The 57,671-nt window shown below is 36.5% G+C and carries 48 protein-coding genes (1 of these 48 running past the window's edge); 37 read left to right on the top strand and 11 right to left on the bottom strand.

The genetic code is table 11. The features are described 5' to 3' along the window. A protein-coding gene (locus tag ACQKMI_RS14995) for an ABC transporter permease (RefSeq protein WP_427490214.1) crosses the window boundary here: on the bottom strand, nt 1-1,071 show its 5' portion. 360 nt of this gene lie to the left of the window's left edge; 1,071 of the gene's 1,431 nt are visible here — the first part of the coding sequence; its start codon is at nt 1,069-1,071; its stop codon lies beyond the left edge, outside the window. A 207-nt stretch (nt 1,072-1,278) separates the two neighbouring features. Between ACQKMI_RS14995 and ACQKMI_RS14990 the strand changes: the two genes are divergently transcribed. Continuing rightward, nucleotides 1,279-3,018 carry an ABC transporter ATP-binding protein gene (locus tag ACQKMI_RS14990; protein WP_427490212.1) on the top strand — a complete coding sequence of 580 codons (1,740 nt, stop codon included), beginning with the start codon at nt 1,279-1,281 and terminating at the stop codon, nt 3,016-3,018. Between the two features lie 109 nt (nt 3,019-3,127). Continuing rightward, nucleotides 3,128-3,745, top strand: a complete 618-nt coding sequence (locus ACQKMI_RS14985) for a thermonuclease family protein (RefSeq protein WP_427490210.1) — start codon at nt 3,128-3,130, stop codon at nt 3,743-3,745. 92 nt (nt 3,746-3,837) lie between these two features. Here ACQKMI_RS14985 and ACQKMI_RS14980 read toward each other — a convergent pair whose 3' ends face one another. Beyond that, a complete protein-coding gene (locus ACQKMI_RS14980; protein ID WP_427490208.1) occupies nt 3,838-5,253 on the bottom strand; it encodes a sigma-54 interaction domain-containing protein in 1,416 nt (471 codons plus the stop codon). A gap of 382 nt (nt 5,254-5,635) precedes the next feature. On the opposite strand from ACQKMI_RS14980, the gene ACQKMI_RS14975 reads away from it, so the two are divergent. The 6 genes from ACQKMI_RS14975 (at nt 5,636) to ACQKMI_RS14950 (ending at nt 14,184) form a co-directional block, all read left to right on the top strand. Continuing rightward, nucleotides 5,636-6,886 (top strand): MFS transporter, encoded by a 1,251-nt coding sequence (locus ACQKMI_RS14975; protein ID WP_427490206.1) that lies wholly within the window; start codon nt 5,636-5,638, stop codon nt 6,884-6,886. Nucleotides 6,887-6,980: 94 nt separating this feature from the next. Beyond that, nucleotides 6,981-8,213 (top strand): M20 family metallopeptidase, encoded by a 1,233-nt coding sequence (locus tag ACQKMI_RS14970; protein WP_427490204.1) that lies wholly within the window; start codon nt 6,981-6,983, stop codon nt 8,211-8,213. 70 nt (nt 8,214-8,283) lie between these two features. After that, nucleotides 8,284-9,927 (top strand): amidohydrolase, encoded by a 1,644-nt coding sequence (locus tag ACQKMI_RS14965; RefSeq protein ID WP_427490202.1) that lies wholly within the window; start codon nt 8,284-8,286, stop codon nt 9,925-9,927. Between the two features lie 684 nt (nt 9,928-10,611). After that, nucleotides 10,612-12,066 carry a WD40/YVTN/BNR-like repeat-containing protein gene (locus ACQKMI_RS14960; RefSeq protein WP_427490200.1) on the top strand — a complete coding sequence of 485 codons (1,455 nt, stop codon included), beginning with the start codon at nt 10,612-10,614 and terminating at the stop codon, nt 12,064-12,066. A gap of 435 nt (nt 12,067-12,501) precedes the next feature. Continuing rightward, nucleotides 12,502-13,005, top strand: a complete 504-nt coding sequence (locus ACQKMI_RS14955) for an MFS transporter (protein WP_427490606.1) — start codon at nt 12,502-12,504, stop codon at nt 13,003-13,005. Between the two features lie 369 nt (nt 13,006-13,374). After that, a complete protein-coding gene (locus tag ACQKMI_RS14950) occupies nt 13,375-14,184 on the top strand; it encodes a CPBP family intramembrane glutamic endopeptidase (RefSeq protein WP_427490198.1) in 810 nt (269 codons plus the stop codon). A 271-nt stretch (nt 14,185-14,455) separates the two neighbouring features. Here ACQKMI_RS14950 and ACQKMI_RS14945 read toward each other — a convergent pair whose 3' ends face one another. Continuing rightward, on the bottom strand, nt 14,456-15,328 hold the full coding sequence (locus tag ACQKMI_RS14945; protein ID WP_427490196.1) for a glycine betaine ABC transporter substrate-binding protein: 873 nt from the start codon (nt 15,326-15,328) through the stop codon (nt 14,456-14,458). 519 nt (nt 15,329-15,847) lie between these two features. On the opposite strand from ACQKMI_RS14945, the gene ACQKMI_RS14940 reads away from it, so the two are divergent. From ACQKMI_RS14940 to glpK, 15 genes are all read left to right on the top strand, one after another. Next, nucleotides 15,848-16,147 (top strand): S-layer homology domain-containing protein, encoded by a 300-nt coding sequence (locus ACQKMI_RS14940; RefSeq protein ID WP_427490194.1) that lies wholly within the window; start codon nt 15,848-15,850, stop codon nt 16,145-16,147. Between the two features lie 825 nt (nt 16,148-16,972). Next, a complete protein-coding gene (locus ACQKMI_RS14935) occupies nt 16,973-18,466 on the top strand; it encodes a helix-turn-helix domain-containing protein (RefSeq protein WP_427490192.1) in 1,494 nt (497 codons plus the stop codon). Nucleotides 18,467-18,634: 168 nt separating this feature from the next. Beyond that, nucleotides 18,635-19,633 (top strand): HD domain-containing phosphohydrolase, encoded by a 999-nt coding sequence (locus tag ACQKMI_RS14930; RefSeq protein ID WP_427490190.1) that lies wholly within the window; start codon nt 18,635-18,637, stop codon nt 19,631-19,633. Between the two features lie 340 nt (nt 19,634-19,973). Continuing rightward, the gene (locus ACQKMI_RS14925; protein WP_427490188.1) at nt 19,974-21,692 is read left to right on the top strand and encodes a methyl-accepting chemotaxis protein; all 1,719 of its coding nucleotides are present in this window, start codon (nt 19,974-19,976) and stop codon (nt 21,690-21,692) included. Between the two features lie 171 nt (nt 21,693-21,863). Then, complete coding sequence (locus ACQKMI_RS14920) at nt 21,864-22,433, top strand: manganese efflux pump (RefSeq protein ID WP_427413619.1); 570 nt, start codon at nt 21,864-21,866, stop codon at nt 22,431-22,433. Nucleotides 22,434-22,727: 294 nt separating this feature from the next. Then, on the top strand, nt 22,728-23,255 hold the full coding sequence (locus tag ACQKMI_RS14915; protein ID WP_427490186.1) for a YceI family protein: 528 nt from the start codon (nt 22,728-22,730) through the stop codon (nt 23,253-23,255). A 441-nt stretch (nt 23,256-23,696) separates the two neighbouring features. Then, nucleotides 23,697-24,623 (top strand): NAD-dependent epimerase/dehydratase family protein, encoded by a 927-nt coding sequence (locus tag ACQKMI_RS14910; RefSeq protein ID WP_427490184.1) that lies wholly within the window; start codon nt 23,697-23,699, stop codon nt 24,621-24,623. 259 nt (nt 24,624-24,882) lie between these two features. Then, nucleotides 24,883-25,194, top strand: a complete 312-nt coding sequence (locus tag ACQKMI_RS14905; protein WP_387079579.1) for an ArsR/SmtB family transcription factor — start codon at nt 24,883-24,885, stop codon at nt 25,192-25,194. Nucleotides 25,195-25,536: 342 nt separating this feature from the next. After that, a complete protein-coding gene (locus ACQKMI_RS14900; RefSeq protein WP_427490182.1) occupies nt 25,537-26,709 on the top strand; it encodes an MFS transporter in 1,173 nt (390 codons plus the stop codon). Between the two features lie 385 nt (nt 26,710-27,094). Next, nucleotides 27,095-28,372: an AAA family ATPase gene (locus ACQKMI_RS14895; protein WP_427490180.1), complete on the top strand. Its 1,278-nt coding sequence runs from the start codon at nt 27,095-27,097 to the stop codon at nt 28,370-28,372. Then, nucleotides 28,369-28,944 (top strand): RloB family protein, encoded by a 576-nt coding sequence (locus tag ACQKMI_RS14890; protein WP_323645444.1) that lies wholly within the window; start codon nt 28,369-28,371, stop codon nt 28,942-28,944. Before ACQKMI_RS14895 ends, ACQKMI_RS14890 begins: the two co-directional genes overlap by 4 nt. Nucleotides 28,945-29,357: 413 nt before the next feature. Further along, nucleotides 29,358-31,001 carry a glycerol-3-phosphate dehydrogenase/oxidase gene (locus ACQKMI_RS14885; RefSeq protein ID WP_427490178.1) on the top strand — a complete coding sequence of 548 codons (1,644 nt, stop codon included), beginning with the start codon at nt 29,358-29,360 and terminating at the stop codon, nt 30,999-31,001. A 57-nt stretch (nt 31,002-31,058) separates the two neighbouring features. After that, the gene (locus tag ACQKMI_RS14880; protein WP_427490176.1) at nt 31,059-31,622 is read left to right on the top strand and encodes a glycerol-3-phosphate responsive antiterminator; all 564 of its coding nucleotides are present in this window, start codon (nt 31,059-31,061) and stop codon (nt 31,620-31,622) included. A 156-nt stretch (nt 31,623-31,778) separates the two neighbouring features. Further along, nucleotides 31,779-32,582 (top strand): MIP/aquaporin family protein, encoded by an 804-nt coding sequence (locus ACQKMI_RS14875; protein ID WP_427490174.1) that lies wholly within the window; start codon nt 31,779-31,781, stop codon nt 32,580-32,582. Nucleotides 32,583-32,727: 145 nt separating this feature from the next. Beyond that, on the top strand, nt 32,728-34,224 hold the full coding sequence (glpK, locus tag ACQKMI_RS14870) for a glycerol kinase GlpK (protein WP_427490173.1): 1,497 nt from the start codon (nt 32,728-32,730) through the stop codon (nt 34,222-34,224). A 147-nt stretch (nt 34,225-34,371) separates the two neighbouring features. Here glpK and ACQKMI_RS14865 read toward each other — a convergent pair whose 3' ends face one another. From ACQKMI_RS14865 to ACQKMI_RS14855, 3 genes are all read right to left on the bottom strand, one after another. Next, nucleotides 34,372-35,244, bottom strand: coding sequence for a sigma-70 family RNA polymerase sigma factor (locus ACQKMI_RS14865; RefSeq protein ID WP_427490171.1), 873 nt, complete (start codon nt 35,242-35,244; stop codon nt 34,372-34,374). A gap of 82 nt (nt 35,245-35,326) precedes the next feature. After that, complete coding sequence (locus ACQKMI_RS14860) at nt 35,327-35,560, bottom strand: DUF2798 domain-containing protein (protein ID WP_427490169.1); 234 nt, start codon at nt 35,558-35,560, stop codon at nt 35,327-35,329. A 36-nt stretch (nt 35,561-35,596) separates the two neighbouring features. After that, on the bottom strand, nt 35,597-36,454 hold the full coding sequence (locus ACQKMI_RS14855; RefSeq protein ID WP_427490167.1) for an NAD-dependent epimerase/dehydratase family protein: 858 nt from the start codon (nt 36,452-36,454) through the stop codon (nt 35,597-35,599). 308 nt (nt 36,455-36,762) lie between these two features. On the opposite strand from ACQKMI_RS14855, the gene ACQKMI_RS14850 reads away from it, so the two are divergent. Together ACQKMI_RS14850 and lpdA are read left to right on the top strand one after the other, a co-directional pair. Then, the gene (locus ACQKMI_RS14850; protein ID WP_427490604.1) at nt 36,763-38,844 is read left to right on the top strand and encodes a catalase; all 2,082 of its coding nucleotides are present in this window, start codon (nt 36,763-36,765) and stop codon (nt 38,842-38,844) included. 388 nt (nt 38,845-39,232) lie between these two features. After that, nucleotides 39,233-40,570, top strand: a complete 1,338-nt coding sequence (gene lpdA, locus ACQKMI_RS14845; RefSeq protein ID WP_427490165.1) for a dihydrolipoyl dehydrogenase — start codon at nt 39,233-39,235, stop codon at nt 40,568-40,570. A 70-nt stretch (nt 40,571-40,640) separates the two neighbouring features. On the opposite strand, the gene ACQKMI_RS14840 is transcribed toward lpdA, so the two are convergent. Further along, nucleotides 40,641-40,910, bottom strand: a complete 270-nt coding sequence (locus ACQKMI_RS14840; RefSeq protein ID WP_427490164.1) for a hypothetical protein — start codon at nt 40,908-40,910, stop codon at nt 40,641-40,643. 374 nt (nt 40,911-41,284) lie between these two features. Between ACQKMI_RS14840 and ACQKMI_RS14835 the strand changes: the two genes are divergently transcribed. Genes ACQKMI_RS14835 through ssuE form a run of 3 tightly spaced genes read left to right on the top strand, consistent with a single transcriptional unit; the run spans nt 41,285 to nt 43,880 of the window. Further along, nucleotides 41,285-42,331 carry an LLM class flavin-dependent oxidoreductase gene (locus ACQKMI_RS14835; protein ID WP_427490162.1) on the top strand — a complete coding sequence of 349 codons (1,047 nt, stop codon included), beginning with the start codon at nt 41,285-41,287 and terminating at the stop codon, nt 42,329-42,331. A gap of 11 nt (nt 42,332-42,342) precedes the next feature. Beyond that, the gene (locus ACQKMI_RS14830) at nt 42,343-43,293 is read left to right on the top strand and encodes an ATP-grasp domain-containing protein (protein ID WP_427490160.1); all 951 of its coding nucleotides are present in this window, start codon (nt 42,343-42,345) and stop codon (nt 43,291-43,293) included. 53 nt (nt 43,294-43,346) lie between these two features. Continuing rightward, on the top strand, nt 43,347-43,880 hold the full coding sequence (ssuE, locus tag ACQKMI_RS14825; protein ID WP_427490158.1) for an NADPH-dependent FMN reductase: 534 nt from the start codon (nt 43,347-43,349) through the stop codon (nt 43,878-43,880). A gap of 349 nt (nt 43,881-44,229) precedes the next feature. Here ssuE and ACQKMI_RS14820 read toward each other — a convergent pair whose 3' ends face one another. Continuing rightward, the gene (locus ACQKMI_RS14820; protein WP_427490156.1) at nt 44,230-44,916 is read right to left on the bottom strand and encodes a YjjG family noncanonical pyrimidine nucleotidase; all 687 of its coding nucleotides are present in this window, start codon (nt 44,914-44,916) and stop codon (nt 44,230-44,232) included. Between the two features lie 401 nt (nt 44,917-45,317). Between ACQKMI_RS14820 and ACQKMI_RS14815 the strand changes: the two genes are divergently transcribed. Then, nucleotides 45,318-45,470, top strand: a complete 153-nt coding sequence (locus ACQKMI_RS14815) for a MerR family DNA-binding transcriptional regulator (protein WP_427490154.1) — start codon at nt 45,318-45,320, stop codon at nt 45,468-45,470. 172 nt (nt 45,471-45,642) lie between these two features. Next, nucleotides 45,643-46,119: a DUF2269 family protein gene (locus ACQKMI_RS14810; protein ID WP_427490152.1), complete on the top strand. Its 477-nt coding sequence runs from the start codon at nt 45,643-45,645 to the stop codon at nt 46,117-46,119. Between the two features lie 234 nt (nt 46,120-46,353). On the opposite strand, the gene ACQKMI_RS14805 is transcribed toward ACQKMI_RS14810, so the two are convergent. Then, a complete protein-coding gene (locus ACQKMI_RS14805) occupies nt 46,354-46,509 on the bottom strand; it encodes a hypothetical protein (RefSeq protein WP_323645430.1) in 156 nt (51 codons plus the stop codon). Nucleotides 46,510-46,717: 208 nt separating this feature from the next. Between ACQKMI_RS14805 and ACQKMI_RS14800 the strand changes: the two genes are divergently transcribed. From ACQKMI_RS14800 to ACQKMI_RS14775, 6 genes are all read left to right on the top strand, one after another. After that, a complete protein-coding gene (locus tag ACQKMI_RS14800) occupies nt 46,718-48,106 on the top strand; it encodes an aldehyde dehydrogenase (RefSeq protein WP_427490150.1) in 1,389 nt (462 codons plus the stop codon). A gap of 515 nt (nt 48,107-48,621) precedes the next feature. Beyond that, complete coding sequence (locus ACQKMI_RS14795; RefSeq protein ID WP_427490148.1) at nt 48,622-50,088, top strand: UDP-N-acetylmuramoyl-L-alanyl-D-glutamate--2,6-diaminopimelate ligase; 1,467 nt, start codon at nt 48,622-48,624, stop codon at nt 50,086-50,088. Between the two features lie 340 nt (nt 50,089-50,428). Continuing rightward, entirely contained in the window at nt 50,429-52,006 is a 1,578-nt protein-coding gene (locus tag ACQKMI_RS14790) for a peptide chain release factor 3 (RefSeq protein WP_427490146.1), read from the top strand. 201 nt (nt 52,007-52,207) lie between these two features. After that, entirely contained in the window at nt 52,208-53,293 is a 1,086-nt protein-coding gene (locus ACQKMI_RS14785; protein WP_427490144.1) for an SDR family oxidoreductase, read from the top strand. A gap of 462 nt (nt 53,294-53,755) precedes the next feature. After that, entirely contained in the window at nt 53,756-54,520 is a 765-nt protein-coding gene (locus ACQKMI_RS14780) for a TerC family protein (RefSeq protein WP_427490142.1), read from the top strand. A gap of 103 nt (nt 54,521-54,623) precedes the next feature. Then, nucleotides 54,624-55,979 (top strand): TrkH family potassium uptake protein, encoded by a 1,356-nt coding sequence (locus tag ACQKMI_RS14775; RefSeq protein ID WP_427490141.1) that lies wholly within the window; start codon nt 54,624-54,626, stop codon nt 55,977-55,979. A 260-nt stretch (nt 55,980-56,239) separates the two neighbouring features. Here ACQKMI_RS14775 and ACQKMI_RS14770 read toward each other — a convergent pair whose 3' ends face one another. Together ACQKMI_RS14770 and ACQKMI_RS14765 are read right to left on the bottom strand one after the other, a co-directional pair. Further along, nucleotides 56,240-56,359: a hypothetical protein gene (locus ACQKMI_RS14770; RefSeq protein WP_427490602.1), complete on the bottom strand. Its 120-nt coding sequence runs from the start codon at nt 56,357-56,359 to the stop codon at nt 56,240-56,242. Nucleotides 56,360-56,459: 100 nt separating this feature from the next. Continuing rightward, nucleotides 56,460-56,654 carry a hypothetical protein gene (locus tag ACQKMI_RS14765; RefSeq protein ID WP_427490139.1) on the bottom strand — a complete coding sequence of 65 codons (195 nt, stop codon included), beginning with the start codon at nt 56,652-56,654 and terminating at the stop codon, nt 56,460-56,462. Nucleotides 56,655-57,018: 364 nt separating this feature from the next. Between ACQKMI_RS14765 and ACQKMI_RS14760 the strand changes: the two genes are divergently transcribed. Next, complete coding sequence (locus ACQKMI_RS14760; RefSeq protein ID WP_197141129.1) at nt 57,019-57,192, top strand: hypothetical protein; 174 nt, start codon at nt 57,019-57,021, stop codon at nt 57,190-57,192. Nucleotides 57,193-57,671 lie beyond the last annotated feature (479 nt).

Here is a 57,671-nt window from a genome sequence, read left to right as displayed (position 1 = left end):
CATACGGGCTATGGAAGCCGTAATGGATGTTCCTAAGACAATAATTGGCATTATTAAAGAAAGCCAGTTTTGAGGATTATATGTAGCTGGGAACCATTGTAGCTTTAAGGAAAACGTTAAAATAAATATCAATCCTTGCCAAAAGCTTGGAATGGATAATCCAATCAAGGCGATGAACATAAATGTATAATCCAAATATGAATTTGGACGAACGGCGGATATAATACCGACTGGAATAGCAATAGCGATAGCCATTAATAGTGATAGGATTGCTATTTCAAGTGTGACAGGAAATTTGTTTACAATGCTATGTGTAATATTTTCTTTCCCTGCAAAGGAAGTACCTAAATCAAATGTGAATAGACCAGATAATGAATGCCATAACTGAGATAAATATGGCTGATCCAAGCCATGAATATGATTAAAGTTAGCTATTTGCTCAGGCGTTGCCGTAACACCAAGTAGGTTTCTCGCTGGATCGAATGGCGACAAATACAAAATTGTAAACACCAATGTCGCGACACCTACAATAACAATGAAACTTTGTAGTATTCGTTCAATGACAAATTGTAGAAATGGATTCGCAAACAATAGTAGGACTACATAAAATAAAACAGCCGGTAAAAAAGTTAGGGCCACAAAGTTTTTGTTTTTTAGTTGCTGACTAAAAAAATGTAAATAGGATGGATCTTCTAAACCATCCTTCAATAAATCTTGTTCTACTAACTGCTGAATTTTTATTTCTGCTAATTTCGAAGCAGTTTCCTGTAAGTGTTCTTCTGACACACATTCATGAAAGAATTTAGCTTTGGCTAATTCTTGCTCAGCAAATGTAACTTGCCATTGTGTGAACAAACCCTTTTCTTTGTAGTACTGACTTCGTTGCTCAAAAGCTTGGCGGTATTGGTGTGAATATTTTCTTATCCGATAAAATAAGTATGTAAATGGGTGTACTAAAATACTGAAAAGAAAGAGTAGCACATTGTATGCCTTATGGTGCATGAGCTTTTGATAAACTGAAAAAAAGAATACATGTTCCTTAGTAGTAGAACGAGCTTTTGAAATAACCATGCATTTCCTCCAGACGTAAGTAAAATAATAGATTCTAAAGTGTGGACAAAACAACATCAACACACGCTTAGCCGACTCATTTTTGTAAGGCCCTATTGAAGATGAAAGATTCAATATTATTATATTGTATAATTCCTATCAGTATTGTAAAGTATGGATTATACTAATAATTAAGTCAATCACAAAATTTACAAAAGGATGGATTGAATGAGTGAAAAGCTTCTAGAAATAAGCGATCTTCGTGTATCTTTTATTACGGGAGAGACAGAATTTGAAGCCGTTAAAGGCGTTAATTTTCATGTAAATAAAGGTGAAACACTCGGAATTGTAGGAGAGTCAGGTAGTGGGAAAAGTGTAACGGCTCGTTCGATTATGCGCCTATTGCCATCACCGCCATCATATCTAAAGTCAGGGAATATTTTGTTTAAAGGACAAGAGATTACTTCATTGAGCGAAAAACAAATGGAGACAATCCGTGGACAAGATATTAGTATGATTTTTCAAGATCCAATGACATCCACAAATCCAACTATTCGTATTGGGGAACAGGTGGCTGAAAGTTTAATAAAGCATCAGTCAATGTCTAAAGCTGAGGCCTATAAGCAAACAATAGAGTTATTAAAGCTTGTAGGTATTCGAAATGCAGAAGAACGATATAAACAATATCCGCATGAGTTTTCAGGAGGAATGCGCCAACGTGTTATGATTGCCATGGCACTTGCATGTCAACCATCTTTACTAATTGCAGATGAACCGACTACAGCCCTTGATGTAACCATTCAAGCGCAAATCTTAAAATTAATGCGAGATATGCAAAAAAAGATGGGCACCTCAATCATATTAATTACTCATGATTTAGGTGTTGTTGCTGGTATGTGCGATCGAATTATTGTAATGAAGGAAGGAGAAATTGTTGAGCAGGGTACAACGGAGGAAATCTTTGGAAATGCTCAACATCCTTATACAAAAAAACTATTGAATGCTTTACCAAAACTGCATGAGAAAAAACAGCCTAAGCCAATTGCGAATGTACAGCTTGCAATAGATAAAAATAAACCATTAATCGAAGTGACACATCTTTCAAAGGAATTCGCATTAGGTCATGGTCAAACGGTAAAGGCTGTCAATGATTTATCGTTTCACATATACTCAGGAGAAACATTAGGTTTAGTAGGTGAATCAGGCTCAGGAAAATCTACGACAGGTCGAACGATTTTACAGCTTCATCAGCCTACGAATGGAGAAGTCTTATATCAAGGTGTACCAATTACAAGACTAACGAAAAAGCAGCTTAAAGCAATGCGGCGTCATATGCAAATTATTTTCCAAGATCCATATTCCTCGTTGAATCCTCGAAGAAAAATAGTAGATATTATTGGGGAAGCGCTAGATATTCATAAACTCGTTAAATCGAATGAAGAACGTCAACAGCGTGTGGAGGAATTACTTGAACTTGTAGGCTTAAACAAAGAACATGCAATGCGTTATCCACATGAATTTTCAGGTGGACAACGACAACGTATTGGCATCGCAAGAGCTTTAGCAGTAGAGCCAAATTTTATCGTTTGTGATGAACCACTTTCAGCACTTGATGTTTCTATTCAAAAGCAGATTGTAGACTTATTAAAGGATTTACAGCAGCGCCTTGGATTGACATACTTATTTATTGCTCATGATTTATCTATGGTTAAACATATTAGCGATCGTGTAGCTGTTATGTATGGTGGGAAGATTGTAGAGCTTGCAGAAAGTGAAGAGCTGTACGCCAATCCACAGCATCCGTATACACAAGCTCTATTACACGCAATACCAATTCCAGATCCTGCGATAGAAAAGCAAAAATATATGGATACTGAAAACAAAGATATACAAACACACTATGAAATAGAAAATAGTCAGCTTGTTGAAGTTTCTCCAAACCATTGGGTTGCAATTGCAACTACATAGCTTGAATGTAGTAGCCTGATATTTTACAATAGAAACATCGTGAAACTTTAAGGATTCGGAAGCTTCCTTAAAATGTAATAAAGATGAATAATTGTGAGGGACTTACTACATGAAAATGCAAGATATAAAAACATTAATTACGAGTGGTACAATCATTCTTGCTGTTGCATTGTATATGATTTTTGGCAGATCACCAGCTCCAGAAAAAGATACAACATCGACTAACCAAGATAGTACTATTTCTATTGAACAGGTTGAAGAAAAAACAGGCAATAAACGCTTTGATGTAAATTATATTAAAGCATATGATGGTGATACGATTCAGACGACAATAAATGGCAAGAAACAAAAAATTCGCCTATTGATGGTAGATACACCAGAGATGAATTATAACAAAGGTGAAGCACAGCCATATGCTGAAGAGGCAAAAGACTATACGATTAAATTGTTAGAACACGCCAAAAAGATTGAAGCGGTTTACGATGTTGGACCAGAAACAGATAATTATGATCGTTTATTAGCTTATGTCTTTATTGATGATGTAATGCTACAGGAGTCCTTACTAAACGAAGGACTTGCAGCAGTGCGCTTTATCCATAAACCAAACAATACGTTTGAGAATGAATTTAGAGACATTCAGCAAGATGCAGAAAAAGCAAAATTAAATATTTGGTCACATGAAAATTACTTCCAAAGAGATGGTTTCCATCCGGAAGTATTAAAATAATGGTTAACAAACAAGGGACTGTCCCAAAAGGCAATGAAAAATGCCTTTTGAGGACAGTCTTTTCTTTATTCAAAGTATATAGTAGTACCAGCTTATTTTTCTTCTTTGGTAATCGCATATTTCGCCAGCCTCCGCATGAATAATGACTGAGTAACGCCCAATGCTTTTGCCGCCTCGCGTGTTGTTTTATGATGAAGAAATGCTTGTGTGATCATTCTTTTTTCAACGCTTTCCAAAACTTCATGTAAAGAATTCTCTGCATCTATAGAGATAGAAACCTCTTGGTCCGAAGTTGAATCGAGCAAGTGCTTTGGCAAATCCTGAATTGCAATTTCATCCTCTCTTGCCATAATGACAAGCTGCTCAATTATATTTTCCAATTCCCGTACATTTCCAGGCCAATAATAGTTTTGCAGCACTTCGACTACTTTTGTAGAAAGCACTCGTTTATGGTTATGCAAATAATTAAACTTCTCCAAATTATACTGAAGGAGACTAAAGATGTCTTCCTTCCTCTCACGAAGCGAAGGTATGCGAATTGGAAGAATGTGAAGACGGTAATATAAATCAGCTCTGAATTTTCCTTCTTTGACCATATCCTCTAAATTACAGTTGGTAGCTACAATGATACGCACATCGGCTTTTACCGTTTGGGGTGCTCCAATAGGAATGTACGTTTTATTTTGCAGCAATTGTAGGAGTTTGGGTTGTAAATGAAGGGGGAGTTCACCGATCTCATCTAAGAAAAGGGTGCCTTTTTCTGCAATTTTGACAAGTCCAGGTTTTCCGTTTGCATTTGCTCCGGTAAATGCCCCTTTTTGATAGCCGAACAGTTCAGATTCAAGGAGCAATTCCGGAATCGCTGCGCAATTAAGATGGATAAATGGACGATCTTTCCGTTCACTCAGATGATGAATACGTTCCGCTATAAGTGTTTTTCCAACGCCTGTTTCCCCTGTAATAAGAACGGTCGTTTCCACACAGGCAACTTTTTCAATTGTTTCCTTAAGCATATCGTAGCCCCTGCTTTGTCCGATAAAAAAAGGGACTTCTTTGGTCCTTACAAGTTTGGTTTTGAGTTTTAGTAACTCGTGTACATAATACCGAAAAGCAGATTCTAATTCTTCAATTTTAATTTGAGAACTGTAACCGACGAAATCTGGAATATCATACCCTAACGTGACTACATATTTTGGTTCATCATTCTCGTCCAATATGAGATGTCCTGTAGTTAATCCTTTCCCTTCTCCAACTTGCTGAACGACGCTGACATTTTGTTTTTTATCTAAAACTATTTTTGCAACAGAAGGCTTGAAAATCCCCTCTCTTTCCAATTGGGAGACGTTTTTTCCAATTAGATCCTCTCTTTTTTTCCCAATCCACCTACAGCTAAAGTCACTAACAAAAAGAATCCTTCCGTTCATATCAGTTATATAAATAGGTTTATTCATGTAGTCCATGATTTTGAATAAATATTCCGGTTCGATTTTTAACATATTCTGATTCATCACTTATCTCTCCTTTAATAACGGATGGATCCACCACTTTTTTGAATCGAAAATGAATCAAAGGTAGACCATTACTGCGAGTAGAGTTGATTCATTTTCAATTCATTTGAATCAATTAACAAAAATTATATACTAAACATTTAGAAATTTCTCATAAATATACCTATTTACGCTCTTATTTCATTGTAAAGAGATATTTATCTTGGCATAAAAGTTGCTTAACAATTTAGTACAAAAGGAAAAGGAGGTAATGAGATCCACCAGAAATCAAAAATGGTAAATTTTCCATGAACTAAATTGAAGAACTGCTGGAACAGGAGGTGTACTTTTACAGAAACTTGATGCGAGCCGCAATGATTTATCTTTAGGGGAGGTATGATTTGTGAAAAGTATTGGTGTACAAAGGGACAACAGAAAGTTCATTTTGTCTCTCCTATTTGTGGGTTATATGGTCTCTTATATGGACCGGTTAGTTATGAATCTTGCTGTGGTGCCGATTGGTCAAGAATTGCATCTTAGTCCGACTGCTACGGGAACAGTAATCAGCGTCTTTTTCTTGGCTTACACAATTATGCAAATTCCGGCCGGCTGGCTGACAGATAGGTTTGGTTACCGAAGGGTGATTATTTTTTCTGTTTTCCTCTGGTCACTTTTTACAGTTTCCACTGGTTTTGCTTGGTCGTTTACCGCTTTAATAGTGATTCGCTTTTTGTTCGGAATTATGGAGGGGGGATATCCTGCTGCCAGCGCAAAAGCCATCGCTGAGTTTTTCCCTAAGAAAGAACGAGTTAAGGCACAGTCCATCTTAATGTCATCGAATAGCTTTGGCGGTCTAATTACGGGTCTTATTGTGCCAGTGCTTCTGATTTGGTTAGGCTGGAGAAACGTGTTCTTTGCTCTTGGAGCAGCGGGTGTCATCATTGGAGTATTGTTTTTGAAATACATTCGGAGTCCGATTCAATCGGAAGAAGCCAAAGAACAACAATCCGTAAACAAGAATTCCATGCTCTCTTTATTGAAAACTCGCCAGACTTGGGCATTGCTCCTCACGTGGTTTTCAATAAGCATTGCTTCGTGGGGCACGGTTTCATGGTTGCCCATGTATATGGTAACAGTACGTCATTTAGATTTGGTTTCCACAGGGATGTTGGGACTACTTCCAACAACGGCCGCAACACTGGGAACGGTAGCAGGTGGGTGGTTGCTGGTCAGATTTTCAGGTAGAGAGAAAATGTACTTTGTAATGAATGGACTTTTTTACACAGCGTTTTTATTTTTAGCACTCTTCGCACCTAATGTTGGAATGGTCTTTACTTATTTGGCACTAGCATCAATCTTTTATGGTTTTGTGTTTAGTGCAGTATACGCACTTCCTCACAAATTGTTTGACAAGAGTGTGATTGGATCAGCGATTGGCATTATGAGTTTAGGATCGATGCTTGGTGGATTCATTGCACCAATCATGATGGGTGCGTTCATCTCAGCATTAAAAGGCTCTTACGATGGCGCATTTTGGTTCTTAATCGCTGCTGGACTTTCCTCCGCGTTGTTCGGACTAACCCTTCGTAACAGCAATCATGTTTCTCACAGGGGCGTAGACGATTCAATAAAGTCAAATGCTGGGGCAAAATAGTGGCCTTTGGCTAATGGGAATTCAAATTTAGGTTGATTACGAAATAGCAGAAAATTGTTGGATTAAAACTAGAACAAATAACGGGGTGGTAACGATGTTCAAAAACTTATTTAGTAGACTTCAACAGGTATATCCGGAATTGGTTGGATTTCGCAGAAATCTTCATATGTATCCCGAACTATCCTTCCATGAGGTAAATACCCCAAAAAAGATCGCTGATGTATTAACCAACTTAGGATTGGAAGTAAGAACAGAAGTTGGCGGAAGAGGGGTAGTTGGCCTCTTGAGAGGAGGGAAACCGGGCAAGACAGTAGCGCTGCGGGCGGATTTCGATGCATTACCAATATCAGATGAGAAAGACGTGGCATACAAGTCCCGTATTCCTGGGGTGATGCATGCGTGCGGCCATGATGTTCATACAGCTGCTTTGATTGGAGTAGCCAAAGTATTAAGCGAAGTGAAGGATGATCTCGAAGGAAATGTTGTCTTTATTCATCAGTTTGCGGAAGAGGTAATTCCAGGAGGGGCGAAGTCCATGATTGAAGATGGCTGTCTGGATGGAGTCGATGTCATTTATGGAGCACATGTATCTTCCATTCTCCCGGTTGGTATGGTTGCTGTTGGGGATGGATATATGATGGCGGCTGGGGATACATTTGAAATTGAGATTTATGGGAAAGGCGGGCATGGAGCGACTCCTCATTTGACGGTAGATCCAATTGTGGTGGGCAGTCAACTAGTGCTCAATTTACAGCAAATCGTTAGCCGTCGAGTTGATCCATCCAAAACGGTTGTTGTCTCGGTTGGTTCTTTTCAAAGCGGACAGGCTTCTAATATCATACCCGACACAGCAAAAATTACCGGAACGGTACGAAGCTTTGAAGAAAGCGTTCAGGATTTGATAGAAGAAGCCATTGGGCAAATCGCAACATCCACCTGCGATGTAGCAGGTGCCACTGTAAAATTTAAGTACGAGAGAGGATATCCCACTTTGTGGAATCATCCGGAGGAAACAATAAAAGCAGACATGTTAGCAAAAAATCTCTTAGGAGAGGAAAAAGTAATGCAAATCCAGCCTTTTACGTTAACAGGAATGGAGGATTTCGCATATTATCTTCAAAAAGTCCCAGGAACGTTTTTCTATGTAGGAGGTGCGAATCCGGCGCTGAATGCGATATACCCACATCATCATCCTAAATTTGATGTGGATGAAGAGTCCATGCTGTACATCGGAAAGATGTTTATTGCATTAGTTCTTAATTATCTCTCAAACAGTATTATTGATGCCGATTCCTATGAATCAAGTAGAAGCTTAGTTGAAGGCTGAATTGGCTATAAACTTCTCCACAAAAGCATAGTCATTAGATTTTTTACAAAAAAAAATAAGAGGTGATCGTATGTTTGCCGATGTTGTATTTGTAAACGGACAAGTCATTACAGTCGATTCGAACAATCGGATCGTAGAAGCAGTTGCTGTTAAACGTAACCGAATTGAAGCCGTCGGAACGAACGAGGAAATCGAAGGCTGGATCGGAGAGAGCACCAAAGTGATGGATTTACAAGGTAGGACTCTGCTACCAGGATTTATAGATTCGCATTTGCATCTTCTCAGTTATGGACTTACAAGGTTAGCGATTAATTGCCAAGAAGCATCGATTCAATCAAATGCAGATATTATCGGTAAATTGAAACGGAAGGCGGAATCTACCCCTAAAGGAGGTTGGATTCTAGCAGTAAGCTACAACGAAATGTTTATGTTGGAAGACCAGTACCTAACCCGTCATCAGTTAGATGAGGTGTCGACGGAACACCTGATTCTAATTGTGCGACAATGCGGTCACATTATGATTGCGAACAGTAAAGTGTTGGAATTGGCAGGTGTAAACGATCAATCAGCCAATCCTGAAGGAGGAGTATTCGGTCGAGACGAATCCGGGAGATTAAACGGGCTACTCGTAGAAGCAGCCATGGATCCGGTAAAACGTGTCATGAATCCGACGGAAGAGGACTTAACCAAAGCGGCGGAAATAGCTTCGCGCGATTTCGTATCGTTAGGTATTACGACAATTCATGATGCTGGTGGGTACGAGCCTGTGAATCTTCGCATCCTACAGCAAGTGGTTCATTCCGGTCACTTAAAGGTTCGGGTGTATGCTATGGTCGTTCACGAGCCTAACTTTAACCGAATGAGAGAGACGTGCCTGTCTACAGGATTCGGCAACGATCGATTTCGAATCGGTCCGGCGAAAATCTTTATAGACGGAGCCAGCATCGCGCCGACACTTGCAACGCGCCAGCCGTATGAGACGAATCCGGAAGACAGCGGCATTCTGTACTACACGCAAGAGAATATGAACGACGCGCTCATCGCAGCTCATCGCGATGGTTATCAGATTACAGCTCATGCCCAAGGGGATCGGGCAATCGAGATGTTGTTGAATACGTTCGAAGAAGCGCTTAGACTGTATCCGCGACGTAATCACAGACACCGAATCGAGCATGCTGGGTTGGCAATGCCCGATCTCATTGAGCGAATGGCTAAATTGGACATAGTGACCGTTCCTAACCCGAACTTCTTCGCAGAATTCGGAGATATATATATTAAGCACTTCGGTGCTCGCAGCGACTATTTTTACCCAATTGCATCCTGTTTAAAAGCTGGCATTGTCGTAGCAGGTGCCTCGGACAGCCCAGTCTCGAAATGCAATCCGCTTCTCGGTATTCATGGTGCGGTCAACCGATTGACGACGTCAGGCGCGGTCATAGGGGAAGAACAGAGAATCTCTGTCATGGAAGCGATTAAGCTGTACACCTGGAATGGAGCCTACGCAAGCTTTGAGGAAGACAGAAAAGGAAGCATCGAAGTAGGGAAATTAGCCGATTTGGTTGTGCTAAACGACCGAATATTGGATGTAGCAATTGACAGTATTGATCAGTTACAGATTGAAATAACGATGATCGACGGAGAAATCGTTTACGATTTGGAGAAATCTCCAGATACAAATGAAACGTTGGAAGAAACCATTAATTTCATTATGTAAATATTCAACTAAGAGAAGAAGGTCAATATCTAACACCTTTGGCATGGAGAACGAAAAACACGCGTAGAACAAGCCAGCCAAGGATTAAAGCAAGTTGAGGGCGTAGCCTAGGAGACCCCGACCTGCTAGAAGGTAAGGATTTTGCTTCGTGCAAGAGATAAGGCCTGCAATGTATACAACAAAACAAGGAGAAGGTGAATCCTTCTCCTTGTTTTGACTTAGAAGCTCAATTTAAAGTACATAAAGTATTGAATTGATCAAAAAGCTGCACTTTATTTTTCTAGCTTATTTTTGGTTCATCACTGAAAGTTGGGGATGGATGACATGTTGTTAAAACGTATGTCATGTGGTTAAGTTGACTGGAGTCGCCCAGTCGGAACGGAAATCAATTTAAAGTTTTCGTGAAGAGCTTTTTTTATAAGGCTGTTTTCGAAAAGATTGTTGCTATTTAACTCCCATGAAAGAACTTAATTATCTTTCATTTTCTGTGGTGAAGTGCTGATTTTTGCGCTTCATGGATGGCTAACGGGGCAGGTTAGTGCAAGAAGGATTCTCTGATAAATGGAGTATTTTGTTTGTTATATTGGTTCTAAGAGGGTATATAACAAAGGATTTACTCCATCCTAAATAGGTATATTAATCATATGATTAATATACCTATTTAGTTTTGGGATGGTGTTAATTTTGAGTTTCTTAAAAAAAATCTCCTGTTTGTTAGTTGTTTTTTTAGTTTTTGTAAATTTGATTGGTAGTGAAGGAAGCGCTTCAGATGGTGAAATTACGTTAAAAGAAGCGATTAATATTGGATTACAGAGAGCAAAGGAATGGAATGAAAACGCAAAACTTACAAGTGTAAACAGTGTGGATGAAAAGATGGGAGGCTCGAGAGGAGAAAAAGGGAAACGCTTTAATTGGTTTATGATCTTTATGGTTCCAGGTACAGAGGATTATGTACTAATTGGTATCTCAGAAAAGAAAATTACCGTGTTTAGACCAAGCAAGCAATCTCAGGTTCCAACAATACCCTACGATGAGATTAAGTTCGATAGCTCTGATGTTCTCCAACTGGCAAAGGATAAATTCGGACTAAAACAAGGAAAAGATTGGGCAACAGGATATCATTTTACACTTGATAGTATCGATGGTATGCCTATTCTAACAGTGTTTGGAAGTGATCGTGATAACCGTTTTACTCGAATTTCATTCAATGCCCAAAACGGAGATGTGGTCAGTGCCATTCATAAATTACCATACGGTGGAGGATTAATATCCAAACGTAATGGCAGCGATAACCTAACCAAAAAAGGGAGGGCGATTACGGGGGTTGTCGCTGGAAAAAACAATTTAGTGGTATGGGGAGACAAAAAGCCAACACAATTTAGTACAACCAAGCAACCTTTTATTGAATGGAGCCATAACAATGGAGAAACATGGACAGAACTCCAAGCTAATAATTATGTAACACACGCATGGTTTAATATAAACGATCAATTATATGTAGCTACGGAAAAAGAATTATGGGCAGGTATTACATCAAAAAGTAAAGGAATGAAAATTCTTTCATTAGACCAATCGATCGAGAAAATCGATTATTCAATCAACAACCATATAGCTGTGCTATCAAATGGAAAGGTTTACTATACGACCAATCAAGGTGAGAGTTGGGAACAAGCTATAGTACCTAAACCATTTTATGTGGTTCAAATATCGGATGATGGTGATTTGGTTGGACTTACAGAAGAAAGGAAGATTCTTCAAAAGTCAAATGATGAGTGGAACGAGATAACTATGCCGAATAGAAATGATGAACCTCTAGATATGAAAGTGATTAATAATAGGCTATTTATTACCACACTAAGTGGAATTTGGATCAGAGATCTTCAAGAGGGAAAATGGAGAAAAATTAAAGTTGATGAAGAGGTAGTTAAATTCGTTAAAAAAGGAGAGAAATTATTCGGAACTACACTTAGAGGTGAAGCTATTTACTCCATCAACACGAAAGATGAAAGAAAATCTGAAAAAGTGTTTGATGTGAGGAATATCATCGTTGGGGATGTGGATATCATGGGAGATACTTTATGGATTGCAACTATACCCGATTATTCGTGGGAAGAAATGAAGATTCCGCAGAGACGGTAAAAGTTTGAAGTGTATATCCATGAAAAAAATGTGAAGCATTTCACTTAAACTAAACCAGCTAATAGATTGTCAATATAAATCTTTTAAGTTAAAAAACACTTCATACTATACTAAAAAGCGCAACTCAAAGTTGATGAAGAGAATGAAAAGTATATCCCGTTTGCTTCAAAAACATATAATAAATACAAAACATCTTTAAAAGAGTTTGCTGAAAATTCATCCAATGAATACCAAACAGAGGCTATACAATTACTAGAAATATTAAATATATTCGAGCATTCTTATAATGAAGATTATCAATTTGAGTAATTATTGATGTGCCAGTATAAATTTCTCGGGATGTTAAGGATAACTGGAAAACGTAAAGTAAAATATTTTGTCACATATAAAGCATACTTTTAATGAGATGATCTCCATCAGAGATATTATAAAAAAATCCATCTACTGACTTATAGTAGATGGATTTTCTGCTTTAATTGGTTATTAGCGGATGCAATCCTTGATTTTATAATACTTTTAGGAAGGAAAGCAGATCGAGTAGGTCCTGAAATTATTTTGTTCATTTCTTTGTTAGGGAATTTTGTTTGTTATGTTTTCCAAGCGTTGATTTCTTCTATATGGCTATTTCTGCTCGCTAGATTCTTAATGGGGATATTTATAGGTGGTTTACTCCCATCGGTAATAAGTTTAATACGAAAAAATGCACCTGAAAAAATGGAAAGTTTAACATTCGGTTATTATCATAGTGCTTTATTTTTAGGAAATCTAATTGGCCCTTTGCTTGGTGGGTATTTAAGTGGAATAATCCACATACAAGGGGTTATTTTTTTGGCGTGTCTTCTCTTTTTAGTAAATGGGTTAATTTTAAAATATCATTTGTTTAGACAAGAATCCTATGTAACTTTACTTAAGAGGGTCATTTCCATCCGGAGGTATTAACATAACCTAAAAAGATCCATTTACTGATTGCTCAGTGAATGGATCTTTTTCGTTAATTATGTGTAGCGCTAGAGTATTCCAACTGCACCAGTGCGCTTTCTCCATAAACCAAACAATACGTTGAGAATGAAAATTTAGAGAAATTCAGCGACTTTTTGAGTTTTGCGAAATGGGGAAACATGAGATTTGTGATTTAACAATCTCGTGTTTTTTTTATTTCAATAATAATTTAGCTTGCAAAATATATATGTTTTTGTATATATTGTATATAAGGTGTATATACAAAGTTTTGAGCGTGGCGCAAAATTTCTAGGCAACTTTAAGTAATGTAAATTAATTAATTAAAATGCTCGTAGGGGGAATTAATATATGAAATGGATACTTTATGTACTCGCTGCCTGGTCAACGTTAGTCATTGGTCTGTTCCTAGCTTCTCTTTCCAGTAATCATTTGATTCAGGGTCTTGTGATGAGTGGATTGGTTATTCCTATTATTTTGTATTTATATCAGCATGTTTATCGACTGACAGGCGTTAAACCAATGGCGCCGGTATATTCTTGGAAAAGGCTACATCATTTTATTTCTGGGGTTATCTTGGCGATTGCACTGGCTTCATTGGGCTTCTTCATAGGCAATTTTCAAGGGTGGATAGACTTTGAAAAATGGCATCCTTCCGAACAGTGGTTTATTGCTCTAACCTTGAATATTTTATTTGCTTTTTTTTATGAAGCTTTACCAGAGGAACTTGGATTGCGAGGTATGTTATATGATGTCTTACGCTATCGATTCAGCGCTTGGTTATCCGTATTACTTCAAACCTTACTTTTTGTAGCATTCACTATAGCAGTTGGTCAGCTTCAAGTGCTTGTTGGACTTGCTCCAGGCGTTTCCATTAACTTTTTTTATATCATATTAATTTTTTGTTTCGGAATATGTTTACAGTTGCTCCGTCTATGGACAGGAAGTCTCTGGACATCAATTGGTTTTCACCTCACCTACTTAGAAATCATGAGGTTTGCCGTCTCTCCACATCAATATGGCGTTCCTCCAATCATAACTTACCACGAATCAGTGCCTGGAATCGGTACCTTATTCTCTATTTGTATGATGATTATTGGGGGCATCCTTGTATCACTCGTTATATTAGGTGTGAAGCGTTTTATACGGAAAAGTACATGATTTGAACTGAATCGCTTTCATAAAATATGTGCTCCATGCCCAACTTCTCACACAATGGCGATATAAAACAAAAAAAGTCGATTCCATATTGTACTGGAAATCGACTTTTTTAGGTAAAATCTGCAAAGGAAATAGGTTTTGACGTTTGACTTAATTCTATAAATAGAATCTTTACGTTCCAATTATCATCAGTGCAGAAGGTATTGTTGTTTTGAACTCTATTCTTCATATGTAAAATCGTTAGACGAGTTTATAAAACTTGTCATTTATACTATTTTACATCTTTTGTCCATTCTGAAACTTTATCTTCATTATCTTTGATCCATTTTTTTGCTGCCTCATTAGGATCATCGCCTTTCATAATATCGAACATAACACGTTCAATATCTTCTGGAGTCCAGTGGAAGTTTTTAAGAATACTATACGCTTCTGGATTATCTTCTTTCAATCCGTTACGTGCAAATGTACCAATATATTCTTCAGTTCCGTATATACCTTTAGGATCGTCTAAATATTTTAAATCAAATGCGTTAAACTTCCAGTGTGGGGACCAACCTGTTACGATGATTTCTTCATTTTTCGCAATCGCTTGAGTAAGAGCTGCTGTCATTGCACCTGCAGATGAAGTAACTACATTCCAGCCTTCTAGGTTTTTATATTCTTTATAAGCATTTTCCGTAGTTGCTGTCATATTTGCTCCTGGATCAATGCCAGTGATCGTTTTACCAGCTTCATCTGTTAAATCCTCGATAGAATTTACATCCATATAACTAGGGACAACTAAGCCAATTTTTGCACCTGCTAGGTTTTCACCCAAATCGTCTATTTTACCCTTGTACTTTTCAACTTGTGGGGCATGCGTTTGTGGTAGCCAAGCTGACACCATGCCATCGACCTCTCCTTTAGCAAGAGCCTCCCACATAATTCCGTTATCTAGTGGTGTTAGTGTTACATCATATCCTAAATCTTCTAGAACTTGTCCTACTACGTTTGTAGAGGCAATTTCAGTATCCCATTCAACATAGGCTAAGTTCACTTCATTTTTGTCTTTATTTTTCGTGTCTTCACCATCTGAGCCACAAGCAGTTAATACTAACATGACTGCAAAAGCCAATCCTATCTTCAATAATTTACTGAATTTCATAAGATCTCCCTTTCTTCATTGTAGGATGAGATATATCTAAAAATTAACAAGTAACAACTTAAAGTTATCAAAAGGTTGTTACTTTTGTCAAATCGACTTTTTTTAACAAGTGTAAATTTAAAAGGGAGTTCGAGATAGAACAAGAAAAAATGTTCATGTTTTTTCATATACGACCTTTTCGTTGCTATTTTATAAGCATTATTTCCATTTGTAAGTGCGAATTTTGGTGGCAGTCAAAATTGCAATAAAAACGATTATCAAAATTTGTTCGAAAACTAACAAATATTGATATTAGTAAATTTATAACTACCTGCTATAGTTTCAGTGTCGACTATCAATTATAGGTATACGTCCATTTTTGAAGGGATGTGCAATAAATGAAAAAAATTTTTACTATTAATTGTAATACTTTTGATCTTCTCTCAATTATCGCTTAGTACTTTGCCTGCTTACGCAAAGTACTAAGCGATTGTGAAGAGGATTATGACATTGAAATAATCGATTTGAGCGATGACATTTTTGGATGTCCCGCATAACCATCCGAACTATGAACAAATCGCACTACTCCAACAAGCAGGCATTGTAGATGGTTCAAAAGGGGCATTTCATCCGAATGCTTATATAACACGTGTACAAATGGCGAAAACGTTAGTTCTTGCATTTGGCTTAAAACCAGAGGGTAGTAGCACATTCAAAGATGTCAACCCAACACATTGGGCGAATTCATATATTTCAGCTCTAGAAGATCATAACGTTGCACTGGGTGATAAAGAAGGTAATTTTAGACCAGATGAAAACTTAACACGTGCACAATTTTAAGCGTTTATGTACCGGGCACTTGGTTTTTAAGGTATTACTTAAGAGAGATGTATCGTAATTTGATACATCTCTTTTTCTATTTGACAATTTATGAAATCGTTGCTGAAAGAAGGACTTTAGCGATCTCTATTGGCATAAATCAGCAATTGAAATTAAAAATTCTTTTAGTGTTCTCTGTAAAAGCTTGTAGAGTTTTTAGCAGCTAATTTCAGGGAAGAAGTGTTAAGATGCATCCCTCTCTATTTGTCATCTACTCTCACAATATAAATTTCTCTATTATAGAAGGTCCAATCTAATTTAATCTTTGTTCTAAAGGATGTGAACACAAAAGGCCCCCTAAAATGGAGCATTATCAATAAAAAACACATAGGAAAATAGTATTATCTTTTAGCGAAATAGACTTTATTAGCATTAAAAATCCCTTAAAATGAAATGCATTCTGAAAGGATTTTAGGATTATCAAGTTTTGCTTCAAAACGAACAAAAAGTGATTTTGTTTGTTTTGAAATGCTTGTTATAGTGTAAGTATCCTTAAAAACAAGAGGCTTTATTCATGGTTTCTCGAAATGAGTGAATTTTGTGAAAATAAGCTACATTTATTGTTTTAAAGAGTATTTAATGGAAGATGAATATTCAATAACAACTGTTTTATTGGCAGTTTTTATTATCTTGAGTAGTTATAAAGTATTGAATAATGTTTAGTGTCATAAAAAGCGGGAATAGAATGTATTGGTAAGAGTTAAATAAGCTTATCTAGATTCGAATAAATGCTTAATTGATATGACGCAGCTAGGGTTTACTGGTGGAAGACATTGAGGTGTTTTTATGTATAATTTTTTGGATCGTTCATCTTTGCAAAAGTTGAATATTCTACATCATATTTACAATGAACAGAGGCTATTTTCAAGTTTAGAGTTATCTCAAATGACTGATTTGTCTGAAAGAACAATTTTGAAAACAATAGATGAGATAGCAATTGATTTAGAGTTTGTTACTAAATCTGCTGTTATCCAAAAAGAAGAGAATAAGTATTTTCAATTAAATTATAAAGATAATTTTTCTATGAAGACTGTTGAAAGATATTATTTAAAAAAATCATTAACCTATAAAGCATTTGATGAGATTTTTTACAATAAATTCTATGATGTTAATATGTTTATCTTGGAAAATTTTACAAGTGTTGCATCCATGTATCGTAGAATAAAAAAAGTTAAGCCTTTGTTAGATCAGTTTCAATTGAAGTATACATCTTATGAAAAAGTCAGTCTTGAAGGGACAGAAAAGCAATTTCGTTATTTTTACTTTTTGTTCTACTGGAATTCATATTGGGGAGAAGAGTGGCCATTTACTCTAGTTTCAAGAGAAGAAATACTAGATTTAATGAAGGAAGTAGACATAGCATATTCCGAACAAGTTTTATATTGGCTGGCCATCTGCCTATCACGTGCAAAATTAGGGTGCTTAATCGAATATCATCCAATGTATGCGAGTTTTACGAAACATCATCATAACTATAAGCGATTATCAGGAAAATTAAAGCATATATTTAGAAAATTTACTGACTTATCAGATGAAGAAATTGAATTAGAAACAATGTTTTTATTTTCTATCATTAGCTGTATGCGTCGTTATCATAAAACGGATAATGCGGTAAGTTTATTGATGAACTTTGCACAGCACCATAATCAGGAATTATTTGTACAAGCAACTCTATATTGGATAGAAGTGTTCATCGAGCATTTTTCAGTTACTTTAGATGTCGAAGAATATGGGGCACTCTTTATAAATTTACTGCACCTTCATTATTTTACTTTAAGCTTTTCTGGTCCAGCTACTTTATTTAAAGAAGATCTTTATCAAAAGAGATTAGAAATGCATGAAACGGCTCAAATAGAAGTCATGAATCAGTTTTATGATCGTCTAATGGAAAATCAGGCCTTCGCTATCGTATTTGAACGCAGAGAAATATTAATTGGCAGATATCATAAATTACTAAAACAAACAATTGATTTTGCCCATAGAGATACTATTAAAATAAAAATATTTTCAATGATAAATGATGTTCCTTATTTATTCAATCAAATACAACGTGTTTTTATCCATGTTGAGTTATGTTCTAAAGATGAAGAGGCGGAGTTAATTATAACGGATCGCTTATACTTAACTATTAAAAAAGACGTCAAAGATATATTTGTATGGAATTCAGTTCCTTCTAGAAGCGATTATGAAAGGTTATCCAAAAGACTACACGAAATCTATTTTACTAAGTATAAACAGCAAAATAAGTTATTATTGAAAACTTTACTAAGTGAAGTGTAAAGAAGTTAATGGAGGTTGATTCATGTTTTAGAAAAGAAAGAAAGAGATTCATATAAAAACGAGTAACGTTGTAAATAAATGAGGTAAAGCATTTGAAGAAGTTGCATTGTCGGCTAACCGACTTGCTAGTTGATAAAGAATTTAAACAATGGATAAGGGGTCTTCTAAATGTGTAAAAAAATACCGAAGGAATTAACATATTATTTAAAATTAGGTGATGCTGTTGTAATCGTTGATGAAAATCAATTAATTATCGATGTGAATCAACAATATGAAACGATTACCGGCTATAAAAGAGAATTTCTTATTGGATTACCAGTAGAGAATTTAAAATCAAGTGTAACGCCGTTTGTTATGTATAAATCGGTAAAAAGTACATTAAAAAAAGGACAGTCGTGGTCTGGGACAATGGTTCATGTCAACAAAATATTAGAGTTAAGATACTCATTTATAACGATTACGCCAATTGAAATAAAAGGAAATATCTATTATATAGGAGTCATGCGCTTAGCAGAACAACTATTGATAGATGAAGTGAATCAGAAGAAAGTAGAGCAAAAGGAGCTATTTCAGTTGTTAGCTCTATCAAGTGAAATGCGCGATGTAAATATAGCAGAACATCTTTTGAATGTGCAAAATTTAGCAGAGGAATTGTTGTTAAGCCTCTTTGAAGATAGAACTTATAATTTATCGTTAGAGTATGTTAGTAAAATTATAGAATACAGTGTTTTACATGACATTGGAAAATCGGGAATACCAGAATCAATCCTGTATAAAACTGGGCCACTAACAGTCTATGAGAAAAAAATTGTGAAGATGCATCCTCTTATGGGTGTAGATGTATTGAATAAACTATCTAATGAAATGAACAATAAAGTTTTCGATGACAAAAAAATAGCTGAAAATATTATTAAATATCATCATGAGAATTGGGATGGAACTGGATATCCAATGGGGTTAAAAGGAGAAGAAATTCCTTTTGAGGCGAGAGTAATATCTATAGTAGATGTTTACGACGCTTTGGTTAGTGATAGAGCTTATAAAAAAGCTTGGACAAAGGAAGAAGCTCTTTCTTATTTAAAAGAACAGAAGGGTATTAAGTTTGACCCTAATTTAGTAGAAGTATTTATCGAAAAAGTTATTCAGAAAGATAGTATTTTTCTATAATCCAACTCTTGGTTATAGGAGTATTACAACATTCTATTTCCATAATTAATCATTTTTGTCAAATGTAATTAGTGTAACAACGATTGTATATGCCGTTTATATATGTTGATCTTCGTTACAACTAGGCGACTCCTTGGGTCATAAATAAGACCCTGCAGCGGGGCGAGCAGGGGAACGATGGCTAAAGCATCAAGACTTGTGATAACGCCCTCGTGATCAATCATGTTGTTGTTGCTGACGCTTCGCCTTCGCACAGTCGGAACGGAAATCAACCTTACGTTATAGTGATGAGCCAATTTTATTATCAATATATATTAAAGTAATTAAGGTGGAGAGATAAATGAAGTTTTATAAAAACACATCTTTAGTCGGGAAGTTCGGAATATTCAATTTCATTATGTTGATTGCACTTGTCATTATAGGGTTTACTGGGATAATGGGTGTTAAAAAAATGAATGATAATGCGACATCTTTATATGATGAAAGTTTAACTTCGGTCTATTTATTAAGTAATATTTCAACTAATCAGCAAAAAATAACGAATCTAAAGTTCAAAATCTTCTTTCATTCACAAGATATAGATGAAAAAATTCAATATTATGAAGAGATAGCAGCTATTGAAGAAGAAATTAGTCATGCCTTTAAAGATCTAAAGAAAGTAAACATGGATAGTGAAGAAAGAAAATTACTTAAGTATTTGGAAGAAGTAAATCAAAGTTATGAAGATATATTAGAATCTAGTTTTCAACAAGTTACCTCTGATACGACAGAAGTGGATGCCAATGTACTACTAGAACCTCTATTTGAAAAAGAAAAGCAAAGAGATGATCTGATGGAGCAATTAGAAACAACAAATATCAAAAGTGCCGAATTGAGCAATGAAAAAAATAATGCAACATATAAGAGAACGTTGTATCAAAACGGTATTATTATGGTTATTGCTCTTATGTTTAGTATAAGTATACTGATCTACTTAAGTAGGTACGTCAAAAAAGCAATCTCCAATATTCAGGATGTTGTATCTGGGGTTGAAGATGGTGATTTAACACGACATGCTGAGGTAATATATCCAGATGATCTTGGGAGAATTACGCAAGGTTTGAACAATTCTGTTACACATATTCAGGAACTTGTTTCTAATGTTAATAGTACCTCAACACAAATGGGAAGTTTAAGTGAAGATTTAAGTGCAACTATTGAGGAAATCACAGCTTCAATGAATGAAATTGATACAACTTCAAAGGATGTTGCTATGGGAAGTACTACACTAAGTGCAACAACTGAGCAATTAAACGCGACTGCAATTGAAGTGCTTGATAGTACGGAAAAATTAAATGAGAAAACTAAATATAGTCTTAATTTCTCACAAGAAGTAAAAGAGAGAGCCATTGATATTAAAGAAACAGCTGTTCAAGCATTTAGTACAGCTCGTAATCTATATGATGACAAACAAAAGTTAGTTTTAGAAGCGATTGAAGCCGGAAAAATCGTATCTGAAGTAAAAGTAATGTCTGACACAATTGCAGATATTGCAGATCAAACGAATTTGTTAGCATTAAATGCAGCTATCGAGGCTGCCAGAGCAGGAGAGCAAGGTAAAGGTTTTGCAGTTGTTGCTGACGAAGTCCGAAAATTAGCCGAACAATCATCTGAAACCGTTCAAAAAATACAAATTGTTACAAGTGACGTAGAAAAAGCATTTAAAAATGTGTCTACTAATGCTCAGGAGCTATTACACTTTATAGACGATAAAGTAACACCTGATTATGAGCTTTTCCAAAACAGTGGAATTCAATATGAAGAAGATGCTATGTACTTTAATACATTAATAACTGAAGTGACAACATTTGTTGGCACGATGAAGTATTCTATGCTAGAAATACAAAAAGCAATTGAAAATGTATCTACTGTCGCGATAGAATCATCTGATCAGTCAAATGGGATAGCAAATAGTATTTCAGAAACATTACAAGCAATTCAGCAAGTAGCAGAGTCATCCGTTCAAACTGCAAATATTGCCGAAGAAATTTCTCAACAATTAAATAATTTTAAGCTTTAGAATAGGAAATAGTACCTGCTTGGAAAGACGTTGAATACGGTTAATCTTAAGTCTCCCGCAGGTAATCCCATTTCCTCCGTAAGCAATTCCATTCAAAGTATGAATGAACAAAAATTTTTTCCCTTCATATCATATGTGAGAATGGATTTTACGTTATTGAGGAGGAAAGGAATGCATTGGATAGCCATCATTCTTATTGGGATAGCTGCCAACTTAGATAATTTAGGAATTGGTCTCGCTTATGGTATTAAGCGAGTAAAAATACCCATATTATCCAATGCGGTTATTGCCCTTATTTCAATGATCGTCACGTACGTTGCAGTTACAGCTGGGAGCGTAGTTATTAAATTTGTCTCTCCAGATTTTGCGAATTTAATAGGAAGTCTTTTGCTTTGTGTTATTGGGATATGGACTTTATTGTCTAGTCGCTTTTCTAAACAAGGAATATTAGAAAACCCTGAAGTATTTGATGAGGATAAAAACTATATCATTTCATTTCGCGAAGCAATGACACTCGGCTTTGTCTTATCAGCAAACTGTTTGGCAGGCGGAATAGCACTTGGAGCCAATGGTATTTCTGCAATATGGACAGTTATTTCTATCGGTGTCTTTTCGTTCATAACAGTAGGTGCTGGTGTTCACTTTGGCGCTTTGCTGACAAAGACTTTCATAGGAAAATACTCAACCGCTATTTCAGGATGGTTACTTATTCTTATAGGGATCATTGAAATAATTTCTTAAACATTACGGAATTTCAGAGCGTGGGAGTCCTGCATCTATCGTACACAATCTTCGTATGGCATCATCGATTTAAAAAGTTTTAAAATAACTTGACGTAAGTAAATTATTAATATATAGTAGGTTACATAAAGTAATCAATTACTTTTCGTAACTATTTTTAACTAGAAGTACGAAAGAAGTAACTACAAATGTTTATCCCTTAAATTTTTGGGGAACATATTTAATGTAGTTACTTCATATTTTAACATATATCTCGAAATCGAGATAAAAATAATTTTATTGGAGGAATTTAAAATGGCAAAATGGAATATTGATTTAGGACACTCAGCAATTAACTTTCAAGTAAAGCATATGATGGTATCAAAAGTAAAAGGTGTATTCGATACTTATTCAGCAAATATTGAAGCGGCAGATCTTGCAGATTTAACAACAGCAAACATTAGCTTTACAATTGATGCAGCTAGCATTAACACACGTAGTGAAGATCGTGATAATCACTTAAAAGCAGAAGATTTCTTCGATGCTGAAAAATATCCAACAATCACATTCAAATCAACAAACATTACAAAAAAATCGGATGATGAATATGCGATTACAGGTGATTTAACAATTAAAGACGTAACGAAATCAGTAACATTTGATACTGAATTTAATGGGAAAGGTACAAATCCATGGGGCCAAGAAGTTTATGGCTTTGAATCTGCAACAACAATCAATCGTGAAGAATTTGGCTTAACTTGGAATGCGGCATTAGAAACTGGCGGTGTTCTAGTTGGTAAAGACATCAAAATTACAGTTGAACTGGAAGTAAACCCAGCTTGATTTTGTAAAATGTGCTCGATACATATCGGGCACATTTTTTTGGTTCATCACCAAAAGTTGTGGATGACTTTTGTTAAAACGTCTACTATGTAAATAAGTTGATCTTCGTTACGGCTAGGCGACTCCTTGGGGATTAGCAATAGAGGAACGAAGGCTAAAAGCATCACATCCTGTGATAACGCCTTCGTGACCAACATCGTGTTGGCCCGAGACCCTGCAGCGAAGCGGCTCATCGGACGCCCCCAGGAAGCTCTGCTCTGCGCGAAAGCGAAGCGTCAGCGGCAAAGCGCCCAGCTGGAACGGAAATCAACCACACGTTTTGGTGATGATCCATTTTTTGCATGATAAATGTTTCCAAAAAACAACACAATGAATATGTTACTTGCATAATTTTAGTAATTACTGCATATAAAACATCATATTGTTTTTGGGGGCGATGGGATGAATGTATTAGTGACAGGTGGATATGGTTTTATTGGTAGTGCAGTGGCAAGGCGTTTTTTTAAAGAAGGTGCAAATGTTTATATTATTGATAATTTAAGTACAGGCCATTTACGTAATGTCGACTTTGAGCATAAATCTTATCTTTTGAATGTGGAAGATGAAGTTTGTGAGCATCTCTTTAAAGAAACATCATTTGATGTGGTCATCCATTGTGCAGCGCAAACGAGTGTTCAAAAATCGATCCAAGAGCCAGTGAAGGATGTTTTATCGAATATTGTAGGGCTTAGTCAGATGCTCTTCTTATCGTCAAAATATAAGGTAAAGCATTTCGTTTTTGCCTCGTCGGCAGCTGTTTATGGAGATAGTCACTATCCTCCAATAGAAGAAACAGATGTTAGTGAACCGATTTCGATGTATGGATTAAACAAAAGTATTGGTGAGACATATTGCGAGAAATGGCAAAAAGATTACCGTTTACCAACATTAATTTATAGATTTGCTAATGTATTCGGTCCAGGACAACGAATGCAGGGCGAAGCGGCAGTTATTCCATGCATGCTAAGAAGCAGTATAGAAGGAAAGCCCTTTACAATTTATGGAGAGGGAGAGCAAACACGAGATTTCATATTTGTAGAGGACATTGCGGATGCTATTTATGCCGGTGTACAGGCTAGACTACAAGGCACTTATAATGTATCAACGAATGAGGCATGGTCGATTCATCAAGTCATTTTATTATTGCAGCATTTAAATCATCCTTTAGAAATTCAATATGCTCCTGCGAGAGAGGGAGATATTGAGCATTCGTTTTTAAATAATGAAAAGTTAGCGAAGGCAATTGGATGGAGGCCAAAAATTTCTTTTGCGGAAGGTATAGAGCGTACATTGCAAGCGTTACAAGATGAAAAGATAGTAGAAATTTAATTAGAAGAGTCATTTTTATTCATTCAACGCCAAGGAAGCTAGGAACCTTGGCGTTGAGTTTTTATTTACATAACGGAAACTGTATTTAAAATTTCTTGAAGCGCTTGTTTTACCTGTTAGACTAATAGTTACAGGATAGAGCGCGCTAAGTAATACTAACACACAGTAATAATTCAAAGGTTAGGACTGTTAATTTTCTGAATAAACGAATAACATTAAGCTCGTTTACAAATCTATAAAAATAGATATAATGAATTTTATGGAACCTTCACAAATCTATAAAGCATTATCAAACGATACAAGACGTCAAATATTATTATGGTTAAAGAATCCAGAGGAATTTTTTGATGAAAAACTTTATTTACAACAAGGGATTAGTTTTCAAGTTGGAGTATGTGTAAGAGATATTCAATTAAAAGCAGGACTGGCTCAATCGGTTATTTCTAATTATTTATTAACTATGCAACAAGCTGGATTATTACAATCCGAACGTATTGGAAAGTGGACTTATTATCGTAGGAATGAGAAAACTATACAAGAATTTCGAGAGTACGTTCAAAAAGAATTATAAAGTGAAGCTTTAATCAGTTGGGGGTTTTCTTTATCCTCACTGATTATTAGTCTTCATCAATTGGGCTCTTACGGGTAGTTAATCTTCGACCTAACTTCCTTTGCATACGCTGAATTTTGAGGTCGGGTATTGTACCTGACGCTTCGCTTTCGTTACAGATGAATTCTGCCAGTTAATGCGGGATAAATAGAAAGGAGGATCTATTTTTTTGGTTCAACATATCTAATTATACATATATATAGAATTATATATTTGAGGAAATGTGATTTCTCACCTATCAATTTTTGTAACAATGCTCAACTATTTTTTATTAAATCTATTTAAGATTGGAGATTTTTATTAATGCGAAAAGTAAACCCTTTATTTATTTTTATACTAGCAATAGGTGTATTTGGAATTATTACAACTGAAATGAGTATTGTCGGAGTATTACCACAAATAGCTCAAAAATTTGAGGTTTCAACCGCACAAGCAGGTTTGTTAGTGAGTATATTTGCTCTAGTTGTTGCCATCTCTGGACCATTTTTAATATTACTTGTGTCTGGGATTAATCGTAAGCTACTTTTATTAACAACAATATTAATATTTGCTATTTCTAATGTTTTTTATGCTTATACGACACATTTTGAAGTTATGCTTATTTTTCGTATCATACCAGCGGCACTTCACCCTCTATTCTTTTCAATAGCTCTTGTAACTGCAGCTAATCTTGTTCCTCCAGAAAAAAGTAGTCAAGCAGTTACCAAAGTTTTCATGGGAATTACGGTCGGCTTTGCTTTAGGTGTACCATTAACTTCTTATCTGGCAGAACAGTTTTCATTAGAAATAGCTTTCTTGTTTGGAGCGATCGTAAATGCTGTAGCATTTATAGGAATTTTAATTTTGCTACCTTCTATGCCAGTTAAAGAAAAAATGTCTTTTGGCAAGCAAGTCGGTATATTACGAAAAATAGAATTATGGTTAAATATGGGGACTGTTGTGTTTATTTTTGCAGCCATGTTTTCGGTATACAGTTATTTTGCTGAATACCTTTCAAAAGTCACTCACATGAATGGATCCTTGATTAGTATTATGTTGCTAATATTTGGTGTAATTATGATTTTAGGTAATTCTTTATTTGGAGTTCTTTTACAAAGAAATATGTTGAAAACTGTAATATCATTTCCGGTACTATATATATTTGTTTACTTATTCGTTTATTATTTAGGTTCTTATTTCGTTCCAATGATTTTTATAGTATTCATTTGGGGAATGGTACATTCTGGCGGTTTAATTGTTAGTCAGGCATGGTTAATAAGTGAAGCTAAAGAAGCCCCTGAATTTGGTAATAGTCTATTTGTTTCATTTTCAAATCTTGGAATTACTTTTGGAACATCTTTTGGCGGTTGGTTTATTTCTCAATTAGGAATTCATCAACTTATTTGGAGCGGCATTATTTTTTCATTACTTTCTTTTTTGTTGATATTAATAAAAATAAAACTCTTCAACTCTAGTATTCCATCGCCATCAAATTAAAATAACTGTGAGACCCATTACGGAGCGAATAGAGGGACTGCTAAGAACTTCACATAAACGCCTAAGTGATCAACATCGTGCTGTTGTTGTTGCTGACGCTTCGCTTTCGCACAGTTAAAACCGTGTTGCTGACGCTTCGCTTTCGCACAGTTAAAACCGTGTTGCTGACGCTTCGCTTTCGCACAGACAAAACCGTTTGCTACTACGTTTCACTACGCTTTCGCGCAAAAAACATTTGTTGGCCTAAAGCCTCCGGACGATTACGCCAAGGCGAAATGGATGCTGCATTTAATTAGTATTATTCTGAGTAATATGTCTTTTATCGCGACTATAGTATAATAATTGTTTAAAGGAATGTTGCGGAATTGAACGGGGGCTTACAAATATGCTAGTAGATTTTAGAGTGAAAAATTGCCTGAGTTATAAAGATGAAACACTATTTTCAATGGTAGCGGGAAGCCGTATTCGTAAATTAAAGGACACACATACGATGAAATTTGATTCGTTTCGCCTTGTGAAAAGTGCCTTTATTTTCGGACCAAATGGCAGTGGAAAATCGAACTTATTCACGGCTATTAAAATTTTACGTTCTTTATTGTTTAACTTTGAAAATCTTAATAATGTTAAACAACTACGCTTGCCCTACCAGCCGTTTAAGCTAGGAGGTCAGCAAGAGAAACCGACAGAATTTATGATTTCATTATTCCTAGATGGGGTACTGTACGATTATGAGGTACAATATAATGCCTCACAGGTACTTTATGAAGGCCTAACTAAAACGACAAAATCCTTGAAAGAGCAGCTCTTTAATAGACAATGGGATGGAACAGAATATTTGTATGAATCTGCTGAAAGCACAGCGTTAGAACTGACAAAATATACGCGTAATAATACAGCGTTCTTATCAGTATTAAATGTCTTTAATGACCCAGATGCTACGAAAATATTTGATTGGTTTTTACATAAAATACTGTTTTTAGATGAAGCAAATCGGTTATCAAGTCATCCACTTATTCGTAAACTTGAAGAGGAGTCCTTTAAAAAAGAAGTGATGAAGTTACTAAAGATTGCAGATTTTTCTATTCAAGATGTGACGGCAAGACGCGTTGAGCGTAGAGAGAAAAATACGATTGGCTATGATTTTGACACGCCAGAGGTTATTCAAGAAGTGGATATCGATTTGCACTATTTATCGTTCGATGAAGCAGGTGCGCCGATTGGGACAAAGACAATTAATTGGACGATGGATTCAAAGGGTACAGTCCGTATGCTGCATTTAGCATGTGTCATTGTAGATGCATACAATAAGGGGAAGACTATTTTTATAGATGAATTTGATACCGCATTTCATGTGTCCATCTGCGAATTTTTAATGGCCATTATGAACAGCAAGCGTAACGTTACGAATCAATTTGTTGTCACAAGTCATGAAATAGATTTATTAGATCAGCCACTACGTTCCGATCAAATATGGTTTGTGAATAAAAGCTTTAAAAATGAATCCGAGTTATACTCCTTATTTGATTTTGCAGATTTGCAGAAGAAACGTGGAGATATTTCCTATGCCAAGCGTTACTTAAAAGGAGAATTTGGAGCTACACCGGTTATTAATGAATATTTATCCAACCAATATTTAAAAGAAGTGGAGGTATTCGAGCAGTGAGAGTACGTCAACAAGGGAATCGAACACTGCGTAAAACTATTTTAATTTATTGTGAAGGTGAAACCGAACGCATTTATTTTGAGCAACTGCGTATTTTAAAGCGCTCCAAAATGGTAAGCGTCAAAATAAAAAACGTTAAGCGTTCGGCTATTAAGCTTGCCCAGCATGCCTATCGAGATTCAAGCTACCAATATTTTGATGAGGTTTGGATTGTTTTTGATAAGGATGATTTAACTGAAAAGCAATTAGATGAAGTAAATGCCTTTTGTGAGGAGCATAATATTCATATTGCCTATTCAAATGAAGCGTTCGAATTATGGCTACTGTTGCATTTTGAAGAGGTCGATATGTCTGAAAAGTATCCTCGTGCAGTATTAAATGACAAGATGGAGCAGCATCTTGGAATAACACGTTATTTTCGTCATAAAGCGGATGAGTCAGTCATTGCACCTATCGCACTTCGACATGAGGTTGCTATTAAAAATTGCACAGATATGATGGCCCTTCGCAAGACGGAAAGTCGTGACAATCCTTATTGCAACATACATGAAATGATACAATACATATTTTAACTTCTTTCAGCGGGTGTCCATAAACCCGCTGTTTTTACATCTCATCACAAAAGGGGGGAATAACAATTATTAAAAGTATGACATATATTAAGTTGATCTTCGTTACGACTGGGCGACTCCTTTCAATGCGACGATGACAACTATGATTTATTTATCCACCATTCAAAAATGTAGATAAATAAATTTTTTGTATTGGGGAATAAATAACACCAGAAGCCATGACAATTGAACAGTACATATGAACGTCCTAAACCTATAAACAACTTGCCTTTTCTTTCTAAACACATTACAATGAAATTAAGTTAATATAAGGTTTGAGCGATTGAGAGACCATTAAAAACATATGTACATTGCGTACATGTGCTTTTAATGGTCTCTTTTTTTTCGTTCTTAAATTAAGGAGGAATTTTATTATGAGTACGGCTTCAGCAATACAACGTCAACAAACGATTGAAGAATTACAAAGTAAAGAATACGATTTATTGGTGATCGGTGGCGGTATTACAGGTTGTGGTATCGCACTTGATGCAATTGCTCGTGGACTATCTGTAGCGTTAGTTGAAATGCAAGACTTCGCCGCTGGGACTTCTAGTCGTTCGACAAAATTAGTGCACGGTGGACTTCGTTATTTAAAACAATTTGAAATAAAAGAGGTTGCAGAATTAGGGAAAGAGCGTGCGATCGTTTATGAAAATGGACCACATGTAACAACGCCGGTTTGGATGTTACTTCCATTCCATAAAGGAGGCACATTCGGTAAATTCTCAACGAATGTTGGCTTACGTGTCTATGATTTTTTAGCAGGGGTTAAACGTTCTGAGCGTCGATATATGTTAAATCCTGCAAAAACAATGGAAAAAGAACCTTTGGTCAAAGCTGAGGAATTACGTGGCGGTGGTGTATATGTAGAATATCGTACAGATGATGCACGTCTGACAGTCGAAGTTGCCAAAGCTGCCATCGACAAAGGCGCTACACTCATTAACTATACAAAGGCAGAAAACTTTTTATACAATGACCAAAAGAAAATTAATGGCATCGTAGCACAAGATTTAATTGCCCATAACGCATTTAATATTCGTGCCAAAAAAGTAGTAAATGCTGCAGGTCCATGGGTAGATGAAGTTCGTACTATCGAAGGAAAACAAAATGGTAAGCACTTAATTTTATCAAAAGGTGTGCATATCGTTTTTGATGAATCTAAATTCCCACTACGTCAAGCTGTCTATTTTGATACACCTGATGGTCGTATGGTGTTTGCGATTCCTCGAAATGGGAAAACGTATGTTGGAACGACAGATACATTTTACGAAGGCGATGCGCGTGAAATGAATATCCATCAAGAAGATCGTGATTATATTATGAAGGCTATTCATTACATGTTCCCAAAAGTTAAAGTCACTGATGCAGATATCGAATCAAGCTGGGCAGGTGTTCGTCCATTAATTCATGAGGAAGGTAAAAATCCATCTGAAATATCTCGTAAGGATGAAGTATGGGAATCTCCTTCAGGTCTTGTGACAATCGCTGGTGGTAAATTAACAGGGTATCGTAAAATGGCTGAAACAGTTTTAAATAAGATTGCACAAGATTTAGAGCAACGCTTTGGTATTACATCAAAACCATGTCATACAAAGAATATTCAAATATCTGGTGGAGATGTTGGGGGCTCCCAAAACTTAGATGCCTTCGTGTCAAAACGAACAAAAATGGGTGTCGATATCGGATTATCGGAAGAGGAAGCAAAACATTTAGCACATCATTACGGTTCTAATGTGGACACTGTTTTTGAATATGCTAAAGAAAAGCATCCTGTTTTACCGCAAGGGCTATATGCTCAGCTACTGTATGGTATTCATCATGAAATGGCTGTTCATCCAAATGATTTTATGATTCGTCGTACAGCATATATGTTCTTTAACATCGCCCTTGTCATACAGTATAAAGATGCGATATTAGATGAAATGGCAAAACAATTACAGTGGTCTCCTGAACAACGTACACAATATGAAAAAGATTTAAATTTAGAAATAACAAGAGCTACAACTGCATTATAATAAAAACGAAGGTCGTCTTAAAGGCGACCTGACTTTTTTAAAAAAAGGGGAAATCAAATGAATTTCAATAATCAACAAATTATTCCCGCTGCACGAACAGTAAAGCAATTTGATGAAATATTAAATAGTCGATTCGAATACATTGTTCTATTAGAAGTGCATATTAGTTTGCTCATGTCAATAAAACGAGAGGCGGATCGGAACGGTAAAAAATTAATTATTCATGCAGATTTAATTCATGGCTTAAAAACGGATAACTTTGCAGCTGATTTTTTAAGCAATGATATCCGTCCGGCAGGAATAATTTCCACGCGTTCTAATATGTTAATAAAAGCAAAAGCTCGTGGGATTATTGCTATTCAGCGTGTCTTTTTAATTGATACGATCGCGCTTGAAAAAAGCTTTTCATTGATTGAATCAGCGAAGCCAGATTATATTGAATTATTACCAGGTATTATTCCTTCTATGATTTCAGAAGTGCATCAGCGTACGAAAATCCCTGTTATTACAGGTGGGCTAGTCCGCACTGCTGAAAGTATAGAGGAAGCGTTATCAGCTGGAGCAGTAGCGATTACGACATCCAATAAGAACTTGTGGGAAAATTTCCGAAAATCTTGTTGACTATGTATATTATTTTCTCTACAATGTACATAAGTTAAAAAGCGCGTGGTTAGGAAAAGGAACCCACATTTATTCATCTGCATTGAAACGTGCAGTTTGTTTAAGTGTGGGTTTATTTTTTTGCTAGGTGTACTATTACAAAGGGGGGCTTTTTGTATGTCAACATTTACAGCTGAACTTGTCGGCACGATGATTCTTATTTTATTCGGTGGTGGCGTTGTTGCAGGTGTATCACTGCACAAATCGAAAGGTTTTGGCGGTGGATGGGTAGTGATTACATTCGCTTGGGGTCTAGGTGTGGCTATGGCTGCATATGCTGTTGGTGGTATTAGTGGGGCTCATTTAAATCCTGCTTTAACAATCGCACTTGCTACAATCGGTAATTTCCCGTGGGAAGACGTACCTACTTACATTGCTGCACAATTGATTGGTGCATTTTTAGGTGGGGTACTCGTTTATTTTATGTATTTACCACATTGGAAGGGTACGAAAGATCCGGAAGCGAAACTGGCTGTATTTTCTACAATGCCTGCTATTAAACATCCATTATCAAATTTAATTTCAGAAATGATTGGTACATTTATACTTGTTTTAGGTATTCTAGCATTAGGAACAAATACAATTACGGATGGCTTAAATCCATTTCTAGTTGGTATGTTAATTGTAGTCATCGGGATGGCATTAGGAGGTCCTACTGGTTATGCAATTAACCCTGCGCGTGACTTAGGTCCACGTATTGCGCACTTTTTCTTACCAATCCCAGGTAAACGTGACTCAGGGTGGTCATATGCATGGATTCCAGTTGTAGGTCCAATTATCGGTGGTACATTTGGTGCTCTATTTTTCCAACAAGTTTTTGAGGGAGAAAATAGCATCGCCTTTTGGGTATTAGCTATTATCGTAGTAATTATTTTTATCAGTGCTCAAATGACAGTGAAAAATATTAAAAGTGAAGAGTAAATCAATTATGCCTCGGCATAATTAAGTCCGGAATCGGCATTGTGCCTGTTTGGACACCGTTGAAAAGCCGCATTCATCTCACTACCTACCTGAGGTGGGAGACTTCGGCTGAAAGAAATTAAAAGAATATTTGGAGGTATGTCCGATGTCAGAAAAAAAATATATTTTAGCTTTAGACCAAGGTACAACAAGCTCACGCGCTATTTTGTTTGATGAAAAAGGGAGCATTCTCCACGTTGCACAACAAGAATTTCCGCAATATTTCCCACAATCCGGATGGGTTGAACATCATGCAGAAGAAATTTGGTCATCTATTCTTTCTTGTATCGCCACAGTGCTTTCTGCAAAAAATATTGAATCAAACCAAATTGCTGGGATCGGTATTACAAACCAACGCGAAACAACTGTTGTTTGGGATAAACATTCAGGGAAACCAATTTATAATGCGATTGTCTGGCAATCACGCCAAACGAACGCTATTTGTGAGGAACTGAAAGAAAACGGTTACAATGACTTATTCCGTGATAAAACAGGTTTATTAATCGATGCCTACTTCTCAGGTACAAAAGTAAAATGGATTTTAGACAATGTTGAAGGTGCTCGTGAAAAAGCTGAAGCAGGAGATTTATTATTCGGTACAATTGATACTTGGTTAATTTGGAAATTAACAGGTGGTAAAGTCCATGTTACAGATTATTCAAATGCCTCTCGTACATTAATGTACAACATTTATGATTTAAAATGGGATGAAGAAATTTTAGACATTTTAGGCGTTCCTGCTTCTATGCTTCCTGAGGTTCGTCCTTCTTCAGAAGTGTATGGCTATACGGAGGAAGCTCTGTTCTTCGGCTCTGCTGTTCCAATTGCAGGGGCTGCAGGTGATCAACAAGCTGCACTATTCGGTCAGGCTTGTTTCGAAGAAGGTATGGTTAAAAACACTTACGGTACGGGCTGCTTCATGTTGATGAATACTGGTGAAAAGGCAGTGAAATCAGAGAATGGCTTATTAACTACGCTTGCATGGGGCTTAGATGGCAAAGTAACTTACGCTTTAGAAGGAAGCATTTTCGTAGCTGGTTCTGCGATTCAGTGGTTACGTGATGGCTTACGAATGTTCCGCTCTGCTTCAGAATCTGAGCAATATGCTGCACGTGTGGAGTCGAGTGAGGGTGTTTACGTAGTTCCTGCATTCGTTGGTCTAGGGACACCTTATTGGGATTCTGATGTACGAGGCGCAGTCTTCGGTTTAACGCGCGGTACTTCTAAAGAACATTTCGTACGTGCAACACTAGAATCATTAGCTTATCAAACAAAAGACGTGCTCGGCGCAATGGAAGTGGATGCCAATATTCCACTAACGAAATTACGTGTAGATGGTGGTGCTGTTGCCAACAACTTCTTAATGCAGTTCCAATCAGATTTATTAAATGTTCCTGTTGATCGTCCGGTCATTAACGAAACAACAGCTTTAGGTGCTGCGTATTTAGCAGGTTTAGCAGTTGGCTTCTGGAACTCAACAGATGAAATTAGTAAGTATTGGAATTTAGATCGTCAATTCACACCTAATATGGATGACTCTCATCGTGAAGAAATCTATGCAGGGTGGAAAAAAGCTGTGGCAGCTGCTCAAGCGTTTAAATAATAAAGATAGCTGAATAGTGATAAAAAAACCTTGATAGGCTGATTTGAAGCGGATCCAAGTTGTTAGACAAAATCTAACTGTGGGCCACTTCATTGGCCAATCAAGGTTTTGTTATAGGTAAAAAAATTACCGTATACAAAAGCATCCCTAAATAGGATTATATTTTAACTTATTTGGATCTACTACATAGAAAATATTGTTAATTGTTTCGGATGAAGAATTCCAGTCAAAACAAAAAACGCCTGTTATTTTTTCATTTTCAGTAACTACTATTCCATATTGATTATTTATTATAGCTGCAGTAGCACTTTTTCCAAAGAAAAACTTTTTTGCTATTCCTGAAATAAGTGCTAATACTCGCTCTTTACCTTCAATGATGTTTATTGCCGTTCTTACTTTACTTCCTCCATCAGCTGTAAAGAGAATATCATTAGATAACAAATGGGTTATTCCTTGAATATCCCCGTTGGATAATGCCCATATAAATTGTTCTATATACGTTTTCTGAAGATTAACAGTCAAATCTTTTTCGCTTTTTCTTCCCATTTTAATTTGTGCTCTACTTAATATCTTACGGCTATTAACAGTCGTTGTATTAAGAACATCGGCAATCTCACTATGCTTTAGCCCTAGAGCATTTCTTAATACGTATGCTATCCTCTCTTTAGGTAAAAGGTTTTCCATAAGAACCATATATGAATAGCTTAATTGATCTGACTGGATTAGATTCTCAAGAGGCTCACTATTGTATGCCTGTAGTATAGGTTCGGGTAACCATGTACCTATATAAGTTTCTTTCTTTTTTCTACTTGATTTTAGCTCATTCATACAGCGGTTAACGATCATTTTATTTATATAAGCTTTTAAATTAGTAATTTCATTCTCAATCTTTTCATGTTCTTTTAATTTCAAAAAAGTATCTTGAACAATATCTTCAGCATCTGTCATTGAACCAAGTAAATAGTATGCTATGGATAAACAATAATTCTTATATTCTTTATATAAGTCTTCTATATTCAAATCATTGATCAACCCTTCCATTTCTAATATTATGCATATCATAATCCGTGGAATAATCTACATACATTTTATTTTTTATCTATCATTTCTCTACAAAAGTAATGAATGTCATAAGTTTATTTATAATCCGTGGAAAAATGTATGCACAAACTATAGCACACAAAAATGCTTCTCCCCACATTGGTAGCCAATGAATTAAAAATGTATGGCTATATCCTAAGTTTATAGAAACAAGGATAAACGATATGAAACAAGAATTAAAAAGTCCAATTAGAACAGTGTAAATAAAAGACTGATAAATTTTATTTATTTTCATAAATTTAACCTTCTTATATTGAAGTTCATTTTATTATTAATAAGGATGCAATAATTTAAATCCTTTTGTCCAAGAAGGGTAAATAGGTTCCCAGCCATATTGTTTCTTTGCTTTTTCATTTGATGCTCCTCGTTCCCAAGAATTATATATATCATTTATCGGAGGGAGGGGGGCCCCAATAACTTCAGCAAAATAGGGAAGCCAAATAGAACTTTTTGCAGGTTCATCATCTACAATGTTTACAGAACCTGACTGCCAATTTAAAGCTAATACAGCTGCTTTTGCTGCGTCTTTTACGTGGATAAAGGATGTCACCCCATTTGTTGCGTGTAGTTCCTGACTCTGTAATTGTTTAGCAATTAAACCGTTACCCGAAAGCCAAGTTCCAGGACCATATAACATACCATAGCGAAGGATAACGAAGTCAGGCATTTCTTTTACCTTTTCCTCTAATGGAATAACACCATCAATTGTTTTTTTGCGAGGTAATGAGGCTTTAGTATCTAAAGGTGTTTCTTCTGTAGCTAGCGTATCCCCAGGCTCATAAGCCCATGAAATACTTTGTGCAATTATCTTTTTTACTCCAACGTGATTAGCTGCATCAACAAGGTTTCTTGTTCCTTCTATTCTTATTTTCGAATTATCATTAATATCGCCACTACTTAGTGCGGTAAGTTGATGCATGACAACATCAGGCTGAGTTTCAATTAAGGCTGCAAAAACACTATCTCGATCAAGCGCATCTGCAATGACTGGTTTTACTCCCATCTCTTGCAATGTTTTAACATGTTTTTCTGATCGAATCATCCCGATTACTTCATGCGCCTCTTCTAGTAACATCGGAATCACCATTTTTCCAATTACACCGGTAGCACCAGCAAGTATTATCTTCATAAATAAACCTCCTAATGATCATAAATACGAGATTAATATCTCTAAAAACTAAGACAATTAGGGATTAGAAAGTGTGACACTTTAAAAGAAATTATAAAATAGTTATGTACAATATAAGCGGATTGGATCCTTATATTATTTTTCATGTGTTATGCATAGCTATAGAGGTAGCACCTGAGCTAAAGGGACAGAATAGTTATTTTGTCGTAACTCAAGAAATAATTGAGAAAGATCTTCTATAGCAACGCCTTGAAGCATGTTTATTCCAGACAATCATATAGTGTATATTGAGAATTATGAGTATTGGAATGAAAGGGGATTGCGTGGATAAATCTAAGTCGAATCAGGGCAAAAATATAGACGAGAGTGCGAAGGATCAGCAGCTAGAGCCGTTTCGTGTCGATAATGAAGGGAAAAAGATGACGACGAATCAGGGGTTAAAAGTTTCGAATGATGAGAATTCGTTGAAGGCTGGCGTTCGTGGGCCAACCATTATGGAGGATTTTCACTTTCGAGAAAAAATGACGCATTTTGATCATGAACGTATTCCAGAGCGTGTTGTCCATGCGAGGGGCTTTGCAGCACATGGAGAATTTGAGCTGTATGAATCGATGAGGGAATATACTAAAGCAAGATTTTTACAGGACCCTAATAAGAAAACACCTGTATTTGTCAGATTCTCAACCGTAGTTGGAAGCTTAGGATCGATGGATACTGCACGTGATGTTCGTGGTTTTGCGACGAAGTTTTACACGGATGAAGGCAATTATGATTTAGTTGGTAATAATATACCGGTCTTTTTTATTCAGGATGCCATTAAGTTTCCTGATTTAATTCATGCAGTAAAGCCTGAGCCTCATAATGAAATGCCACAAGCAGCCTCGGCACACGATACATTTTGGGATTTTGTGGCGAACAATCAGGAAATTGCGCATATGATTATGTGGCATATGTCGGATCGAGCAATACCTAGAAGTTTTCGAATGATGGAAGGATTCGGTGTTCATACTTTCCGTTTCGTCAATGATAAAGGAAAGTCGAGATTTGTGAAATTTCATTGGAAGCCTGTGTTAGGTGTCCATTCACTCGTTTGGGATGAAGCGCAAATTATCGGTGGAAAGGATTCGGATTTCCAGCGGCGTGATTTGTGGGAATCAATTGAAATTGGTGATTTTCCTGAATATGAGCTTGGTATACAGATGCTTGAGCCAGAGGATGAATTTAAATTTGATTTTGATATTTTAGATGCAACAAAGCTTTGGCCAGAAGAGATAGTGCCAGTTAAAAAGATTGGAAAAATGACCTTGAATCGTAATGTAGATAATGTTTTCGCGGAAACAGAGCAAGTCGCGTTCCATCCAGGAAACGTTGTGCCAGGCATAGATTTTACAAACGATCCACTTTTGCAGGGCCGGCTGTTTTCTTATTTAGATACACAGCTAATACGTCTAGGGGGACCAAACTTTTCAGAAATACCGATTAACCGACCCGTTTGTCCAATTCATAATAATCAGCGCAATGGCTTTAGTCGACAAACTATTAATATAGGAAAAGTGAGCTATCATAAAAATTCCTTGGCCAATAATTCACCGTCAACATCAACGGCAAGAGAAGGTGGCTTTGTCCATTATGAAGAAAAGGTTGAAGGACGTATCACACGAGCACGTAGTAAATCGTTTGATGATCATTTCTCACAGGCAAGGCTGTTTTGGAATAGTATGTCACCTCCTGAAAAACAACATATCATTGATGCCTTTAGTTTTGAGGTAGGGAAGGTGAAAAGTAAGTCCGTTCGCCAACAAGTAGTCGATATGTTTGTCCGTGTTGATAAAGCAATGGCAACGACTGTGGCCGATAATATTGGTGTTAATCGTCCAAAAGGAGAGCAGGTAAATGTCACGTTATCTTCACCTGCACTTAGTCAGGCTAATACAATAAAAATGCCACAAACACTTAAAGTAGGCGTGCTACTAGGTGATGGGTTTGATGCAAATGAAGTTGGAGAAATACTGAAGTATTTAACAAGACAGGGTGTGCGATACAGTATTATTTCCGACAGATTAGGGGTTGTAACTAGTAGTGATGGCGTTCAGTTAACAGCAAGTGACACGTTTATAACTACAGATGCGGTACTATTTGATTCGTTATATGTTGTAGGCGTAAGAGCAAAAAATCAGGCCAAGTTTAATTCTCATATTGTCAATTATATCAATGAAGCATATAGACATTACAAACCAATTGGTATTGCTACATCTGGAACGACATTTTTTAATATGTCCAATGCCAATGTAGGGCCAGGTATTGTGTTGGCCACTGGCGACAAAGACTTCGCTAAAAAATTTGTCAACGCCATAGCTCAACAACGTTTTTGGGAAAGGAATATTTATTAACTAACGTTATTTTGCTCGCGGGCATATGCGAATACCCGCGGAAGCAGAGAGAATACCCGTGGAAGCAGAGGAAATATTCGCGAAAGCACATGGAATACTGTGATATGAATACTTATAAATTAAAATCTCTCATTGTTCTATTAAGAATAATGAGAGATTTTTTTGCTTTTTGTACGTTAAATTCAATTGTTGCGGATGGTTTATACTCTGTTTTATGTTCATTCGGGTTTTCTGTGTAAAAGTCATCGCTCCCTTTTACGATATAATGTCCTTTTATTTTACCGTAGCTGACGATGAAGCAGACGAAATGTTACTAAATTTACTGTAACATTTATGGCATTGCATTCAAATTTTGTAAATGCTATGGTGGTAAATGAGGTGATTTTTCGTGGAAAAATTTGATATTGCAATTATTGGTGCAGGCCCTGGGGGCTATGTAGCAGCTATTCATGCAGCAAAAAGTGGCAAGAAGGTCGCTTTAGTAGAGCGCGATAAAGTAGGGGGGGCCTGCTATAATGTTGGCTGTATTCCTTCGAAAATTTTGTTGGAGCATAGTAAGCTCATTCAAGAAATAAACCGTGGTAATGACTGGGGTATTGAAACCCCTACAATAAATGTGAATTTTCCACGATTGATGAAACGTAAGGATGCTATTATTGACGAACTTTTAACGAATATTGAGGGTTATATTTTGAGCAATCACATTACCTTTTATCGAGGAGAAGCGGCAGTATCTAATGACTTGACTGTAACAGTTGATAATGAGGCGTTCACAGCAACGGATGTTATTTTAGCAACCGGAAGTAAACCATTTGTACCACCATTTGAAGGTTTAGAAACGACTTCCTATTATACAACGGATACATTTTTTGATCTTGAAGAACTGCCAAAGCAATTAACAATTATCGGTGGTGGTGTTATTGCAGTCGAGATGGCATTTAGCCTAGCACCACTTGGAACAAAGGTGACGATGCTAAATCATAGTGAAGATATTTTACAGACGGAAGAGTCAGATGCGCGACCACTTATTCGTGAACAGATGAAAAAGCTTGGTATTGAGCTTGTGACGGATTTCCAATTTGAGCATTTTAATGGCAATGAGATTCATACCTCTAAAGGAATTTATACATATGAAAATCTTTTGTTTGCAACAGGTCGACGCCCAAATACAGAAATAGCTCAGCAGCTTGGTCTAGCATTCGATGGTCGGTTGATTGCTGTCAATGAGCATCTTGAAACGAGTCAGCCACATATTTATGCGATTGGTGACTTAGTTGGAGGTTACCAGCTAGCTCATTCAGCGAGTGCAGAGGGAATTCATGTTGTGGACCATATCTTAGGAAATAAGCCGGCACTGATTGATCAAACTTCGATTCCTCGCTGTGTTTATACACATCCTGAAATTGCGACTTTTGGTTTACTGGAAGAGCAGGTGGAAGAACCTTATACGGTTACTCAAATGCCTTTACATACAAACCCTAAGGCATTAATGGAAGGAAATACAGTGGGCTTTATAAAGCTTATTGCGACGAAAGAGGAAGGATGTATTTTAGGGGCTTGTGTCGTTGCCGATGGGGCAACAGAAATGTTAAATGCTATTTTAGCTACTAAAAATGCTGGTGGCACTGCCCAAACTCTCGCAAATATGATTTTCCCACATCCTACAGTATCAGAGCATATAGGGGATGCTGCCAAAGCTATTTTTGATAGAGCCATTCATCAATAAAGATCTCGAAAACTACATTCATCAGCGGAAGGCTATTCTTCTCGTTGGGGGAATGTAGTTTTTTTTCATTTTAAAGTACCCATAACAATACTGTTAAGCCTAATATAATTAGCCCAAATAAAAAGGAGAGATTTTTAAAAATAACAATATGATACTTTTTGGGAGCGAATTTTTCGGAAATTAATAATACAACAACTAATACCAAATCAATTAAAAAGTATGTATCAACCCCTCGCGAAAAATCATCATCTTCTTCGTACTTTTTAAATGCAATATAAAAAGCGTTCCCAGCAAAAAATAATAAAATTAATGAGCATACAAACAGTATTAATTGACTCATACAATAACATCTCTCCTAATGAAATACCGTGTCCAGCTGCACAATAAGTGCCTCAAAGCCTTCTTTGAAGCAAGTTTCTCTCATGTCATTGCTCCAATAAAGGATCGCCTGCCCAAATGTTTGTTCCAATGCTGATTATAATAAGTATTTGTACAGGCTTCAAATAGCAAAATCTACCCTTGGCAGAACAATCTAAAAATTCTGTTGACTTTGTATTTTATTATGTTATGTTAATTCTATAAGAATACTTGGTTTTAAATTCGAGTTGACTAGAAGGCTTCTTTTTACGTAACGGATATTCTGCGAAATAAAACATAGGAGCTTTTTTTATCTTTATGCTGTGAAGATTCATAGGGACTTAAGGAGGATGGAATATGAGATTAGGATTTTGGTTACCGATTTTCGGAGGATGGTTACGGAATGTAGAAAATGAGAATATGCCTGCGACATTTGATTATGCAAAACAGGTTATTCAAACAGGAGAAAAACTGGGCTTTGATGCCACGCTTATTGCCGAGCTATATTTAAATGATATTAAGGGCGTGAATGCTGATGCGCTTGAGGCGTGGTCAACCGCAGCAGCTTTAGCAGCAGTTACTGAAAAGATTGAAATATTGGCTGCAGTTCGGCCTGGCTATCATAATCCGGCGGTGATGGCAAAAGTAGCCTCAAATATTGATCAAATCGCTAATGGTCGTTTTACTTTAAATGTAGTTTCAGCTTGGTGGGAAGAAGAAGCCAAGCAATATGGTGGTTATTTTACAGAGCATGGAGAACGTTATGACCGCACGGAAGAATTTATTGAGGTTTTAAAAGGTTTATGGACAGAAGAAACGTTCAGTTATGATGGTAAATATTACAAAATAGAAAATGCGCATTTATCTCCTAAGCCAGTCCGAAAACCATACCCAAGACTATACGCAGGTGGGGAAAGTGAGCGCGGTAAAGAGGCAATTACAAAGTCATGCGACGCCTATGTGATGCATGGTGGAACAGTAGAGGAAGTTGGGGCTAAAATTAAGGAAATGCTTGCCCGTCGAAAAGCAATTGGAAAAGGACCGTTCGAAACATTCGGGATGGCTGCATATGTCATTGTGCGTGACTCAGAAGAAGAAGCACTTGCTGAACTAGCCCGAATTACCAATGTAGAGGATACAGCAGGATATGCAGGCTTTAATGATTTCACGAGTAAATCAAAGTTAGAGCAACAAATTACATTGCAGGACTATTCAGTGTCGAACAGAGGGCTACGACCAAATTTAGTAGGCACACCTCAACAAGTGGCTGAGCGCATTTTAGCTTATGAAGAAGTTGGTGTAAACCTCTTGCTCCTTCAATTCTCTCCACATCTAGAGGAAATGGAACGTTTTGCAAGAGATGTTATGCCTTTAGTGAAAATAAAATCAGCCATCATACAGTAAGGAGCGATACCATGACTGCAAAAATTTATATTATTCATGAAAATGATGAGTGGACAATTCATTTAACAAATCGTTTAGAGGAACAAAACCTACCCTATGAGGTTTGGCACTTGGCGAAAGGGTTGATCGACCTATCAAAAGAGCCACCACAAGGAATTTTTTATAGTCGTATGAGTGCTTCATCACATACGAGGGGGCATGCATTTGCACCTGAACTCACGGAGGCAGTGCTCGCCTGGCTAGAATATCATGGCCGTCCTGTTTTTAATGGAAGCCGTGCTCTAAGATTAGAAGTAAGTAAGGTCAATCAATATTGTGCACTTGAAGCTGTTGGCATTCAAACACCTAAAACGATAGCGACAGTTGGTAAAACGCAGCTAATAGAAGCGGCAAGAATAATTGGTACAACACCATTTATTACGAAGCATAATCGGGCAGGAAAAGGACTTGGCGTACAACTATTTCATTCAGTTGAAGCGCTAGAAGCATATGTAAATAGTGATTCTTTTGAGTTACCTATAGATGGTATCACACTAATTCAGCAATATATAGAATCACCTGATTCTTATATAACGCGATGTGAATTTGTAGGTGGTAAATTTTTGTATGCAGTTCGTGTTGATACATCTGAGGGCTTTGAACTTTGTCCTGCTGATAGCTGTCAAATAGTGGATCAATTTTGCCCGGTAGGTGAAACAGCAACTAAGAAATCAAAATTTCAAATTATAGACAGTTTTTCAGAGGAGCTTATAAAGCGTTATGAAGAATTTTTAGAGCAAAATAAAGTAAGTGTCGCAGGGATTGAGTCGATTATCGATAAAGAAGGTACTATTTTTACATATGACGTGAATACCAACACAAACTATAATGCAGAAGCCGAAAAAGCAGTAGGGAAATATGGCATGCAAGCTGTGGCTAAATACTTAGGTGCTACATTACGTCAATATGAAAAGACATTGTAATTTTCGTAGGGTATGGAGTTATTTGTAGTCACTATGTATAGGGAGTGGGTAATTTGATAAGAGCAGTTATTATTAATGGCAGTAATTCGAGAAATTCACGTGTGACGGCTATTCATGATAAGGTGGAAAACTACTTAAAAGTACAAGGAATAGCGGTACACACAAATTATGTACATGAACTACCAGCTGAGGACTTAATTACAGCTAATTTTGCAAGTGAGGCCATCATTTCAGAAAATAAACAAGTTGAAGAAGCAGATATTATCGTACTTTTGACGCCTATTTATAAAGCTTCGTATTCAGGAATTCTAAAAACTTATTTAGATTTGCTGCCGCAAAAAGCATTGCATGGAAAGATCATCTTACCAATTGCTGTAGGTGGCTCTATTGGACATTTACTCGCATTAGAATATGCATTAAAACCAATATTAGCTGTATTAGGGGCTACGATTATTGCGCATTCTGTCTATATTGTTGATAAACAAATTATTCGACTTGAAGATGGAAGCTTTGCCATCGAGGAAGAAGCAGTTAACCGACTTGATGTAGAATTAAAACAATTACAGCAAAATGTATTAGTAAACTGAAAAAACATTTATGTATGAAGTTAGCTCATCACCATAACGTTTTCCGTTCCGACTAGGCGCCCTGAGGGCAAAATGTGCGAAAGCAACAAATGTTTTTGTGATTTTAAGTATATCTTTGCCGTATTGGCAGGGATATACTTAATTTTATTTTAGGCAAGGATATACTTAAAAAGTAATCACGTTATCAAATTACTTATTAAATAATCTGTTATCTTCGATACGAACGATAGATGTATAACTTTTTTAACAGTGGTACCTTAACCAATACATTTCCCTCTACTTCTCTGGCTTATTGCATAAGACACTCTTCCATCTTCTAGTGCCATGTTTTAATCTAATAAGATAGTAATTATCGTAAAATTTGATACAGCTCATTAAGACTTTGTATTTCATAAGTCGGGACAATTCCAGTATGATTCACTTTCTTAGCAGGATTAAACCAACATGTATCTAATCCTGCTAACTGTCCTCCTTTAATATCCGCACTTAAGGAATCACCGATAATTAATCCTTTCTCCACAGAAAAATTAGAAATTCGTGCAAAAACATAATCGAAGTATTCCTTCATTGGCTTTTGATAACCCGTGTCTTCTGAAACAAAAATATCCTTAAAGAATGAATGTAACCCCGAATTACGCAGGCGTTTGTCTTGCGTTGTGGAAACACCGTTTGTAACAATATATAAATCATATTCGCTTTGGAGGTCTTGTATTAGTTCAAAGGCTCCACGAATAAGCTGATCCCCTTCTTCTAAATAACTACGATAATTCTGTTCAAACAAAGATCCATCAACTTCTTGGCCATACTCCTCAAATAAAATTGAAAATCGAGTATTCACTACCTCATCTCGCTCTATTTTCCCTTCTTCAAAGGATTTCCACAGGCCTTGATTTATTGTTTTATAATGTGCTGTAATTTCATCAGTTAAAGGGATTTTTTGTTCCTCAAAGAGTAAATGTAACGCCGTTCTCTCAGCTGCTTTAAAATCTAATAATGTATCGTCTACATCAAATAGTAATGTTTGATATTTCTTCATGTTGCTTCTCTCCCTTTGCTATATAAAAATATGCTTTTTTTTGTTCTCAAATAAATCGTATCACCTCTTCTTGTAAAGAGAATAGGAGATATCTCATACTAAATGAGAGGTGAAAAAATGAAAATCAAAAAAACGAGATGAAATTTACAATTATGTACAGCACTTCAAAAGGAAAAGAATTACCATGTCTTTATTACCTCATTTCCGGAAAAACAAAAATATATATGAGTCATCCAAATGTAAAAATTCCCTCAAAAACCTTGGTAAGTATGGAAGACAGATTCAATATAGTATGTATGACTTAAATAATAAATAATTAAAGAAAATTTATCTGTTTTGATTGACCTTACCCTTACAGGAACCTTTAGATTTAAAGTACTACACAACAGGAGGCGATTGTTATGCTTTCAATTGGTGAGTTCTCTAAAATATCATACCTCACTCTGAACACGCTTCACCACTATGATGAAATTGGTCTTCTAAAGCCTGTTTGCACAGACTCTACAAGAGGATATCGTTATTATAATATTTCACAATTGGAAACAGCATTTTGATTACACGCTTAACTTAGCGCGAAGTTTGTACGGATTATTTATGTTTGAATTTATTCAATTTGTTTTTAACAACCACGTTACGGTCGATGAAGTTTCTCGCCGCATGCATAAGCAGCTCAACTTCCTGTTGAGCATAAATGGCGGGAGCAAGAGCCGGTAGGGAGGAAGAAAAATGAGCATTTATGTTTGGTTTAAATATATCCATATCATGGCTGCAATCATCATGGTTGGTACGACGATAACCAATGGTCTGGCCAAAATGTTATCGGATCGCACCGGAAATGTACATCGAATCGCTTCAGCCATGACGTTCACCATGTATTTTAATAAAATTCTCATGTTTCCCTCTTTAGTTGTTTTAGCGATCAGCGGCATCGGGTTAACCGCCATCCTTCAACGTTCTTTGTTGGAAGGGGGGATTTTCCAATCCGTGATCATGCTTATGGCTTTGTTCGCACTATTTGGGATCGGTTTGCGGTACGAGCGCCGGTTGCACCGCATCGCCTTGCATTCGGAAGAAAACAAGTGGCGCGAGATGCCGGGCGATTATTGGAAATGGAGCAAAATATCGATCCCGATCGGCTTTTTGGCCATGGCGGTCATTTTGCTTGCGTTATACTTGATGGTCGGGCAGAGAAGCCTATTTTAATTTTTTTTGTAGGGGAGGTTTCCATCGTAAAAGCGTATTAGAGTAACGTGATGGTTTTAGCCTTCATTCCCTTACTCGCTTCGCTGGAGGGCTCATCTGTGACGCTAATCCCCTAGTCTCCACTCTAATCAACTTATATAAATGGCATACGTTTTAACAAATGTCATTCACAATTTTTGGTGAAGTACAAAATAGCGCGTTATAGGAAATAACCTCTCCTATAACGCGCTATTTTTAATTAGCTTCAGGTTCTTCTTTTTTCTCAATCGGTGCTGTAGAGAGATATAAGAAAGCCTCATCTTGCAATAGCAATATTTTATCTTCACAAATACCATGCGCTAATGGTCCAGAAAAAATAGACTCCCACCAAGTTCCTGTTGTTGTTGTCATTCATCTACGCCCCCGTTTCAATTTTCAATATGTAGTTGAAAATTTCCAAAAATCACAAGACCGTCTACAGTTCTAACTTATTCTTTACACATCCCCCAATTTAGAAAGAGGAATTTTGGTTGTCAATGTTGTATCGTATAGACAAAGATAGTTTGTTTCGAAATGAAAAAACTATGTATGCCATTTTAAAAAAAGGGGTGCTTTTATTATGAATTTTACGACACAAGATGTAGAAAATATGATTATAGAGCAACGTCAATTTTATTTTTCTCGAGCGACGAAGAGTACAAAATTTCGAAAAGAGCAGTTACTAAAACTGAAGAAAACGATTTTAAAATATGAAAAAGAAATTTTGAATGCTCTATATTTAGATTTACGAAAAAGTGAGTTTGAGGCATATGCAACAGAAATTGGCATTGTTTTAGATAGTATTTCTTATATGGTAAAGCATGTTGAAGAGTGGATGAAACCTGAATCTGTAAAAACACCGATTCAATACCAGATGGGAAAAAGCTTTATTGTAAGAGAGCCATATGGCGTAACATTAATCATTGGTCCGTTCAATTATCCATTCCAGCTTGTCATGGAGCCATTAATCGGTGCAATTGTTGGTGGTAATACAGCTATTGTAAAACCATCAGAAACATCGGTGCATACAGCAGCAATCGTTAAAAAAATAATTGAAGAAACATTTAGTCCTTCATACGTGCGTGTAGTGGAGGGAGAGAAAGAAGAAGTGACGGCACTTATTCATGCGTCCTTTGACTATATATTTTTTACAGGGAGCGTGGCAGTCGGAAAAGTTGTAGCAAAGGCAGCAGCGGAACGATTAACACCAATTGCCCTCGAGCTTGGCGGGAAAAGTCCTGCGATTGTCGATCAAACAGCCAATTTAGAAGTAGCGGCTAAAAGAATTGCATGGGGTAAATTTACAAATACTGGACAAACTTGTGTAGCACCAGACTATGTCCTTGTCCATAAAGACGTCTATGACCAATTTATGAAAATATTGAAAGCAACTATTCGTTCCTTCTATGGTAAAAGTGCGAAAAAAAGCCCTGACTACGGCCGTATTGTCAATCTAAGACAGTTTGATCGCTTACAGCAAATTATTGTAGAAGAACGTGATGCCATTACATTTGGTGGTAGAACAGATCGTGATGATTTGTATATGGAGCCTACCATTATTGAATATGTGAAATGGTCAAGTCCTTCGATGCAGGATGAACTATTTGGTCCGATTTTACCTGTGATGATGTATGATGATTTACCGCTTGCTATTCACCAAATTCGTCAGTTACCAAAACCTTTAGCGGGGTATTTTTTCTCCGAGCATGAGAAAGCTATCCAGTACTTTTTAGAGGAATTACCATTTGGTGGCGGCTGTATAAATGATACGATTACACACGTTGGAAATTTACATTTGCCATTTGGTGGTGTCGGGTCATCAGGGGTAAAAGCATACCACGGGAAGGCAAGTTTTGAAAACTTTACACATCCCAAATCAATATTAAAAAAATCTTCTAAGTTAGAGACGAATGTTCTCTTTCCCCCTTATAAACAAAAGGTTAAGCTTGTGCGAACTATAATGAAATAGTAAAAGGAGGTGTCGAATCATTAAAGATTCTTGACACCTCACTTTTTTAGGTATCGGAAAGGAGTTTTTAGGCTAACTAACCTACATCGGTAAAAACGCCACGAACAGTGGCAATACCGAAATGACCGACATCGTGTCGGCCCTCACGCAGGCCTAAGAACCACGCCGATTTTTACGCAATTATGCCAAGGCATAATTAATTGATACAAGCTCTCCAAAATATTTCTTCCGACATACATGAATCAATGCTGATTGTCGATAAATGTTGATTTTTGATAAGCCAAGTTATTTTGAGCTCTCAGAGTTATGGTGAGGAGCCAAATTTTGGTGAAATATTAAAGGTATATTAAAATGATAGCGGTTTCATTGAAAAAACGTTCTAACAAGCATTTTATTTATGGGCGAATAAGTAGTAAAATAAATTCAATAGAATGTGGGGGACTCATCTTGTCATTTCTTGTCGAATAAACAACAAATGATGAAATGAATGTAGAGATTGATTGGAGGACTATGAAATGTATGCAGAGGAATTGTTGAATGCATTACCTTTGAAAAAAATAATTGGAGTGTTACCTGATCAAGTGACTGATATTGTCATTGATTCACGCAGTGTGCAACCAAATAGTATGTTTGTTTGTATTAATGGTTATACGGTAGATGGTCATGATTATGCACAGAAAGCTGTTGAAGGTGGCGCAACAATTGTTGTGACAGAGCGACAGTTACCATTAGGAGAAACGATTGCGCAAGTCATCGTGAAAGATACGGATCGAGCAGTCGGCTTGTTAGCTGCAAAGTTTTTTGACTATCCATCAAAAGATATGGCAATGATTGGCGTAACAGGAACAAATGGAAAAACATCAGTAACAGGTATTATTCAAAACATCATGCATGGTATGGGCGAGAAATCTGCATTATCAGGGACAATCGGCTTTAATTTAAATGGTATTTTATATGAATCAGCCAATACGACAAGCGATGCATTATCGACTCAACAAATGATTTTCCGTGCAAAAATGGAAGGCTGCCGATTAATGACTATGGAGGTATCTTCACATGGTTTAGCACTTGGACGTCTAGCTGGCGTAGATTATGATGTAGCTATTTTTACAAATCTTACACATGATCATCTTGATTTCCATGGAACGATGGAGGAATATGGTCATGCGAAAGGCTTATTATTCTCTCAACTTGGACAAGACTTAGAAAAGAATAAATTTGTCGTGTTAAATGCCGATGATGCTTGGTCAGAACGCTATGCAGCGATGACACCATTTCCAGTATGGACATATGGTTTGAAAAATGAAACAGCTGATTTCCGAGCTATTAACTGTGAGTATCATGATTTCATGACTTCTTTTGACGTTGAAACGCCAGAGGGAATATACCGTGTGAAAATGCATTTACTTGGGGAATTTAATATATACAATGTGCTTGCTGCTATGGTTGCCTTTTATGGCCGTGGTTATTCCATAGAAACAATTATTGAGCAAATTGAGCAATTACCACCAGTAAAGGGACGTATGGAGAAAGTTTGCTCAGATTTACCAGTGCAGATTTTTATTGATTATGCTCATACACCTGATGCAATTGAAAAGGCGATTTCTTCAGCTCAACCATATAAAAAAGGCAAGCTTATTTTCTTAGTTGGCACAGGTGGCAATCGTGATAAATCGAAACGTCCAACAATGGCAGAAAAGGCATCAGCCGCTGATTACGTAATATTAACGACAGATGACCCGCGCTATGAAGACTACGATAGTATTACAGGTGATCTTGCTAAAGGGATGTTACATGAAAATTATGCATGTATAGGAGATCGTGCTGAGGCTGTGCGTCATGCGATTGAGATTGCTGAACCTGGAGATATAATTATTTTTGCTGGTAAAGGCCATGAAGATTATCAAATTATTGAGAATACTAAATATCCACATAGTGATGCAGATATTGCCATAGAAGCTGGCCATTTAAAATTTGTATAATATATGCTCTCCAATTAGGATGTTAGAGCTTACGATAGTGTGAACGTAATTGCATGCCATCATGCGAAAAGTTCAACATATTTAGAAACCCCTTTTAGTACTAAGGGGTTTTCTTTTTAGGTTAACATGAAGGTGAATGTCTAACACTCACGAGGTTAACAAACGAGTGAGTCTATGAAAAGAAAACGATCATCATCGGATTGTTTGAGGGAGCTATTTACATTGGGCCTCGCCAAGTATTCAATCGAAACCTCTTTTTTGGGGAATTCATGTAAAAAGGTTGTAAGAAAGGCAAGTATTCTTTTATTATTAGTAAGTATGAAAAAAGGAGAATGACGAGATGAATTCAAATTTAGAAAAAGATATATTATCACGTCGAACTTTTGCCATTATCAGTCACCCTGATGCTGGGAAAACGACGATTACAGAAAAACTTTTACTATTTGGTGGTGCGATTCGTGATGCCGGTACGGTAAAAGGAAAGAAAACAGGTAAGTTTGCAACATCTGACTGGATGGAGATTGAAAAGCAACGTGGGATTTCTGTAACTTCTTCAGTTATGCAATTCGATTATAATGGGTCACGTGTCAATATTTTGGATACTCCAGGTCACCAAGATTTCTCGGAGGATACGTATCGTACATTAATGGCGGTAGACAGTGCTGTCATGGTCGTAGATGCTGCCAAAGGTATTGAAGCACAAACTTTAAAGCTGTTCAAAGTTTGTAAAATGCGTGGTATTCCGATTTTTACGTTTATTAATAAACTTGACCGTCAAGGGAAGGAGCCGCTTGAGCTGATTGAAGAGCTTGAGGAGGTACTGGGCATTAACGCTTACCCAATGAACTGGCCTATCGGTATGGGTAAAGAGTTTCTAGGTATTTATGATCGTTATAATAAACGAATCGAGCAATTCCGTACTGAAGAAGAAGAACGTTTCTTGCCAATTGATGATAATGGGGAACTTGCAGTCGAGCATCCGATGAAGGTGACATCATATTATTCACAAGCAATGGATGACATCATGTTACTTGACGAAGCGGGTAATGAGTATTCTGAAGAAAAAATTCGCCGTGGTGAATTAACACCTGTTTTCTTTGGTTCTGCTTTAACAAATTTCGGTGTACAAACATTCCTTGAAACATATTTACAATTTGCACCGACACCACAGCCTCGCATTACTGAGAATGAACTATTTATTGATCCAGTTGAGCATGGGGAGTTTTCAGGCTTCATTTTCAAAATTCAAGCGAATATGAACCCTGCACACCGTGACCGTATTGCCTTTGTGCGTATCGTATCGGGTAAATTTGAACGTGGCATGAACATGACTTTATCTCGTACAGGTAAATCTTTCAAAGTGACACAATCTACACAATTCCTAGCTGATGATCGTGAAACAGTAGATGAAGCAGTTGCTGGTGATATTATCGGTTTATATGACACTGGTACTTATCAGATTGGCGACACAGTCGTAGGTGGTAAAAAGACATTCCAATTTGAAAAACTGCCACAGTTCACGCCAGAGCTATTTGTTCGCGTTAGTGCGAAAAATGTTATGAAGTCTAAGCAATTCCATAAAGGGATTTTACAATTAGTACAAGAAGGCGCCATTCAATATTATAAAACATTGCATACAGAAGAAGTTATTCTAGGAGCAGTTGGTCAATTACAATTTGAGGTTTTTGAGCATCGTATGAAAAACGAATATAATGTTGAAGTGAAGATGGAGCCAATCGGTTCGAAAATTGCAAGATGGATTGAAAACGAAGAGGATGTTAAAGAATCAATGTCTTCAGGTCGTTCAATGCTCGTAAAAGACCGTTTTGATAATCTTGTTTTCTTATTTGAAAATGAGTTTGCTATGCGTTGGTTTGCAGATAAAAACGAAAACATTAAACTGTATAGCCTACTATAATAAAAAACACGAATCGACATGGTGCGATTCGTGTTTTTTTGCAAGGAAAATTGGAGCTAAATGTAGAATATATACAGTATTAGTAAATATAAGATTCGGCACCATAACGTGTGGTTGATTTCCGTTCCGACTGTGCGCTTGCCGAGGCATAATTGATTGATAAAACAACAAGGAAGATACGGTAAGACAGGGGGATGAGAGATGGGAGTTCATTTTTTTACAGGCTTTCCAGGTTTTATTTCAAGTCAATTAATACGAGAGTTATTTCGAAAAAATCAATCACAGGAAGTCATCGCTATTGTTTTAGCGGGTGAATTAGTTAAAGCAAATTTAGAAAGAGATCATATTTTAGCGGAGTTTCCTAACTATTCTATTCGTCTGGTAGAGGGAGATATTACATTACCGAATCTCGGTCTAGAAGACCAAGCTGTACAGGAAATTGTACCTCAAATAGAGGTGCTCTGGCATCTAGCTGCAATTTATGATTTAGCCGTACCACGAGATATCGCATGGAAGGTAAATGTGCATGGTACGACTCTGGTCAATGATTTTGTTCGAACACTTCCGAACTTAAGACGCTATATGTATTTTAGTACTGCGTATGTCGCAGGAATACGTGAAGGTATTTTGCGAGAAAATGAATTAATTCGCCCGCCTGCATTTAAAAACTATTATGAGGAAACAAAATATGAGGCTGAGCATCGAGTAGAGGATTTGAAATCAGAAATACCACTGACAATTATTCGACCTGGTATCGTACGTGGACATTCCAAAACAGGAGAAACGATTAAATTTGATGGGCCTTATTTCTTTTTAAATATGGTGGATAAATTAAAATGCCTACCTTTTATTCCGTATATTGGTCAATCGAAATCAACAATAAATGTCGTACCAGTGGATTACATTTTAAATGCTTCGACTTATCTAGCTGATGAAAAATGTGCTGAAGGGAAAACTTTACATCTAACGGACCCATACCCGCATCCGGTGCAGGAAGTGTATCGGACGATGGTAAAGTTATTAACGAACCATTATCCTAAGGGGCGATTTCCGTTAACACTAGCAAGACTTTCTTTACAAGTGCCACTTATTCGAAAAAATCTAGGTGTTGAGCAAGAAACTTTAGATTATTTAACTTGGGATGCTAAATTCGATACGTCGGAAGCAGTGACTATTTTGACAAAAGGTAATATTACATGCCCCGACTTTATACAGACTATGCCTAGAATGATTGATTTTTATTTAGCGCATAAAGAAGATAAAAGCTATCAAATTCAAATAAAGTGACTTCAAGTAGTAGGTCACTGATTGAGAGTTGAAGCAATCGACGTTTACGACCGTTAATGGCTCATCCAGGCAAACAAGTTGTCTTAAGATAGACATCAGACTGAAGTTGTTTTAGGCGAATAGTAGGGTAGAATAATTTTGCCACTCATATTATGATAGTGCTATAATGAGTTTACAAAAGAAGAACCTTCGACATTTTGTCAAAGGGGAGTAGCTAACGGATACGAGCGATGTATCTGGATTACATCCGTCATGACATGGTTTTTACCATCGGGTGTAATAAGCGAGTAACTCTATGCTAACGGTATTCAACTTCTAGCATAGGGAGAAACTGATAAAAAAGTGTCAGGTATTTATTTGCTTAGCGAGACCTTTGCCTTTTTATAGGGGCAGAGGTCTTTTCTTTTGTACTCAAAAATAAAAACTATTTGGAGTATACAGAGCTTTAGAGGAGGCACATGAATGGAATCAATTGTATTACAATACGGTTGGGTACTTATTGTACTTGTAGTATTAGAAGGGTTATTAGCAGCAGATAATGCGGTTGTAATGGCTGTGATGGTGAAGCATTTACCACGAGAGCTACAAAAAAAAGCACTATTTTATGGATTATTCGGCGCATTAATTTTCCGTTTCTCGGCACTCTTTGTCATTACAGTATTAGTGAATTATTGGCAAATTCAAGCGTTGGGAGCAGCTTATTTATTATTCATGTCCGCCAAAAATATATATGATTTGCGAAATAAAAAGGATTCAGAAGAAGAATCTAGCGAAGAAGCGGGGAAAAAGGGCTCTGGTTTTTGGATGACAGTGCTTAAGGTAGAGGCCGCGGATATTGCATTTGCTATTGATTCTATGCTTGCTGCAGTTGCCATTGCTGTCACTTTGCCGAAGGTAGGAAACTTTGATATTGGTGGCATCAACGGTGGACAATTTATTGTCATGTTACTTGGAGGCTTTATCGGAGTGATCATGATGCGATTTGCGGCACAATGGTTTGTGAAAGTATTGAATGACTATCCTTCACTTGAAACAGCTGCGTTTTTAATTGTAGGCTGGGTAGGCGTTAAGCTTGTTGTGTTGACTTTGTCACATGAGAAGGTGGGCATTTTACCTGCAGAGTTTCCACATTCAACTGTGTGGGAGTTAACGTTCTGGATCGTACTAGTGGGCATCGCATTAATAGGTTATTTAGTGGGAGTTCGTTTTAAAAATAAAGCTAAATGATCATTATGAGGAATAGTCGTAGCTATTCCTCTTTCTTTTTTTAAGTATTTTTCCTATACTAATATTTATCGAGTTTGGCATCATATAGGAAGGGGTTGTCAAAGTGCCCTGGAAAAGATCAAAAAATAGACTTGTTACACCATTTCAGGTGCTTGTCTCTTATTATTTTATAGCTATAGCGATTTCCTTCCTGTTACTACGGCTACCAGGCGTTCATCAAGAAGGTGTACACGTTTCATTATTAGATAGCTTGTTTACGGCTGTAAGTGCAGTTAGTGTAACAGGTTTAACAACATTCGATATATCTGAAAGCTATACAACATTTGGCCTCGTGATGGTACTTGTCATTTTACAGCTTGGCGCAATTGGCATTATGTCACTTGGTACCTTCGTGTGGTTACTGGTTGGGAAAAAAATAGGTATGCGTGAGCGTCAGTTGATTATGATTGACCATAATCAATACAATTTGTCAGGGGTTGTCCAATTAATTCGAGAAATATTGAAAATCTTAATCGGTATTGAAGTGCTGGGTGCGTTTATTTTAACGTTGCACTTTACAAACTATTTCGATACTTTTGAAGAAGCGTTGATTCATGGTGTTTTCGCATCTGTTTCCGCTACTACAAATGGTGGATTTGATATTACAGGCATGAGTTTATTACCGTTTCATGACGATTACTTTGTTCAAGTAATCACGATGTTATTAATCGTGCTTGGCGCGATAGGCTTCCCAGTATTAATTGAAGTGAAATCGTTTTTACTTCATCGCCATGCAAATTTCCGCTTTAGTTTATTTACAAAAATAACAACCTCCACATATGCAATTTTATTTGTGGTAGGGGCTCTCGTTATTTTATTGCTTGAATCATTCCATTCCTTTAAAGGAATGTCTTGGCATGAGGCTCTGTTTTCTGCAATGTTCCATTCTGTTTCAACACGATCAGCTGGACTGACGACGTATGATGTCACAACCTTTAGTGAAGCGACAGATATTTTTATGAGTTTTTTAATGTTTATTGGTTCTTCGCCAAGTTCAGTTGGTGGAGGGATACGTACAACAACGTTTGCCATGGCCATTCTATTCCTAATTACCTTTTCACGAGGACGAGAGGATATTCAAATATTCGGACGTGAAATACATTTAATTGATGTATTCCGCTCGTTTGTTGTTATTTTATTGGCATTCTTTATGGTATTAGTTGCAACAATTATTTTACTCATTACTGAGCCACACGCATCACTGATTCAAATAATTTTTGAAATTACATCAGCGTTCGGAACGTGTGGGATGTCTTTAGGGATCACCTCTGATCTATCAGTAGTCGGTAAAATTATCATTATGATTTTAATGTTTGTGGGTCGTGTCGGTTTAATCTCCTTCCTTTACACTCTTGGTGGTGGTGGTAGAGGCAAAAAATCAAGTTATCACTATCCTAAGGAACGAGTAATTATTGGGTAAAGTACTAGCGATGTTGATATGAAAGGGTTTTAGGGGGTTCAATATTTGAATGACCTCCTAAACTAAGACTGAAATAAATGTAAGAAAAAAAGAGCTATTTTAGTAACGGGTTCTGTTTTCGAGTACAAAACTAAAAAAACACTATAAAAAGGATATCAAATCGAAATGATTTGGATATCCTTCTTTATTGAACTAACGAAGCATCTAGCTAAACAAGTTATAAAATGAAAAGAATAAAAAAAAAGCATTCAGGGGTCACTTCAACCCTTGAATGCTTTTTCACTTCTTTTATTTAGAGTGGATTTCCTGTACACGTCTAACTGTCCATCTGTTAGCCTGACTTTAATTCCGTGGGGAAGGGTACCCGATTTGGTAAAAATATCTTAAATGATATCTCTGGTAATCTTCCCTTTTTCGATCCTTTTTTAACAATATCAACAGCTTTTCCTGGTAATACGTCTTTCCAATAGTGTCCGTATATTAGACACCCATTTTTCTACGGGTATTGCTCGTTTTTTTCGTTTGCTGGCTTTTCATTTTTTTTGTTGAAAGGTCGGCTTTCTTTTTTCCTTTATTAGCAGAGGAATGGTTTTTTTTGTTTTCAAGCTGCTTTTTCACTGCCTCTTGCAGGCTGATTTTTTTTGGGGGTACTTCGGATTGATTATTCTCGGTCATAGGAAATGCTCCTTTTCAAATATGATAGTTAGTCCAGTATAATCTATTTTTTATCATTTGTGAAACTTTCCACTTTAACTTACAACAAGTGAAGACGCTTTTTTACTAACGAAGCAGGTTAGTTGAAGAAGAAGCGATATTTATAAGAATGTTGAAGTAGTACTATAAATATCTATAAAATGACAATAAAGTTGTTTAATTTTTGATGTAATGTACTTCACTATACTAAAAAATATAACAATAAAGTCGTATAAAAATCTAAATTTTATTCAACAAGGGCTGTGCTTTAATTGGATTAGATTGGAAAAAAGTGTATATTAAAATTAGAACAAAATAAATTTATATGTAGGGAGATGACTACTTTATGAAAAAGAGAATTTCTATAGTATTAACAATGATAGCTATCATTACTTTTGGTGTTTTTATTTATTATGGGTCTTTGACCGAGGCTAATAAGGAAACCGACAGTATTGTAATAGATAAAGATGGAGAAGTAGTAGAACCACTTAGTGGTAACAACGATAATATAGGTCATTAATACACATTAATATCGGTAGACATTTTTCTTGACGTTCTATTTGTACCAATACTCTCTTAAGCAATCGGGCGTTTTAGTGCAACAAGGACTTATAAGCTATACAAAACAATCATAATAAACGTTCCCAAATGAAAGTTTGGAGAGAGACCGAAATCCAAGAAATACTGTTAAACCAACATTTCTTGGATTTTCCTTTAAATATTGTTTATACCGCTTTTTATGCAAATATATAAACAGGGCTACGATAGTACTTTTCAAGATTATGTAGAGTGTATTATCTGAATAAAAATCTGTATATTTGGCGCATTAAAACAAACTGCATTTTTTATCATTCATCATTCCTATACTTCAAATACAGGGCCTTTAATTGAAAACCGATATTCAGCAAAACCAGCTAATAGTTGTCAATAATTTTCATTAAAAATAATAAAAATATCATGTTATACTAAATTTGTGTATACCAAATAACCGTCCAAATA

This window comes from Lysinibacillus sp. NPDC097214, assembly GCF_050277945.1.
In the GTDB taxonomy this organism is placed as follows: domain Bacteria; phylum Bacillota; class Bacilli; order Bacillales_A; family Planococcaceae; genus Lysinibacillus; species Lysinibacillus xylanilyticus_B.
Note: the sequence above shows the minus strand (reverse complement) of the source record. Positions and strands in the feature narration are given on the sequence as shown.

Excerpts from the sequence above, each read along its gene's own strand:
- ACQKMI_RS14990 (WP_427490212.1), top strand. The coding sequence starts at position 1,279 with ATGAGTGAAAAGCTTCTAGAAATAAGCGATCTTCGTGTATCTTTTATT.
- ACQKMI_RS14985 (WP_427490210.1), top strand. The coding sequence starts at position 3,128 with ATGAAAATGCAAGATATAAAAACATTAATTACGAGTGGTACAATCATT.
- ACQKMI_RS14980 (WP_427490208.1), bottom strand. The coding sequence starts at position 5,253 with ATGAATCAGAATATGTTAAAAATCGAACCGGAATATTTATTCAAAATC.
- ACQKMI_RS14970 (WP_427490204.1), top strand. The coding sequence starts at position 6,981 with ATGTTCAAAAACTTATTTAGTAGACTTCAACAGGTATATCCGGAATTG.
- ACQKMI_RS14965 (WP_427490202.1), top strand. The coding sequence starts at position 8,284 with ATGTTTGCCGATGTTGTATTTGTAAACGGACAAGTCATTACAGTCGAT.
- ACQKMI_RS14950 (WP_427490198.1), top strand. The coding sequence starts at position 13,375 with ATGAAATGGATACTTTATGTACTCGCTGCCTGGTCAACGTTAGTCATT.
- ACQKMI_RS14945 (WP_427490196.1), bottom strand. The coding sequence starts at position 15,328 with ATGAAATTCAGTAAATTATTGAAGATAGGATTGGCTTTTGCAGTCATG.
- ACQKMI_RS14935 (WP_427490192.1), top strand. The coding sequence starts at position 16,973 with ATGTATAATTTTTTGGATCGTTCATCTTTGCAAAAGTTGAATATTCTA.
- ACQKMI_RS14930 (WP_427490190.1), top strand. The coding sequence starts at position 18,635 with ATGTGTAAAAAAATACCGAAGGAATTAACATATTATTTAAAATTAGGT.
- ACQKMI_RS14925 (WP_427490188.1), top strand. The coding sequence starts at position 19,974 with ATGAAGTTTTATAAAAACACATCTTTAGTCGGGAAGTTCGGAATATTC.
- ACQKMI_RS14920 (WP_427413619.1), top strand. The coding sequence starts at position 21,864 with ATGCATTGGATAGCCATCATTCTTATTGGGATAGCTGCCAACTTAGAT.
- ACQKMI_RS14915 (WP_427490186.1), top strand. The coding sequence starts at position 22,728 with ATGGCAAAATGGAATATTGATTTAGGACACTCAGCAATTAACTTTCAA.
- ACQKMI_RS14910 (WP_427490184.1), top strand. The coding sequence starts at position 23,697 with ATGAATGTATTAGTGACAGGTGGATATGGTTTTATTGGTAGTGCAGTG.
- ACQKMI_RS14905 (WP_387079579.1), top strand. The coding sequence starts at position 24,883 with ATGGAACCTTCACAAATCTATAAAGCATTATCAAACGATACAAGACGT.
- ACQKMI_RS14900 (WP_427490182.1), top strand. The coding sequence starts at position 25,537 with ATGCGAAAAGTAAACCCTTTATTTATTTTTATACTAGCAATAGGTGTA.
- ACQKMI_RS14895 (WP_427490180.1), top strand. The coding sequence starts at position 27,095 with ATGCTAGTAGATTTTAGAGTGAAAAATTGCCTGAGTTATAAAGATGAA.
- ACQKMI_RS14885 (WP_427490178.1), top strand. The coding sequence starts at position 29,358 with ATGAGTACGGCTTCAGCAATACAACGTCAACAAACGATTGAAGAATTA.
- ACQKMI_RS14880 (WP_427490176.1), top strand. The coding sequence starts at position 31,059 with ATGAATTTCAATAATCAACAAATTATTCCCGCTGCACGAACAGTAAAG.
- ACQKMI_RS14875 (WP_427490174.1), top strand. The coding sequence starts at position 31,779 with ATGTCAACATTTACAGCTGAACTTGTCGGCACGATGATTCTTATTTTA.
- glpK (WP_427490173.1), top strand. The coding sequence starts at position 32,728 with ATGTCAGAAAAAAAATATATTTTAGCTTTAGACCAAGGTACAACAAGC.
- ACQKMI_RS14860 (WP_427490169.1), bottom strand. The coding sequence starts at position 35,560 with ATGAAAATAAATAAAATTTATCAGTCTTTTATTTACACTGTTCTAATT.
- ACQKMI_RS14855 (WP_427490167.1), bottom strand. The coding sequence starts at position 36,454 with ATGAAGATAATACTTGCTGGTGCTACCGGTGTAATTGGAAAAATGGTG.
- ACQKMI_RS14850 (WP_427490604.1), top strand. The coding sequence starts at position 36,763 with ATGAAAGGGGATTGCGTGGATAAATCTAAGTCGAATCAGGGCAAAAAT.
- ACQKMI_RS14840 (WP_427490164.1), bottom strand. The coding sequence starts at position 40,910 with ATGAGTCAATTAATACTGTTTGTATGCTCATTAATTTTATTATTTTTT.
- ACQKMI_RS14835 (WP_427490162.1), top strand. The coding sequence starts at position 41,285 with ATGAGATTAGGATTTTGGTTACCGATTTTCGGAGGATGGTTACGGAAT.
- ACQKMI_RS14830 (WP_427490160.1), top strand. The coding sequence starts at position 42,343 with ATGACTGCAAAAATTTATATTATTCATGAAAATGATGAGTGGACAATT.
- ACQKMI_RS14820 (WP_427490156.1), bottom strand. The coding sequence starts at position 44,916 with ATGAAGAAATATCAAACATTACTATTTGATGTAGACGATACATTATTA.
- ACQKMI_RS14815 (WP_427490154.1), top strand. The coding sequence starts at position 45,318 with ATGCTTTCAATTGGTGAGTTCTCTAAAATATCATACCTCACTCTGAAC.
- ACQKMI_RS14810 (WP_427490152.1), top strand. The coding sequence starts at position 45,643 with ATGAGCATTTATGTTTGGTTTAAATATATCCATATCATGGCTGCAATC.
- ACQKMI_RS14805 (WP_323645430.1), bottom strand. The coding sequence starts at position 46,509 with ATGACAACAACAACAGGAACTTGGTGGGAGTCTATTTTTTCTGGACCA.
- ACQKMI_RS14800 (WP_427490150.1), top strand. The coding sequence starts at position 46,718 with ATGAATTTTACGACACAAGATGTAGAAAATATGATTATAGAGCAACGT.
- ACQKMI_RS14795 (WP_427490148.1), top strand. The coding sequence starts at position 48,622 with ATGTATGCAGAGGAATTGTTGAATGCATTACCTTTGAAAAAAATAATT.
- ACQKMI_RS14790 (WP_427490146.1), top strand. The coding sequence starts at position 50,429 with ATGAATTCAAATTTAGAAAAAGATATATTATCACGTCGAACTTTTGCC.
- ACQKMI_RS14785 (WP_427490144.1), top strand. The coding sequence starts at position 52,208 with ATGGGAGTTCATTTTTTTACAGGCTTTCCAGGTTTTATTTCAAGTCAA.
- ACQKMI_RS14780 (WP_427490142.1), top strand. The coding sequence starts at position 53,756 with ATGGAATCAATTGTATTACAATACGGTTGGGTACTTATTGTACTTGTA.
- ACQKMI_RS14765 (WP_427490139.1), bottom strand. The coding sequence starts at position 56,654 with ATGACCGAGAATAATCAATCCGAAGTACCCCCAAAAAAAATCAGCCTG.
- ACQKMI_RS14760 (WP_197141129.1), top strand. The coding sequence starts at position 57,019 with ATGAAAAAGAGAATTTCTATAGTATTAACAATGATAGCTATCATTACT.